The organism is Dokdonia sp., assembly GCF_039945015.1.
In the GTDB taxonomy this organism is placed as follows: domain Bacteria; phylum Bacteroidota; class Bacteroidia; order Flavobacteriales; family Flavobacteriaceae; genus Dokdonia.
The window spans coordinates 1-57,671 of record NZ_JBDUXP010000007.1 but is presented as its reverse complement, the minus strand read 5'-3'; the positions used below and the strand labels follow the sequence as shown (position 1 = coordinate 57,671).

Annotated in this window: 31 protein-coding genes (1 of these 31 running past the window's edge); 20 read left to right on the top strand and 11 right to left on the bottom strand. The window is 36.1% G+C overall.

The genetic code is table 11. The features are described 5' to 3' along the window. From ABJD27_RS06900 to ABJD27_RS06865, 8 genes are all read left to right on the top strand, one after another. Positions 1–814 carry the 3' portion of a hypothetical protein gene (locus ABJD27_RS06900; protein WP_348162369.1) on the top strand. It extends 179 nt beyond the left edge of the window, so 814 of the gene's 993 nt are visible here — the last part of the coding sequence; its start codon lies beyond the left edge, outside the window; the stop codon is at positions 812–814. A 3-nt stretch (positions 815–817) separates the two neighbouring features. After that, entirely contained in the window at positions 818–2,824 is a 2,007-nt protein-coding gene (locus ABJD27_RS06895) for a PKD domain-containing protein (protein ID WP_348162371.1), read from the top strand. A 3-nt stretch (positions 2,825–2,827) separates the two neighbouring features. Then, positions 2,828–5,398, top strand: coding sequence for a CHAT domain-containing protein (locus ABJD27_RS06890; protein WP_348162373.1), 2,571 nt, complete (start codon positions 2,828–2,830; stop codon positions 5,396–5,398). After that, positions 5,385–5,825, top strand: coding sequence for a retropepsin-like aspartic protease (locus ABJD27_RS06885; RefSeq protein WP_348162375.1), 441 nt, complete (start codon positions 5,385–5,387; stop codon positions 5,823–5,825). Before ABJD27_RS06890 ends, ABJD27_RS06885 begins: the two co-directional genes overlap by 14 nt. 115 nt (positions 5,826–5,940) lie before the next feature. Continuing rightward, a complete protein-coding gene (locus tag ABJD27_RS06880) occupies positions 5,941–8,934 on the top strand; it encodes an ATP-binding protein (protein ID WP_348162377.1) in 2,994 nt (997 codons plus the stop codon). Further along, the gene (locus ABJD27_RS06875) at positions 8,921–9,568 is read left to right on the top strand and encodes a response regulator transcription factor (RefSeq protein ID WP_348162379.1); all 648 of its coding nucleotides are present in this window, start codon (positions 8,921–8,923) and stop codon (positions 9,566–9,568) included. The genes ABJD27_RS06880 and ABJD27_RS06875 overlap by 14 nt, the downstream gene beginning before the upstream one ends. 941 nt (positions 9,569–10,509) lie before the next feature. Beyond that, the gene (locus ABJD27_RS06870; RefSeq protein ID WP_348202019.1) at positions 10,510–16,449 is read left to right on the top strand and encodes a T9SS type A sorting domain-containing protein; all 5,940 of its coding nucleotides are present in this window, start codon (positions 10,510–10,512) and stop codon (positions 16,447–16,449) included. Positions 16,450–16,909: 460 nt separating this feature from the next. Further along, positions 16,910–22,816 (top strand): BspA family leucine-rich repeat surface protein, encoded by a 5,907-nt coding sequence (locus tag ABJD27_RS06865; protein ID WP_348172664.1) that lies wholly within the window; start codon positions 16,910–16,912, stop codon positions 22,814–22,816. A gap of 510 nt (positions 22,817–23,326) precedes the next feature. Here the strand turns inward: ABJD27_RS06865 and ABJD27_RS06860 are convergent. Beyond that, complete coding sequence (locus tag ABJD27_RS06860) at positions 23,327–23,821, bottom strand: DinB family protein (protein WP_348172667.1); 495 nt, start codon at positions 23,819–23,821, stop codon at positions 23,327–23,329. Positions 23,822–24,116: 295 nt separating this feature from the next. On the opposite strand from ABJD27_RS06860, the gene ABJD27_RS06855 reads away from it, so the two are divergent. The 3 genes from ABJD27_RS06855 (at position 24,117) to ABJD27_RS06845 (ending at position 28,061) form a co-directional block, all read left to right on the top strand. Continuing rightward, the gene (locus tag ABJD27_RS06855; protein WP_348172670.1) at positions 24,117–27,107 is read left to right on the top strand and encodes a sensor histidine kinase; all 2,991 of its coding nucleotides are present in this window, start codon (positions 24,117–24,119) and stop codon (positions 27,105–27,107) included. After that, positions 27,104–27,730, top strand: coding sequence for a response regulator transcription factor (locus ABJD27_RS06850; protein ID WP_348172673.1), 627 nt, complete (start codon positions 27,104–27,106; stop codon positions 27,728–27,730). Before ABJD27_RS06855 ends, ABJD27_RS06850 begins: the two co-directional genes overlap by 4 nt. A gap of 97 nt (positions 27,731–27,827) precedes the next feature. Continuing rightward, entirely contained in the window at positions 27,828–28,061 is a 234-nt protein-coding gene (locus ABJD27_RS06845) for a helix-turn-helix transcriptional regulator (RefSeq protein WP_348172676.1), read from the top strand. 127 nt (positions 28,062–28,188) lie between these two features. On the opposite strand, the gene odhB is transcribed toward ABJD27_RS06845, so the two are convergent. Beyond that, positions 28,189–29,400, bottom strand: coding sequence for a 2-oxoglutarate dehydrogenase complex dihydrolipoyllysine-residue succinyltransferase (odhB, locus tag ABJD27_RS06840; protein ID WP_348172678.1), 1,212 nt, complete (start codon positions 29,398–29,400; stop codon positions 28,189–28,191). Between the two features lie 50 nt (positions 29,401–29,450). After that, positions 29,451–32,225: a 2-oxoglutarate dehydrogenase E1 component gene (locus tag ABJD27_RS06835; protein ID WP_348172680.1), complete on the bottom strand. Its 2,775-nt coding sequence runs from the start codon at positions 32,223–32,225 to the stop codon at positions 29,451–29,453. Positions 32,226–32,336: 111 nt separating this feature from the next. On the opposite strand from ABJD27_RS06835, the gene ABJD27_RS06830 reads away from it, so the two are divergent. Next, complete coding sequence (locus ABJD27_RS06830) at positions 32,337–32,873, top strand: hypothetical protein (RefSeq protein ID WP_348172682.1); 537 nt, start codon at positions 32,337–32,339, stop codon at positions 32,871–32,873. On the opposite strand, the gene ABJD27_RS06825 is transcribed toward ABJD27_RS06830, so the two are convergent. After that, positions 32,870–33,844: a polyprenyl synthetase family protein gene (locus tag ABJD27_RS06825; RefSeq protein WP_348172684.1), complete on the bottom strand. Its 975-nt coding sequence runs from the start codon at positions 33,842–33,844 to the stop codon at positions 32,870–32,872. The two genes, ABJD27_RS06830 and ABJD27_RS06825, sit on opposite strands and share 4 nt — an antisense overlap. 153 nt (positions 33,845–33,997) lie before the next feature. Here ABJD27_RS06825 and ABJD27_RS06820 point away from each other — a divergent pair, with 153 nt between their 5' ends. The 6 genes from ABJD27_RS06820 (at position 33,998) to ABJD27_RS06795 (ending at position 41,836) form a co-directional block, all read left to right on the top strand. Continuing rightward, on the top strand, positions 33,998–34,603 hold the full coding sequence (locus ABJD27_RS06820) for a TetR/AcrR family transcriptional regulator (RefSeq protein ID WP_348172687.1): 606 nt from the start codon (positions 33,998–34,000) through the stop codon (positions 34,601–34,603). Continuing rightward, on the top strand, positions 34,603–35,946 hold the full coding sequence (locus tag ABJD27_RS06815; RefSeq protein WP_348172690.1) for a TolC family protein: 1,344 nt from the start codon (positions 34,603–34,605) through the stop codon (positions 35,944–35,946). Before ABJD27_RS06820 ends, ABJD27_RS06815 begins: the two co-directional genes overlap by 1 nt. A gap of 35 nt (positions 35,947–35,981) precedes the next feature. Then, positions 35,982–36,299 (top strand): four helix bundle protein, encoded by a 318-nt coding sequence (locus ABJD27_RS06810; RefSeq protein WP_348172693.1) that lies wholly within the window; start codon positions 35,982–35,984, stop codon positions 36,297–36,299. 115 nt (positions 36,300–36,414) lie between these two features. After that, positions 36,415–37,584, top strand: a complete 1,170-nt coding sequence (locus tag ABJD27_RS06805; protein ID WP_348172696.1) for an efflux RND transporter periplasmic adaptor subunit — start codon at positions 36,415–36,417, stop codon at positions 37,582–37,584. A gap of 4 nt (positions 37,585–37,588) precedes the next feature. Continuing rightward, entirely contained in the window at positions 37,589–41,212 is a 3,624-nt protein-coding gene (locus ABJD27_RS06800) for an efflux RND transporter permease subunit (protein WP_348172699.1), read from the top strand. A 159-nt stretch (positions 41,213–41,371) separates the two neighbouring features. Next, on the top strand, positions 41,372–41,836 hold the full coding sequence (locus ABJD27_RS06795) for a DUF4199 domain-containing protein (protein ID WP_348172702.1): 465 nt from the start codon (positions 41,372–41,374) through the stop codon (positions 41,834–41,836). Positions 41,837–41,927: 91 nt separating this feature from the next. Here the strand turns inward: ABJD27_RS06795 and ABJD27_RS06790 are convergent, their stop codons facing one another. The 4 genes from ABJD27_RS06790 to ABJD27_RS06775 form a co-directional block, all read right to left on the bottom strand. Then, on the bottom strand, positions 41,928–43,250 hold the full coding sequence (locus ABJD27_RS06790; RefSeq protein ID WP_348172705.1) for a RagB/SusD family nutrient uptake outer membrane protein: 1,323 nt from the start codon (positions 43,248–43,250) through the stop codon (positions 41,928–41,930). A gap of 11 nt (positions 43,251–43,261) precedes the next feature. Next, positions 43,262–46,237 carry a SusC/RagA family TonB-linked outer membrane protein gene (locus ABJD27_RS06785; protein WP_348172708.1) on the bottom strand — a complete coding sequence of 992 codons (2,976 nt, stop codon included), beginning with the start codon at positions 46,235–46,237 and terminating at the stop codon, positions 43,262–43,264. Positions 46,238–46,512: 275 nt separating this feature from the next. Continuing rightward, complete coding sequence (locus ABJD27_RS06780) at positions 46,513–47,304, bottom strand: hypothetical protein (protein WP_348172711.1); 792 nt, start codon at positions 47,302–47,304, stop codon at positions 46,513–46,515. Beyond that, on the bottom strand, positions 47,291–48,538 hold the full coding sequence (locus ABJD27_RS06775; RefSeq protein WP_348172714.1) for a glycosyltransferase N-terminal domain-containing protein: 1,248 nt from the start codon (positions 48,536–48,538) through the stop codon (positions 47,291–47,293). Before ABJD27_RS06775 ends, ABJD27_RS06780 begins: the two co-directional genes overlap by 14 nt. Before the next feature lie 136 nt (positions 48,539–48,674). Here ABJD27_RS06775 and ABJD27_RS06770 point away from each other — a divergent pair, with 136 nt between their 5' ends. After that, positions 48,675–49,808 carry a DegT/DnrJ/EryC1/StrS family aminotransferase gene (locus ABJD27_RS06770; protein ID WP_348172717.1) on the top strand — a complete coding sequence of 378 codons (1,134 nt, stop codon included), beginning with the start codon at positions 48,675–48,677 and terminating at the stop codon, positions 49,806–49,808. Positions 49,809–49,816: 8 nt separating this feature from the next. After that, the gene (locus ABJD27_RS06765) at positions 49,817–51,097 is read left to right on the top strand and encodes an amidohydrolase family protein (protein WP_348172720.1); all 1,281 of its coding nucleotides are present in this window, start codon (positions 49,817–49,819) and stop codon (positions 51,095–51,097) included. A gap of 93 nt (positions 51,098–51,190) precedes the next feature. On the opposite strand, the gene ABJD27_RS06760 is transcribed toward ABJD27_RS06765, so the two are convergent. From ABJD27_RS06760 to ABJD27_RS06750, 3 genes are all read right to left on the bottom strand, one after another. Then, complete coding sequence (locus ABJD27_RS06760; protein ID WP_348172722.1) at positions 51,191–53,200, bottom strand: OmpA family protein; 2,010 nt, start codon at positions 53,198–53,200, stop codon at positions 51,191–51,193. Positions 53,201–53,233: 33 nt separating this feature from the next. Continuing rightward, positions 53,234–54,196 (bottom strand): type IX secretion system membrane protein PorP/SprF, encoded by a 963-nt coding sequence (locus ABJD27_RS06755; protein ID WP_348172725.1) that lies wholly within the window; start codon positions 54,194–54,196, stop codon positions 53,234–53,236. A 63-nt stretch (positions 54,197–54,259) separates the two neighbouring features. After that, on the bottom strand, positions 54,260–57,671 hold a 3,412-nt coding region (locus ABJD27_RS06750), incomplete at its 5' end, for a gliding motility-associated C-terminal domain-containing protein (protein ID WP_348202018.1).

The window sequence follows — 57,671 nt, the reverse complement described above, 5'->3', positions numbered from 1 at the left end:
TATCATACAAGGGTTTGCAGGAGGACAAATTCTTGGAACTCAAGGAGGAGCTATTACTATTCCAGGGCAATCATTATTTAATCCTGATGGAACTATCATAGATGGTGAAGTAGAAGTTAGCTTATTAGAAATGTTTACTCCTGGCGATGTAGTAGCCTGTCAATTATCTACTAATACTCGTAATCCTGCTGGAAATATAGAACCCACATTAAGCGAAGGTCTTTTGTTTTTTGATATCCGATTTAATGGACAACCCGTAGTCATTCAAGGAGAAATACAAATTTTTATCCCAGAAGAAAACAATACCGAAGAGCAATTGTTTTTCAATTCTCCGTCCTGCCCAGACATAGATTGTACAGTCACTTGGGAAAACGCTCAAGGAGCAATAGCATTCCCTTCAGAAATAGAAGATCCCATTGGCAATATTACAACTGGGTATAACGCTACGACTTCCCAAACAGGATGGTATCATATGGGTCAATTTAACACTAGCCAAAATGAAAGAACTATTGTATACAATGTACCCCCGCCTGGATTTAATGACTCCAATAGTAATAGCTTTCTTAGTTACAACAATGATAAAATAGCTGTAAGCCTATTTGAACAATATGACACAAGTCTAGGTGTCTTTAGTGAGGTCTATAATGAGATCCCTTTAGGTACTCAAGGAGCGCTCATTTTTGTTTCAAGGCAAGATGGAATATACATGGTAGACACTTCACAAATAAGTGTGTCACAAAATAGTATTGGAGCAACAACTAATACAGATGGAACTACAGAAGACCAACTAATAACCATTATTAATTCTCTATAAATTATGTCTAAAAGAATTTTCATAGTCATTCTTTTTGTAGGTGTATTAAAATTTACTGGTTACTCGCAAACAACGGTACAAGATACTCTTACGAGAAGTGCTCCTATATTTTATGACGTATTAGGCAACAAAGTTACTTACGGTGCAAAAATGCCAGAACTCAATCAAATTGCAGGTGCTCCCAAAGCATTTTACACCTATTATTGGGAAATGGGAGATGGCAATTATAGTTTTGAAAAAGAACCGCAACACAAATACAAGAAAGAAGGCGCTTATGAGGTAAAATTATGGAGCACCAACAATTATGACAATGGCAAACCGCCAGCAAGTAGGCCTAAAAAAGTAGTTATTTCTGATGCTACTGATGAAGAAGCAAGTGTAGATGATAACGCTTTCGCGAAAGCGCCCTCAAAATTTAAACCTAATGAAGACCTTCTTGTACTGACCAATAGAGATCCGCTTCCAGATCAAGAAATGGTACTCATTACAAGCTATAAAAACACCAAAGACTATACGACTAACGGAAAACTCTACCTCTTTTATAACGACAAGAGCTTTAAAAATGAGAATTTTAAACTGACAGATACAAGACTCCATCACAAGGAAGAAATAGTACAAAATCAAGACTTCGTTCATAATTCAGGAATAGATTTTTCTCAAGAATACCTTGCCTCTACTTTTCCTTCGGAGCTACGAGAAAACACCCTTGTGGTTCAAGACAGTACTAAAAAAACAAACCTTCCGCTCACCCTTGAAGAATCTAGAGCACTGTATCTCAATAGTCAAATCATTGAGTTTAAAGACATGCAACCAGGTGAAGAACGTAATATCTTCAGGACACTAGAGACAACACCAGAAATGATTAAGGATACCAGTGCTATTGTCACTCTAAGAAGTGTATACGTACCTGATGAAAATTATGAAAACCACACCGTAAAAGACACCGAATTAGAAATTGTCACCTCACATGATCCCAATAAAATGTCTTCTAATGGATCTTTAATGAATTATAGATTAGTTCGCTTTAAACGATTAAAGTTTAAAGTAAAATTTCAAAATGATGGTGAAGGTCCAGCAAACACCATCAGACTAGAAGTAGACACCCCAGAAATGTTTGACAAGAAAACGTTAAAGGTAGAAAATATGTATCCACTATGTCGCATCTGTCCTAAAGATCGAGAGGTTAATTATTCCTGCTTGGATACTGTTTTCAAAAAAGACAAAATCATATTTACCTTTAAAAGAATTTATCTTCCTGGCACCCAACAAAAAGATGTCACAGAGCGTGATTCAACAAAAGGATTTGTAAAATACTCAATGAAATTCGGAAAAGACTTTCATAAAAAAAGCACCAAAAGTCAAACGGCTATTTATTTTGATAAGAACGAACCTATTTACACCAATTATAGCACTACTCGTTTTGTGCCTGGTATATCTATAGGTGCAAAAGCAGGATATATATTCAATCCAGATTTGGATAATGCACGCGAAGTATTTGCAGGAATTACCCTCTCGCCATTTAAATCATATCGAGGGTATTTACAAGCAGAACTTTTCTTCTCATCAACCTCTTTTGAGAATTTACGTAATTTTGAAACTAGCGAAATCAATGATATTGGAATAGAAAGTATTACTCGCTTTACAGAAGAAACAAAAGCACGTAATATCACCACCTACTTAGTCCCTATTTCTTATCGATATAACCTCAACAATTTTATGGCTATAGGCACAGGGCTTCAATTAAAATTGGATCTAAGTCGTACTTGTGATCAAATCACTACAGGTGAGTTTTCTTTACTTATTCCTGGAGAAAACGAAATACGTGATGAAACCCAAGACACATTACTCGAGACTGATTGTAATAAAGGTGTAGGTAACTTTCAAGCAGGGTGGTTTGTAGGGGCAAATTTTGGGGGAGTACGCATTGGACCAAGTGGTGGTGTGCGATATGTTTACAATTTTAATGAACCCCAATCGCAAATACAAGTGTACGGTATTTGGAAATTCTAATCTATGTCTAAAGGTGTACTTTTAACTGTCTTTTTTCTAATATTCTTCGGCAGAACGCAAGCTCAAGAATCCGACTTTTACCAAGTACTAGATCAATTTTTAGAAACGCAAACACAACAGAATTTTAGTCTATTAATAGACGCATCTGACACGTTAAAAACTCCAGACTTAAAAAGTCATCTTGCGAAGGTAATCGTAGACTGCAATATTGCATATTATCAAGAACGACGAGGCAATCTTCACAAAGCTATCTTCCGATATGAACATGCGATAGACCGTTACAGTGAGTATCAATTAGAAGGATATGACATTGTGACTTCTGCCATGATTCCGCTTGGGAATTTATACACAAAAACAAACGCATATACTGAAGCAGAAAACTTGATTAAAGGGTATATAACGCTTTCGCGAAAGCAAAAAAAACAAAAAAACCTCCTGTCTGGTTTAATCAATCTCTCCGTACCGCTTCAAAATCAAGGAAAACATACCCAAGCCATTACAATACTAGAAGAAGCCTATACGCTCGCTCCAGAAAATAAAAACATACAGATGAATCTGGCTACAAATTACCTCAGTATTGGAGAAAATGAAAAGGCAGAAAAACTTACGCAACGTATTTTAAAGAAGGACCCTAACCAAATAAATGCCTACAAGTTATTATCACAAATAGCGCTTCAAAAAGGAGATACAGAGCAAGCCATTCAGTTGCTTGAAACGGCTATTAAAACACAATCAAAACTTCCTAACCAAACCATAAGAGACCTAACAAAAACCAAACTTGTTCTCGTACAATTATATATTGTCCAACAAAACTATGCGCTCGCAATCGCACAATTAGATCACATATATACATCGTGGCTCCCCAATCATCCTTCCAGAAAACTACCAGATACAAAAAGCCTACTAGCAGACAACACATTAATGGATGCTTTAGATCTTCACGCAGAAGTCTATAAACAACAAGGACAAAAAAAGAAAGCACTAGAAGCATACGCACGCGCATCTGAAGTTTCTGACCTACTTAATTTGCCGCAACTCTCACAACAATCTAGGCTTGTTCTAGAAGCGTCGGATAAAAGAAGAAGTGAAGAACGAATCACTTTATTATATGAGTTCTATCAGGAGCAAAAAGAACCTGCTTTGCTTGAAAAAGCATTACAAATAAGTGATCGATCCAAAGCTAGCTTAGTAAGCGAAGCCATTAAAGATAAAGCCAAACTCACTCAATATGCCCAAGACAGCTTAGTGATTGAATATGAACAACGTTTACAGAAAGGAGCACAGCTAGAAATACAATTATTTCAAGAACAGCAATCTACAGGTATTGAAAGATTAGAAGAATTACAAAGTGCATACTCCAGTGAGCTCTTATTACAAAAAAAACTACGAGAAGCCATTTCCAAAAAATATCCAGATTTAAAACCGTCCACGACTACGTTTACACTTGAAGACATTCAATTGCAAACAAGACAATCTCAAGAAATGACGGTGAGTTACTTTTTTGGATTACAAACCGTGTATCAATTTATCATCAGTCCTGATGAAGTAGGCTTTTATCAAATTGCTCAAGACAAAGAAGCACGAGATCAACTCTTTAAAACGTGTGTAGACTATAACACGTACTTTGAGAACGCGAGTGCCATATTAAACGATCCTTCTGGTTTTAGTGTTCAATCTCATAAATTATTTAATGCACTCAATCTACCTATAGTTAACCACCTCGTTATTATTCCCGATGGCATACTCGCTTTCATACCCTTTAACACACTACTCAGTAAACCCAGTACTCAAATTACTTTTGACACGATGCCCTTTCTTATAAGAGAAACGCAAATCACTTTTCAACTCTCCTATAAAGAATATCTCACGCCCAATGTAGGTCTTCAGAATAATGCAACGGTACTAGGTATATTTCCGGTTTTTGAAAACACTAATTTAACTTTAGAGCATTCCAAAGAAGAAGCAAAAGCCATAAGTTCGACATTTAGTACAGAGCTTCTTATGGATGAAAACGCTTCTATTACAAATACATTCACAAAAGCGCCTCAACACTCTGTGCTACATTTTTCTACACATGCTTCTGGCGGTAGTTTTGTAGAACCTGCGAGTATAGCCTTTATTGATAGGTCGTTATATCTTAATGAATTGTATAGTAAAAAACTACATCCTGATCTTGTTGTATTAAGTGCCTGCGAGACAGGTATTGGACGTATTGCAACTGGAGAAGGCCCTTTAAGTCTCGCTCGCGGATTTCAATATGCGGGTGCAAAAAGTGTACTGTTCTCTCTTTGGAAAGTAAATGATAAATCTACCGCAAATCTCATGAGTAGTTATTATACATTTCTTAAAGAGACTACATCAAGAAACGGAAGTCTTCAAGCCTCTCAACTCGCCTATCTTCAAGATAAAAACACAACCAATATTAAGAAGTCTCCGTACTATTGGGGTGCCTTTGTTTATTATGGGCCTACAGATATTCCTGTAGCACAAAAGCATACAATCTGGTGGTGGATTCTTGGTATTTTTGGAGTACTTTTGAGTATTGTTTTGATTAGAAAATATGGCAAGTCTTAGAGCGTTTTTATTAGAAAAAGGATACGTACGTACTCGGTTATTCCCAACACTCACCCAACATTTAGAAATTACCGCTAAAATCAATGGTGTAAAAGGTTCTTTTATCCTTGATACGGGTGCATCAAACTCTTGTATCGATTTTGAATTTGCATCTCATTTTAAATTGATAAGTGAAGAAAGTGAAGTTCTTGCAGCTGGAGCTGGGGCTACCGATATGCGGACAGAGTTATCTGAAGAAAATACTATTAAAATAGGTACATGGAAACGACAAGATATTAGTCTTGTTCTCTTTGATTTATCACACGTAAATACCGCCTTAGAAAATCACAACACACCTCCTGTACATGGCATTTTAGGTGCAGACATTTTGAATCTCGGAAAAGGAATCATTGATTATCAGTATACTTGCTTATATCTTAAAAAGTAAAATATAGTTATCTTGTCAATTGTGATTTTCTTTTAAATCCTCACCCTTAATGAGAATCTTACTGTTCGTTTATCTTATGTGCTATTGTTGTGTTTGTTATGCGCAAAACAATGAGGTGTTCCAAAAACAATTTACCCAACAAGATGGATTGGAGATAGATAACGTTCAAGCACTCGAGTTTGACCAAAATGGATTTCTTTGGTTGGGAGGTGGTGTTAATTTATCTCGCTCTAAGCTTATAGCAAACACAAATCCAACGCTTTTACAACGTTTTAACGGAAATTCTTTTCACACCATCTCGCTACCTGGCAAGAATAATAACATCATTGACATCCACAAAAGAAGTGATGGGCAATTCTATATTGTTTCAAACAAAGCACTTTACATATTCAACCCTATCAGCACAAAGTTCACACAAATACAAGAATTTATAAACGGTGGCATCTCTCCTATCTTTGAGTATCAAGGCAAAGACTATGTCATTACTCAAAACAACCTTGAAGTGATCATTAATAGGATACATCCTGACGCATACCTTGAAGAACAATTTCGATTTACTACAAGGGTTAATCGGATACTTATAGATCAAAAAACACAATTTATTCCTTTTGAAGATGTCATCGTTATAAGTGACGACAACTTCCCGATCACCTTTGTTACTTGGGAAGGAGATGTCCTAAAAACTATCGACCCAAAAGGCTTTGAAAATAACAGAGAACTCGCATTATACAAAAAATGGATCAATGGACATTTCCAAATGAATGGACAACACTATGTGCTCTTATATAATAATTCTCAAGTATATCGTATAGACCCAAAAGCAATGGGATTAATTCCTATAGCCTCTTCAGAAAGTCAGCTTCCAAACGATAATGTAAAAACATACAATGATCAAAAAGGAGGGCACACTATTATCTCTTCCTATAAAGATCAATTATCAATACAAACGTTAGATAACACCAAGGGATTAACGACCATATATGCAGACAAAAGTTTTGGCCCTGCTAGTGGTATTGAAATAGCATCTCAAGACATACATCGTGATGCTTGGTTTACGACCAACAATACATTACACTACATAAAGTTTCCTTCAGATATTGTCACGACACTACTCCCTGATAAAGAGATAAGAGCGATGACTTCCCTCTCTCAAAAAGAGTACCTTATTGCTACCCAGAAAGATGGATGGCACCTTTTTAATAGTACAAATAACACCGTAAAACCCTATACCGTTCTTGAACAAGGAGACGTTTTAAAACCATACGCCTCTCGTAATTTTTTTATAGAAGGTAGCACGATATGGAGTAATGATACTTCTGGAGGAATTATTGAGACAGATACTTTAACACGAGAATTACACTATTATAGACATTATCCTTCCATCTGTATGGTACGCCCTACAGACTCTACCATTGTGTATGGAACCAAGGGATACAATCTCATGGAATTTAACACCCATAAGAAAACCCATACCCCTTTAATATCAACAGATTCCTTAGATATTTATGATCTTGAATGGCGTGAAACAGACAACCATATAGTCGCGAGTACAAATAAAGGATTGCTCACCTATGACCTTAGCTCAAAAGAGCACGCATTTTACAACGATCCTACACAACTCCCAGATCCTTTTCTTCTCATGGGAGACTATCATCCTGACTATGGATATATCCAAGGATCGCGCTCAGGGATAGTGACCACATTTAACCTTGCAACCAAAGAATTCAAAACCCTATATCAAGACGAGCTACAAGCCGGTATTGCCACTATCCTTTTTGATGATCAAGACAACTGGTGGATCAACACCTTTAATGGTATTGTATCCTTCAATCCTGAATCAAAACAGACACATCGTTTTTCTGTAAAAGACGGATTTACAAACAATGAAGCAAATCGATATAGCGCTTTAAAGACCGAAGACGGCTTTTTGGTAGGTACCATACAAGGATTGAACCTTTTTGATCCAGAAAAACTTCAACCAGAAGTAAATACTGCTCAAATCGTTCCTTTACGCATCAGTACCTATAATACACAAGATAAAAAATATAGCGTATCGCATGATCAGTATGCTTTCAAGGAACATCGTGACGCAGAAGTTGATACTGAGTACGCTTTCCTGCCTGCCGGCAGGCACGGCGCGAAAGCAAAAACCATCACACTCCCATCAGAAAATCGTGCATTAGAGATTGGTTTTGCCTTGACACAACTCGATGTTACTCGAAATGAACGCTACCGCTACCGCCTTGATGACAAAGAGTGGGTATCTATAGGAAATACACAATCCATACGTTTTCCAAATCTTGCTGCGGGCAATTATATACTCGAAATTGAAGCCTTGGATTTTTCAGGTAATAAAATTGGAGATTCCCTCCTACTTCCTATACACTCTAAAGATTTCTTTTACAAAACCTGGTGGTTTTTTCTAGCCATCACAGTACTCATCTCAAGTATACTTTTCTGGATGTTTAGACAACAACAGTTACGTAAACGTCTGCAAGAAGGATTTTCGCAAGACTTAATGCAATCTCAAGAAGAAGAACGCGCTCGCATCTCAAAGGATTTACATGACAGTGTAGGCCAGCAACTCACCTTAATTAAACAACGTCTTCAAGAAAAAGGAGATACAGACATCAGTGAACTCACTCATAAAACCCTGGAAGACGTACGTCATATCTCCCGTAATCTCTATCCCGCTATTTTAAAACAACTAGGTCTTAGCGGTAGTATTGAACAATTACTCTATGATATAGATGAACAAACTGACCTTTTTGTTTCAGCAGATATAGATGACATTGACCATTTGTTTGATGAAAAAGCAGCATTACACATCTATAGATTCATTCAGGAAAATGTATCTAATGTGATGAAGCACGCTTTCGCGAAAGCAATCTCAGTCACCATACAACAAGAACAAAAAACCATTCTTATCACCATTAAAGACAACGGAAAAGGCTTTGATGTACTAGAGAAACAAAAGAATAATAGTTTAGGTTTAAAAACACTTCAGGAGCGTATTCGTATCTTAGAAGGCACACTCACTATAGAAAGCAACGCAGAAACAGGAACCGAAACAATTGCCCAAATTCCTCACACACATGCAAAGAACTGATATACACCTACTCATAGCAGATGACCACCCCTTATTATTGGACGGACTCAAGAATGCATTACAAGCACAAGGATATTCACATATAGTGGCGGTAGAGAATGGCGCGTTGGCTTTAGATTATGTGCAAGAAGAACAACCCGATGTCGCTGTATTGGATATAGAAATGCCTTTATTAACGGGATTTGAAGTCATTAAAAAATGCCAAGAATTAAACATTAAAACACGTTTTATTGTACTCACATCTCACAAAGAAAAAGGCTTTATTTTAAAAGCAAAAAAATTAAATATTGCTGGATATCTTATCAAAGACGAACCTTTTATGGAGATAGACAAATGCATTCAAGCAGTTGCCTCTGGAGGCACCTATTTCAGTGCTACCTTTGATGCTATTTTGGAAGGACAAGTCAATCCAGAATTACAAAAAGTAAAATTCCTCTCCCCTTCTGAACGTACTATTTTACGTCTCATTGCAAAAGGCAACAGCTCTAAAGAAATCGCAGATTTATTGACTATTTCCATACGCACCGTACAAAAACACCGTGCAAACATCATTGCCAAACTAGAATTACCCACAGGCTTAGATTCCCTTTCTATTTGGACCCAAGAACATCAGGAGCTCATTCTTTCGCTTTAAAGAGTAGAGAAGTCAAGAAAAAATCTCTTTTCTCTCTTCTTTTCTCTCTTCTCTAATAATGTGATCTAAAGTTGTCACCTTAAGTCTGTCGAAAGGCCAGTCAAGAAATCTCGCACAACCTTAAACAATACCTTTCCATAAAATCAAAAATAGAGTAACACTCTAACGATAGCGTATTACTCTATTTTACTTTTTCGTTTTGTAATGTAGAATTCGGAGTTAACCTTTGACTAATTACTAAAGAAAAGCTAAGGATTCACACCTCCTTAGCCCTTACTTCTTAGGAGAAAATTTCGTCAAACTGAACTTGTTTCAGTTTCTCATTAATTTGATAACTAGCGTGATGAGATTCTGAAATGAATTCAGAATGACGTATTAAGTTGCTTTTAGATCGTTTTTTTGGGTCTATATTCTATGTTCTTTTTATTCCCGCGAAGGCGGGAATCTCAACTTCATTTTCATCTTCATAATCGGTAATTTTGATATTATTTTCGCTTTAAGCGAAAATCACTCCATCATCTTACTTTTATATTTTAATAATCATACTACACACATCTAATAACAAACAACTTCAGACTTCCAGCGTCATCTTGAACTTGTTTCAAGATCCCATGAGTGGCTCAGTTATAGTATGTACATAAGATGGGATTCTGAAATGAATTCAGAATGACGTATTAAGTTGCTTTTAGATAGCTTTTTTAAATCTATATTCTATGCTCTATCATCTCTTCTCTTTTTTCAATTTCAATTTCACAACCGGTCATTTCGATACTATTTTCGCTTTAAGCGAAAATCACTCAATTACCTTTTCAACTTCAACTTCGGTTTCATTTTTCATATTCAAGGACTACGTACCCCTACGTAGTTTTTGCAGTACGTACGTATTTGCTAGGAAAACCCTTACGCCTACTTTTACATCCGAATCTAACATCCCTATTGTTATGAAAAGAATACTACTTATTATTATTTGCATTACTAGTATTACAAATACCCTACAAGCACAAACCACCTTTGTAGCCACAGCAGATGCGTTCGATTGGAGCGTTGGCAGCAGTTGGGAAGGCGGCATCTCTCCTGGTGCGACTATAAATACAGACGATACGGTTATCATTCCTATCGGAACATCGATTATAATAACTCAAAATACATTAACTACTAATAATGGAACTATCCAAATTGATGGTAGGTTAGAAATTGGTGTTAATGGATCCATAATAACAAATAATGGAAATCTTTATGTAAATGGTAGGTTGACCTACAATCAAAATAGTGGTTTTACTAATGACGATTCAATAATAAATAATGGAGAAATCATTGTATCCGGCGCAATAGATCAGATAAGCGATTTTTTCATTCCCAAGCAAATAAGAGTTAATTCTGGCGGGTCCCTTTTAATTACTCCTACAGGTAGTGTTGGTGTAGATTTAGGAGAGTTTAGTAATCGTTTTTTAGACTTGAATATTATAAATGATGGTTTCATTGAGAATCAAGGAAACATAGGTAGAACCCGTATATTAACAAATCTGACTGGTAGTGTATTTATTAATCAAGGCTCTTTGTTTATTTCAAATTCAGTTACTTTTTTTCCGATCCCTGAACTAGGAATAGCCACGTTTACTAATCATGGGGCTTTTGTAAATTCTGGAACTTTTCTATCTCTTATTTCACAAGGAGGGGATACTGATAAGATTCTTGAACATGTGAATACAGGTACCTTTACTGTCACCGCTACTGGAGAATTTACTATGAGAGGGTTTGGTGACACACATACCTTCACTAGTGCAGCAGCAGAAGCTGGCACTAGTTCTTTTGTTAATGATGGATTTACTACTATAGAAGGTGGGGCTACTCTCATAAATGGTGTTTTTGGAGATCCTGAGGTAGACCTTCTTGATAATAACAATCAATTTTTTATTGAGCCTGGAGCAGAATTAATAAACTACGGCAACTTTGACACTTTTGTAACCTTTAATAATGGTACACTTACTAACCGAGGCACCACTAACGTAGATATTTTTCTTAATAATGGTCATCTTGGCAATTCAGGATTCTTTAACCTTGTAGGTGGTGGCTTTAATTCTGACGGATCGCCAAATACCATAGACAATAGTGGTGTAATTAGAGTCACTTCTGGCTCTTTTAACCTTACCAATACTACCATGCACGTGAGTCGTACTCTTAGAGTAGAATTTGGTTTTTTTATTATTAATGAGAACTCAACATTAACCTATGATAATACTACAGCACCTAATGGAGTTTTCTGGATTTTTGATATCCAAAACTTCACAGTAAACGGAACCTTAACTATCGTAGAAGGAACCCTCATAAATGATGCAGCCATAACCAATAATGGGACTATTGATAATCAAGCTTTTTTTATCAATAATGCGCAGTTTGATAATAATGGCACCTTTCTGAATAGTGGTGGCATGTCCCAAAATGAAATCCCTGGAGAAACAGAGGTGTCGAGGTTAGATAATTTTGGTACTGTAACTAATACGGGAGAACTTCTATTCAATACCCGTATGAACAATTTCGAAGGCAGCATAACCAATTCGGGCACGCTAACATATAATGATGGTGGCGCTAATTTTGGGGCAGCAATAATTACCAATACGAATACAGGAGAGATTGCAATGAATTCAGGTAGTATAACTAATCTAGAAACTGCAACTTTAGATAATTTTGGGGCGATTACTATAAATAATGCTACATTAAACAATCAAGGTCTACTTAATAATTCTGGAGCAATTACACATACAGGTGCATTTAACAACTTAAATAATGGAAATCTTGTAGGTATTAATACAAACCATACAGGAAACTTTACTAATCAAGCCAACCTAAGTCCTGGCAATACAACAGCATCTACAGGCACCTATTCTTTAAATAACGACTATACGCATACCGCGAATGCAACCCTCAATATAGAGATAGAAAACACAACCGAGTTTGATAACGTGGCTATAGCCGGCACTGCAAATCTGAGTGGAGCGCTAAGTGTTACTTTACCCACTGGTTTTGTACCGCTAGGAGGAGAAACATTTACCATACTTACAGCAAATACAGTTTCAGGCACATTTGACACGACAAATTTGGCAAACTTGCCTACTCAGAATGACCAGATATGGGAAATTAATTATTATCCTACAAATGTTACCCTAACTGTTGTTACACCCTGTGAATTTCCAGTACTATTTAACGCTCAAGCTCAAGAAGGGTTATGTCTAGATGCAGGAATACAAACAGATCTTAGTGGAGGATTGCCCATGGGCGGAATATATTCAGGACCTGGAGTTACAGATGAAGGCGACGGAATGACCTATAGCTTTGACCCAATATTAGCTGGCGCCGGAACACATACTATTACCTATAATTTTACGGATACAAATGGATGTATTGATTTCGACAGTGATACCATAGAAGTAATAGATATACCCACAGTATCCTTTACAGCTCCAGAAAATCTACCTGTGGATGCAGGTATACAATCAGGTCTTAGTGGTGGTACACCAGCCGTGAGTATTGTATCAACAACTCTAATTATTAGTGCTATGTATAGGCGTGGACCACTTCCAATATCAGCTTTACTGTCAGGAACAATCGTATTTGATGGCTCTGGAACAATGCTATCTACTGATCTAAGTCTCGTTGATATCCCTACCAATACTGAAGCTCATGTAGTCAATGCAAGCGTTAGTGGTTCCCAGCAGATAATTTTACAGTTTGATAATGGTGCATTTACAGGTCTTACTGCAGATAGTACTATTTTAGGAGCTTCTGGAAATGTAGACATTCTAGGAGGATTTCCCATACCTGTTAATGGATTTACATTCGATTTTGTGTTCGGCACACTCTCTGCAACTACAGATTTATTTGGTTCTAGTATATATGCTGGCCCTGGCGTTATAGATGACGGTAATGGAGTAACTTATAGTTTTGATCCAGCAGTAGCTGGTGTAGGTACACACATTATTGAATATACATTTACAGAAGATAATGTCTGTGCTGTGACTGCTAGTGATACTATTACTGTGTATTGTGAAATTGATGTATCATTTAACGCTCAAGAAGCACTATGTATAGATGCCCCAATACAAACAGATCTAAGTGGAGGATTCCCCGTTGGCGGAATATATGCAGGGCCTGGAGTAATTGATGAAGGTGACGGAATGACCTATAGCTTTGACCCAGTGGTAGCTGGCGCCGGAACACATACGATAACCTATAGTTTTACAAATACGAATGGATGTATTGATTTAGCCAGCGACACTATAGAAGTATTTGCTTTACCCAATGTAATATTTACTGCACCACTACTACCTTTATGTATTGATGCCGGTGTGCAAACTAACTTAAGTGGAGGAACAGTTGTAGGTGGTATATATAGTGGTACAGGAATTACAGATGATGGTGATGGAATGACCTATAGTTTTGACCCTCTAGTAGCGGGAATAGGCATTCATGTGATAACCTATGAAGTAATAGATACTAATGGATGTAGTAACGCTGCTATAGATACCATAGAAGTAGTTGCTTTGCCCATTGTAACTTTTACAGCTCCAGAAGATTTATCCGTAGATGCAGGCATACAAACAGGTCTTAGTGGTGGTACGCCATCGGTGAGTATGCTATCAACTACAGTTACAATAGTTATTGATTATGAAGTAGATGGCTTTCAAAGCTTTATAGCAGGAAATATTGTATTTAACAGCTCCGGGACTATGGTATCCACAGACGTTACTGCAAACAATGATGCTAATGGCAGTATCACAAATTTAGTAGATGCAACTGCTTTGGACGCTACAATAACGTTAGATTTTGGCAATGGTTCAATAGGTACCATTGTTGCAGATGCCCCTATTATAGGAGCATCAGGAAGTTTAACGTTCTCAGGTTCTAACTTGGTTATTGATGGAGATGTTTTTGATTTCTTTTCGGGCACAGGGATTGCAAATACGCCAGGCACTAGCATCTATTCTGGGCCAGGCGTAATAAATAATGGTAATGGAACTACCTATAGTTTTGATCCTGCAGTAGCTGGTGTAGGTACACACATTATTGAGTATACATTTACAGATGCTAACGGCTGTGCTGTTACTACAAGTGACACCATAGAAGTGTTTGTAAACCTTTGTACCTCAACCACCACATACACGATTGCAGGAGGTTGGGATAATGGCACTCCAACAACTGCCACAAGAGCCATCATTGCAGAAGATTATAATACGTCAACCATGGGTCTTGGGGATATCAACGCCTGTGAACTTATTATTAATATGGGAGCAACTCTTACCGTGACAGATGGCAATTTTATAAACGTAGAAAATAATATCACCATAAGCGGAACACTTGATGTGGCCAACACAGGAAGTGTGGTACAGGTTGATGAGAATGCAGTAACTATAAATAATGGAAGTATAGCTGTCGCGAAAACTACCCCAACCATAGACGATCGTAATTTTGTAGCCATGAGTAGTCCAGTAACTGCCGAGGCTAGAGATAGAGTGTATGGAAATTCTAGAGCTGTTTTTAGTATTATCCCAAGTAACTTTGTCCCTTTTGCTATTGACTTTGTTGAGTTTCCAGAGTTTGAGTTTGCGGAAAACTTCCTAGATGATAATAATGATTATCTATTACCTGTCACAGGAAGCACCGCTTTACCAGATGCAGGTATTGGACAATTGATCTTCCCACAACCTGAACCTAACGTAGGTGATGGTGCCTATACCCTAACCTACACTCAAGATGCCATGAATCCAGGAACACTTAATTCAGGAACCATTTCTGTACCGATCAATTATAACGGCCCAGCGACGACAAACAACTATAATCTATTTGGTAATCCATATGCATCGGCGATAGATGTGACGGCTTTTATTACTGCAAATGATGCCGTAAATGAAGTCTATTATTGGGATCATATCACCAACCCTACATCAGAGCTTCCTGGTTTTGGAACGAGTAATTTCTCTATGAATGATGTTTCTATACGTAATGCCATGATGGGAATTGCTGCCGTCAATGGCGGAACGGCACCTGGACAGTTTATGGCGTCTGGACAAGGATTTGGAATTAAAGCAGATCAAGTAGAGATGATGGATAATACGCCTGTCGTATTTACCAATAGCATTCGTGTCACAGGAAATAATGATGGGTTTAGAAATAGTGAAACTCAAACGGGAATTGATAAATTATGGCTCAACTTGACAACAACGGCTTTTGATGAAGCGATTGCACAAACGGGCATTGGTTTTACACCTGATGCGACACCCGCGATTGACAAAGGATATGACAGTCCGCGAATGGGGACGTTCTTATCGTTATTTACAACGGTAGATTCTGGAGAACTTTTAGGGATTCAGTCAAGAGAAGCTTTTGATCTTGATATGGAAATTGCACTTGGTTTTTCTACATCTATCGAAGAAGCAACTCCCTACACCATAAGCATCGATACGCTTGAAGGAATCGCTATAGAAAACGCATCTGTTTTTATCATCGATCATTTTTTAAACACGATAGTCAACTTAAACGAACAGGTGTATACATTTACAGCTCAAAAAGGATTGCATACTGACAGGTTCACTATTGTATTCCAAGATCGTGAGGTGTTGGATACAGACGAAGATAGCTTTCGCGAAAGCAAAATCAACCTTTATCCTAATCCATCACAGGGTCAAGTCACACTCGCATATGCTGGAACCTCAACACTGGAAAATGCGGTAATTACAGACATCAACGGAAAAATAATCAAACATATAGATCTAACGAATTTTAATCAAACACAAACAATGGATCTAGGTGATCTTGCAAGAGGGATGTATTTTATGCAGGTCACATCACAGGAAAACACCGTTATTAAAAAATTAATCCTACGATAATTGAATGTTCCTAAAACACAAGAATAAAGACTAAAATTGTGTATTGATTGGGGGATCACTAAACCATTTTATAAAAAGAGATTATCTAAAAGCAATTTAATACGTCATTCTGAATTCATTTCAGAATCTTATCACATTAGTTATCATCCTAATGAGAAACTGAAACAAGTTCAGTTTGACGAAAATTACATCTTTTTAGATAGTCTCTTTTTTTGAGTCTATTTTCCCTTTCCTCTCTTTTTTTCGCCTTCAACTTCAGTTTCAACTTCAATTTCATCACGGTAACTTCGATATAATTCTGATTGCATCAGAATCACTCAGTCACCTTTTCAACTTCAACTTCGATTTCATTTTCAACTTCAAGGACTACGTACCCCTACGTAATTTTTGTACTAGGTACGTATTTGTTGGAAAACATCTTACCAGTATTTTTACATCGTAAACTAACATCCCTATTGTTATGAGAAAAATACTACTAGTACTCTCTGTTTTAGTACTTACTATAAGTTCACTACACGCACAAACCACCTTTACTTATACTGGAACAGGTAATTGGACAGATACTGCAAATTGGAGTCCATCATATCCAGGCACAACTTTAAGTGCAGGAGATAACGCTTTTATAGATACTGGAGCAATAATAAATACGACCACACCTATCAGTATAGAAGGACAAGTATTTGCTAGTGGAATATTAAACAATAGTACCAACATAACGATTACTGGAACTTTATTCAATTTTGCAGCATTAAATAATACGAGTACAGGTACATTGGCAATCAACGATACTGGGGTTTTAAATAATAGTTTTGGTGGTGTTATGAATAATGATGGCATTATACATAATAACGATGGAGGGACCGTAGTCAACTTTGCAACTTTAAATAATAATGTTGATGGGGTACTAAATAATAATGGAGGAGCATCACTAATAAATGATCAAGACATTATCAATACAGGTTCCATAGTACTTACAGAAAATGGTGTGTTAAGCGGAATAAACACTTCGCATACAGGTGATCAAAGTAATGCAGGTATTTTAGCACCGGGTCCTGATACTAAAAGATATTATTTTGATAATGACTACGCCCATGAAAGCACTGCTCGCATGGACATCCAAATAGAAGCTTTTACAGTTTCTGGGACTGGTAATGATCAAGTAATCATTACCGAAAACGCACAACTAGCCGGAACACTAAATGTTAGTTTACTATCTGGCTTTGTACCACAAATGGGAGATACCTTTACCATTTTAAATGCAGGTTCAATTTCTGGCACTTTTGATACAACAACATTTCCAACATTACCTCCAGGTTTAGCTTGGGAAATCAATTATGCACCTACCGCTATTACATTAACCGTTTTATTCATTTGTGAAACTCCAGTAACATTTACGGCTCCAGCACCTATATGTATAGATGCTGGTGTGCAAACTGGATTATCAGGAGGAACTCCTTCTGGTGGAATATACTCAGGAACAGGAGTAACCGACAATGGCAACGGAATGACCTATAGTTTTGATCCAACAGTAACTGGAATTGGAACACATACGATAACCTACGAAGTTACAGATAGTAATAGCTGTATTGCGATTGCCAGTGATACAGTAGAAGTAGCTGCATTACCCACTGTAACCTTTACAGCACCACCAAATCTACCCGTAGATGCAGGTATACAAACAGGACTTAGTGGAGGAACTCCAGCGGTAAGTATTACATCTACAACAGTTACCCTAAATATTAGTTATGATGTTTTTGGTTTTGCAGGTTTTATTGGAGGAGATATTGTATTTGATGGCCCTGGAGCTATGCTATCCACAGACGTTATTGCAAACAATGAAGCCAATGGTAGTACAGTTAATTTAGTGAATGCAACTGCTTTGGGCGACACCATAACACTAACATTTGATAATGGTCAAACACCAAATATCGTTGCAGATACTGCAATTATAGGTGCTTCAGGAACTATAAATTTCATCTCTGGTACTGACTTTACTGTTGGTGGAGATCTTCTAGATTTCTTATCAGGTACAGGAACTGCAAGTTCAGAAACAGTGGGTTCTGGTATATATGCTGGTCCCGGTGTAACAAATGAAGCTAGTGGAACCCTGTATAATTTTGACCCAGCAGCAGCTGGTGTAGGTACACACACTATTGAGTTTACATTTACAGATGATAATGGTTGTGCTGCTACTGCTAGTGATACCATAGAAGTGTTTACTGAAATGTCAGAATTTATAACCACTTGGAAAACCGATAACCCAGGTACTTCTAATGACAACCAGATTACCATACCTGCTATAGGAGGCAACTATACCGTAGATTGGGGAGATATGTCTACGCCTGACACCAATATAAGTGGAGCGATTACTCATACATACCCCACAGCTGGAACGTATACGGTGACTATTTCTGGAACGTTCACAACGATATTTTTTAATAACGGAGGAGATCGCGAGAAAATCCTTTCTGTAGAAAGTTGGGGGGATTCCGTTTGGAATTCGATGTCACGAGCTTTTCATGGGTGTTCTAACCTCGTTATAAATGCACTAGATGCTCCTGACTTATCTATCGTTACAGTTATGGCTGGAATGTTTGATGGAGCTACCTCCATGAATCAAGATATTGGTCATTGGGACGTAAGCAATGTACAGAATATGGATGGGATGTTTAGAAACACGCCTTTCAATCAAGATATCAGCAATTGGGATGTGAGTAATGTAAGTGTTTTTGCCTTTATGTTTGATGGTGCCACTATGTTTAATCAGGATTTAAGTGCTTGGGGAACACGTTTAGGAAATGCAGATAATATGGCCTCTATGTTTAGAGGAGCTACTGCTTTTAATGGAGCTATAGAAAACTGGGATGTAACCACAGTGACTAATATGGTAGGGGTGTTTGAAGGCACTGCTTTTAATAGAGACATCAATAATTGGAATGTAAGCAATGTATCAAATATGGCTTTTATGTTTTCTGATGCAACTGCGTTTAATCAACCGCTTAACGATTGGGGAACACGCTTAGGAAATGTGACAGATATGACCAATATGTTTGAAGGAGCTACTGCATTTAATCAGGACATAAGCGGTTGGAATGTAAGCAATGTACAGTTGATGGCAGGCATGTTCTCGGGCGCGACCTCTTTTAATATACCTATTGGAGCTTGGGCAGCAAATACAGCCAGTGTCGTCAACATGGAATTTATGTTCAATGAAGCTATAAGCTTTGACCAAGATTTAGGGAATTGGAATGTAGAAAGTGTAACCAATATGACTGCGATGTTTTTTGGCGTTACACTTTCTAGTGATAATTATGACAGTCTGCTCACAGGTTGGAGCATGCAAACACTTCAAAATGATGTAGAATTTGATGCAGGAAATAGCGGATACTGTACTGCAGAAGCAGCTAGGCAAAGTATTATTGACACTTATAATTGGGATATCATAGACGTAGGTCCTGAAAACATACTACCCGTATTTACAGATTGCCCTACAGACATTATGTTACCAGAACCTACAGATCCAACAGATTGTGGAGCTATAGCGACTTTTACAACACCTACCGCAACCGATAACTGTTCTGCAGTTACGATTACTCAAACTTCTGGACTAGCCTCTGGCGAATTTTTTCCATCTGGAACGACTCTAGTTACTTTTGAAGCAGTAGATGAAGCTGGAAATATTGCGATCTGTTCTTTTAATGTTGTGGTTGCTAATAGTACACCACCTGTTGCAATGTGTCAACCTTTTACCTTACAACTTGATGCTAATGGTATGGCTACCTTGAATCCTCAGGATATAGATGGCGGTAGTACAGATGATTGTAATAGTATCAACCTTAGTGTAGATCGCAATACCTTTAGTTGTGCAGATGTAGGAACACCACAAATGGTTACACTTACGGTAGATGATGGCAGTGGTAATATAGATACCTGTACTACCATGGTTACTGTAGAAGATAACATTGCTCCTACGATTAATTGTCAAGATATTACTATAGATCTTGATATGAGTGGTACGATTACCTTAGATCCCGCAGCTATTTTAGCGGACTTATCTACTTTTGAAATAGTGCTCGTGAGTGGAGACAATCAATCTAATTTACCTGGAAACTCTGATATTACCGTACCCATCACCGAAGATGTTACCATCACTTTTGATTGGATCTATGCGACTGATGATGGAGCAGAATTTGACTCATTCGGATTTCTTATAAATGGCGTATTTACCGAACTAACGGATATTGCAGGTGATGATTTTAATCAATCTGGAACAGAAACAGTGATGCTTAGTAATGGAGATATATTTGGATTTAGAGCACTTACCTTAGATAATACATTTGGAGCTGCTACGAGTACGGTTACCAATTTTCAGCCAGGCTCTCAAGGACAGTTTGCTGCTGTAAACTGGACAGAAACCCTCACCGAATCTGATGGATCTGCTACAATTATTGAAAACGCAGCTGTCTTTGATGCCTGCGGTATTGCTTCTATAACCATGGACCAAACTACATTTACCACAGCAGACATAGGATCAAATCCTGTTACATATACTGTAACAGACGTTCATGGTAATGTAAATACCTGCAGTGCTTTTGTGAATGTATTTTCTGAAGGCAGTAGTTGTGTTACCACGACTACCTATACCATTGCAGGAGGATGGGACAATGGAAATCCAACAACTGCTACAAGAGCTATCATTGCCGAAGATTACAACACTTCAACCATGGGTCTTGGAGACATCACCGCCTGCGAACTTATCATTAATAACGGAATAACACTTACGATTGCAGATGGTAATTCTATAAGCGTAGAAAATAATATCATTATAAACGGAACACTTGATGTTTCTAACCAAGGAAGTGTCGTGCAAGTTCAGGAAGATGCCGTAACTATCAATAATGGAGCTATAGCTGTCGCGAAAATTACCCCAACCATAGACGATCGTAATTTTGTAGCCATGAGTAGTCCAGTAACTGCCGAGGCTAGAGATAGAGTGTATGGAAATTCAAGAGCAGTCTTTAGTATTATCTCAAGTAATTTTGTGCCTTTTGCTATTGACTTTGTTGAGTTTCCAGAGTTTGAGTTTGCAGAAAACTTCCTCGATGATAATAATGATTATCTATTGCCTGTCACAGGAAGTACTGCAACACCCGCAGCAGGTATCGGACAATTGATATTCCCACAACCGGAACCCAATGTAGGAGACGGTGCCTATACTCTTACCTATACACAAAATTCTACCAATCCTGGAACCTTAAACTCAGGAACGATATCAGTGCCGATCAATTATAACGGTCCTGCAACTACCAATAACTATAATCTATTAGGTAATCCATACGCTTCGGCGATAGATGTAACGGCGTTTATTACTGCAAATGACGCGGTGAATGAAGTCTACTATTGGGATCATATTACCAATCCTTCATCTGATCTTCCTGGTTTTGGAACGAGTAATTTCTCCATGAATGATGTTTCTATACGTAATGCCATGATGGGAATTGCTGCCGTCAATGGAGGAACAGCACCTGGACAGTTTATGGCGTCTGGACAAGGATTTGGTATCAAAGCAGATCAAGTAGAGATGATGGATAATACGCCTGTCGTATTTACCAACAGTATCCGAGTGACTGGAAATAATGATGGCTTTAGAAGTAGTGAAACTGAAACAGGAGTCGATAAACTATGGCTCAACTTGACCACCACCGCTTTTGAGGAAGTCATTGCTCAAACAGGCATTGGATTTACTCCTGATGCAACACCAAGTATTGACAAAGGATATGATAGTCCGCGAATGGGGACGTTCTTATCGTTATTTACAATGGTAGATTCTGGGGAACTTTTAGGGATTCAGTCAAGAGAAGTTTTTGATGCTGACATGGAAATTGCACTTGGTTTTTCGACGTCTATTGAAGCAGTAACTCCATACACCATAAGTATCGAAAACCTTGAAGGAATCGTTATAGAAAATGCAACCGTTTTTATCATCGATCATTTTTTAAACACGATCGTCAATTTAAACGAACAGTCGTATGCGTTTACAGCTCAGAAAGGATTATACACAGATAGATTTACGATTGTATTCCAAGATCGTGACGTATTGAGTGCAGACGAAGATAGCTTTCGCGAAAGCGTAATTAACCTCTACCCAAATCCATCACAGGGTCAGGTGACACTAGCCTATACTGGAACCTCAACACTTGAAAACGCAATCATTACAGACGTCAACGGAAAAATCATCAAACGTATAGATCTTCAAAACTTTGATCAAACGCAAACTATTGATCTGGATGATCTTGCAAGAGGGATGTATTTTATGCAGATCACATCGCAAGAAAACACCGTTATTAAAAAATTAATCTTGAGATAATTGGGTATTCCTAAGACATAAGAATACGTAGATTAAAATGGTATATGGATTGGGGGATCACTAAACCATTTTACAAAAAAGAGGTTATCTAAAAAGATATAATTTTCGTCAAACTGAATTTATTTCAGTTTCTCATCAAATTAACCAGAGTGATGAGATTCTGAAATAAATTCAGAATGACATATTAAGTTACTTTTTAGGTGATCTCTTTCTTGAATCTACATTCTATTTTCTCTATTCTTTTCTCTTTTTCAACTTCACACCCTACGTACCCCTACGTAGTTTTTGCAGTAGGTACGTATATACTAGAACATTTCTTCCGAGTATCTTTACATCGCAAGAAAACACAACGATCACCAAAAAATTGATCGTAAGATAATAGAGTGCTCCTAACATATAAGAACACTCGCCCTAAAAATAACTTATTGATTGGGGGATCATTATGTTATTTTATCAAAAAGACCGAACATATGTTCGGTCTTTTATAATTTACAGAACAATTCTATTAAGTTATACCAAACTCTCATCTGCAGAAGCTACATAGCTAGCAGGTACTTTAAGGTTGTTCATACGTAAATACACACCTAATTGTGCTCTATGATGGATGGTATGACTAATTATTAAATTACGCATCACATCTTGTTTAGGAGCTTCATTGATATAGGTATTCTCTCCATTTTTTAATGTCCAAGGATCGATAAGTTGGTCTTCTTTCAATTGTTCAAGAGCTTCGTTTGCTTGAGCAACATTAGCTTCAAAAAGTTCAATAATTGCTTCTTTTGTTGTTGCTGGTTCAGAAGACGGTACTTGACTAAAATCTAGACTTGGCCCTCCAGCAATTGCAGGTACTATGGCAGGAATCATTGCTATGTGATTCATAAGTTTTGCAGCATCCATCGATTTTTCATGGGGTTGATATGCAAAGAATTCATTAGTAATCACATCAAAAAAACGACGTGTAGTATTCATTTCCTGTTCAAAATTTGCAATAATTGACTTTTTCATATTTCCAGTTTTTAGTTGTAGCTTTTAATTACTCAAAGGTATTAGGTATTTATAGGATTCATTTGTATTCTATTCCTTTTTACTTGTCAATACACCACAATCTTACTATCAAATTCATACCTATTTTCCTATTTACTAAAATCAGAGAAAGCAGTGCGTTAGATTCTCATTTTTACATCTAAGTACTCGTTATATTACAAATTACCTATTTTTGGATGGTTGCATAGTAATCCCTATTATTCTATACATATTGAAAAAACAACATCATACATATATTTTTATATTCTATTTATTCTTGTATACAATATGCAGTCAAGCTCAGGATACACCACAAAATCACAAAATATATGATAGCAAAGATGGTTTTCTTGTTGACAATGTAAGTGCAATGCTTTTTGATAATGATGGGTGGTTATGGATTGCTGGGCATAGATCAAATCCTAATGAATTTAAAATAGAAAGTGATGTTAGTATTTTACAACGCTATAATGGTAATTCATTTCATACGATAGATTTACCAAATATAAAGTCTGAAACATTTTCTAATGCTGTTATTAAAAAGCGTCAAGATGGAAATATCTACGTGCATATTCAAGACCGCCAAAAAAACAAATATTCGCAATTATTTTTATTAAACCCTAAAACCTTAGTTAGTAAAGAAATTATACTTCCTATAGATCACATTAATATTAAAGATAATTATGAGCTTACATTGTATCCTTATAAAGATGATTTCATATTGTTTATAAATACCAATGAGCGCAGTTTTATATATACACTCGATTCTAATTTGACATTTACATTACTTCAAGAAATTCCTAACAAAAAAAATGTTTTAGCATCGCAATTTATGGGGTTTGATGATCATTTTATTATTAATGATGATCGATCTGGAATACTCACTTTTGATACTAAAGGGAATTTACTTAACACCTTAGATGCTGAAGATTTAGGTGTAGATAAAAACCTTATAGATTACAATCTAAATATTAATTCGTTATTCATCTATAATGGCAGTTATCACGCTAATTTTTTCTCTGGCACTGAAGACTATTTTTCTTATGATCCTCAAAAACGAGTATGGATACAAACTTTTATTTTTCAAGATTTAAGAAACAAAAAAAACAATGCAAATAAGATTCATAATGATCTGTATGGCAATGTGCTTCGTTTTGATAGCTTTGACACTAAATCGGGAATACAAATGTCTCGTTATCTCAATGCTCTTGATCATCCTGATTTTACATATTCTATAAACCTTCCAAGAGTTCCTGTCTTTACATCTAGAAACTTTGAAAAAGAAGTATTTATAGGAGAAAGTGGTCAGTTACATCATATAGTTTTTGAAAGTTCAAATTTTTCATTGTTTCTTAGAAACTATAGTATTCGTGGTATTTTACCTTTGAACAATAAAAAAATTCTAGTTTCCACAGAAAATAATGGGTGGTATATTCTCAATCCTAAAACAAAAGAAATAACCCCTTACAAATTAACTCTTAATGGCCAACCTTATATTGCCGATGAAAATCGTGGTTTTTTCAAAACACAAAATGGTTTTTGGAGTACATATAATAAGGGAATTGTACACGTAGATGATACTTCTCGAGAATTAGAAACATACATTCACTACCCAGTATCTTCTATGATAGAAGACAGCACCTCTATTTACTATGGTACCCATAAATACAATTTGATGCGTTTTGACAAAGTCACAAAAAAACATCACGCTCTAACAAAAACAGATACTCTAGATATACAAGTCATTACAAAAAAAGATGGTATCATTTATGGAGCTACAGGTGATGGTTTATTAGTTTATCACAACAAAAAAGCTACAATACATAAACCTACTACTACTATAGATGGAAATTTTTTATTATCCATCAAAAATACCAAACCTTATGGACTTCTTATGGGGAGTCGTTCTGGTGAATTATTTTATTTTGACACAGAAACACTAAAATTTAAAACCATATACCAAGATCCTCTTAAAGCAAGTATTGCTTCTTTTTTATTAGACAATCATGATCGCATATGGTTAAACACCTTTTCTGGAATCATAGCTTTTGATCCTTCTGACCAATCGATGATACGATATGGAGAAAGTGATGGTTTGAGTCATTTTGAAAGCAATCGGTATAGTGCTGCAAAAACAGAAGATGGTTATTTTCTCGTAGGTACATTGAGAGGATTAAATTATTTTCACCCTGATTCAATTAGTAAAAACAAAATAGATGCTTTGCTTGAGCTCTCTTCTGTAACTTATTTTGACAAAAAAACAAAGGCACGAAAACGCGAACTGAGTTCTGAGAAATTAAATACATTAACATCAATTACACTACCTGCAGAGCATCGAAATATTAATCTTGAATTTGGGCTATTAGGAATGTTTATTAATGAAACTGTAAATTACAGGTATCGTTTTAATCAGGAAGAATGGAATAATTTGGGAAGGGAAAACCTTTTAAACTTAGTGAGTTTAGCTCCTGGAAATTATGACTTAGAAGTAGAAGCATTAGATTCTTCTCAACAAAAAATTGGAGAATCTTTATACTTACATATCCATGCAAAAAACTTCATTTATAAATCATTTTGGTTTTATTTATCCTTAATTATCTTACTTGGAGCAATAGGGTTTTGGTATATTTTACAACTTAAAAAGCGTCATAATCTCAAAGAACAGTTTGCCACGCAGTTAATCAATACTCAAGAGAATGAACGCTCTCGAATTGCCAAAGAACTTCATGATAGTATAGGTCAAAAATTATTATTACTTAAAAACACATTATTATTAAAAAATGAAAGTATAGATAATTCGATTCCTCTTGTAGAAGACACAATACATGAAGTGCGAGAAATGTCGCATAATTTGCATCCTTTTCAGTTTGAACAACTAGGACTTACACAAGCTTTACACAATGTGATTGATGCATTTCAAAAAACATCACCTATTTTCTTTTCTGCTGACATCGATGAGATAGAAGGTCTTATTGCTAAAGAAAAAGAAATTTTCATTTTCAGAATGCTTCAAGAATGTATTTCTAATGTAATAAAACATTCTAAAGCCACTGCTTGTAATTTAAATGTATCAAAAAATGAAAAAAACATCTTATTTCAACTTAAAGATAACGGGATAGGCTTTGAATCTGAGTTTTATGAAAATAGTGTTTCTAATTTAGGATTAAGAACATTAAAAGAAAGAGCTCAATTTATAAATGCTCAATTACGTATAGTATCTATACCACAAAAAGGAACCACTATTACAATAACTGTTCCCCTACTATGAAAAAAACAACTCTAATTATTGCCGATGATCACCCATTGCTATTAAGTGGTACAGAAAACTTTCTTAAAACCAGAGGTTATACCATTTTAGAAACTGCTACAGATGGCAATACGGCGTATAACAATATTATAAATACACAGCCAGATATTGCTATTTTAGATTTTGATATGCCTAAACTTAATGGATTAGAAATAGCAAAACTTTGTCAGCAACATCATATTGATACCAAAATTATTATACTTACCCTACATAAAGAAGAAGCTATTATAAAGCAGATAGGTGTTACAATTCATGGATACATATTAAAAGACGATACGCTACAAGAGATCGAAAGTTGCATTACCCAAGTTATCAAAGGGAATATTTATAAGAGCAAAAAATTACAGGAAGAGATTCACTTATCTGATGACACCAATACTATAAAAAGATTAACTCCAACTGAGTTAAAGATTTTACGTTATTTAGCAAAAGATTGGTCTTCTTCTCAAATTGCTGATCATCTTTTTATTTCTAAGCGTACGGTAGAAAAACATCGTTCTAATGTCATTCATAAACTAGACATTAAATCTTCTCAAAATGCACTTCTCCTTTGGGTCCAAAAAAATCCTGAATTGTTTAATTAACTATAAGAAAAGAATGTATTCTACTCCTTTTCTAAAATATCACAAATACGTAGGTCTACGTATTGACAAACAGGAGCGTCATCTCTTACATTTGAGGATGACCAAGCATTCATCTATTCAATCACAACACATTATAAAACAACTCAGCAAAACCGAACTAGACATTTTACGCTATATAAAAAATGAGCATACTTCGGCTGAGATTGCACTTATCAGAAATTGTTCACGTCGGACTGTAGAAAAACACCGTTCTAACATTATATATAAGTTAGGAATTAAATCTTCACAAATGGCATTACTCATTTGGACACAAAACAATTCTATAATTTAAAAATATGAGCTACTTGACTAAGTAAATCATTGCTTTGAACACTCAAAATGTTGGGGGACATTTACAGTTTATAGCAAAAAAACCGAGCTAATTAGCTCGGTTTTTTATTATCTATATTGTAAAAATTTTACATTTCTAAAGCTTTCTTTATATCGCCATCCATCAATATATTGATCGGATCTTCTAGTGCTTCTTTTACAGCTACTAGGAATCCTACAGATTCTTTACCATCAATGATACGGTGATCATAAGAAAGTGCTACAAACATAATTGGAGCTATGATAATCTCTCCATCTTTTACGATAGGACGCTCTACAATATTATGCATTCCTAAAATACCAGATTGTGGTGGATTGATAATAGGTGTAGATAACATAGATCCAAATACACCTCCATTAGAGATAGTAAACGTTCCTCCTGTCATCTCGTCTACCGTAATTTGTCCATCACGAGCACGTATTGCAAGACGTTTTACTTCACTTTCTACTCCTCTAAAAGAAAGGTTTTCTGCATTGCGTATCACAGGAACCATTAATCCTTTAGGTCCAGAAACTGCAATAGAAATATCTTTATAATCAAAGGTTAGCATTTCTTTCCCGTCAATCATACTATTAACCGCAGGATACATTTCTAATGCACGCACTACTGCTAGTGTAAAGAAAGACATGAATCCTAAACTTACACCGTGCTTTGTTTTAAAAGCTTCTTTATATTCTTTACGAAGATCAAAAATAGGCTGCATGTTTACCTCATTAAAAGTCGTAAGCATAGCTGTTGTATTCTTAGCTTCTACAAGACGCTCTGCTACTTTACGACGTAACATAGATAGTTTTGTGCGGCTTTCTCCTCTAGCCCCAGGCCCTGGAGTTCCCATAGAAGGTGTTGCTTTTACAGCGTCTTCTTTTGTGATACGTCCATCACGGCCAGATCCAGATACTTGATTAGCATCCATTCCTTTTTCGTCAAGAATCTTTTTTGCTGCTGGACTTGGTGATCCAGAAGCGTAGGTTTTTGCAGCAGGTGCTTCTACTTTTGCCGCAGGTGCAGATACTTCCTTCTTCTCAGCAGGTGCATCTTTTTTTGCTCCTCCGGCTGGTGCTTCGGCAGATGTATCTATTAGACAAACCACAGCGCCTACTGCGACCTCATCACCCTCTTCTGCTTTAAGTGTAATAACACCACTTACTTCTGCAGGAAGTTCTAATGTTGCTTTATCACTATCTACTTCGGCAATAGCTTGATCTTTTTCTACATAATCCCCGTCTTCAACGAGCCATTGTGCAATTTCTACTTCGGTGATGGATTCTCCCGGTGAAGGGACTTTCATTTCTAAAACCATAGTTGTTCTAAGTTACGCTTTCGCGAAAGCGGTTTGATTCTAAATATTTATTACTTTTTTGGTGTTTCAAAAACACTCTCAATTACTTTTCTGTGTCTTGCTTTTGATCTCGTACTACTACCCGCTGCTGGCGAACTGTAGACGTGACGTGATGCAATACGTAATTTTACTTCCTCAAAATTCATAAGCATATATCCCCAAGCTCCCATATTTCTAGGCTCTTCTTGTGCCCATACATAATCTGTTGCATTAGGATATCCAGCTATTATTTCTTTAATCTTATCTTGTGGTAATGGAAATAATTGTTCTATACGAACAATAGCTACATCTATGCGTCCATTACCTTCTTGTTTCTTGTTTCCGTCACGTTCTAGTAGTAAGTCATAATAAAACTTACCTGTGCAAAATACAAGAGACGTTACTTTATTTTTATCTACTTGTGCATCATCTATCACTTCTTGAAAACTACCAGTTGCAAGTTCTTCTTTTGTACTTACAACTCTTTCATCTCTTAGTAATGATTTAGGTGTAAATACAACAAGTGGTTTTCTAAAATTCCACTTCATTTGGCGACGTAGTAAATGAAAGAAGTTTGCAGGTGTTGTAACATCTGCCATAATCATATTATCTCTAGAACACAATTGTAAATAACGTTCCATACGTGCACTAGAATGTTCAGACCCTTGTGCTTCGTATCCATGAGGTAATAACATCACGAGGCCATTTTGGATTTTCCATTTAGACTCGGCTGCAGAGATGTACTGATCTAGCATAATCTGTGCTCCATTTGAAAAGTCACCAAATTGTGCTTCCCAAATAGTTAATGTTTCTGGAGCTGCCATTGCATATCCATAATCAAATCCTACAACTCCATATTCAGAAAGTAGCGAGTTATAAATATCCATTCGTCCAGAAACACCTAATTTATTATGAAGATTAATTTCTTCTTGTCCGTCTTCTGTTTTTATAATGGCATGACGATGTGAGAATGTCCCACGCTCTACATCTTGACCAGAGATACGAACATTAAATCCTTCTTCCATTAAGGTAGCATAAGCGAGTAACTCACCCATTCCCCAATCTAATTTGTTTTTTTCTGTGTATTGTTTATTACGGTCTGTAACAATACGTTCTATTTTTCGGATAAATTTCTTGTCTTCTGGCAACTTTGTAATGCCTTGAGCAAGTTCTCCTAATTTCTTTATATCATACGTAGTATCTACTGGGGTTAAAATTTCTTCTAATCCTGATAATTCATATGCTGCCCAATCATCTGCAAGAATCTCGGTGATGTCTGTTTTGTCTTTTTTACGTGATGCTTCAAGGTCTTCTTCAAGGTCATCTTTATATTCTTTTTCTAATTGCTTTACCTGTCCTTCTACAATAACACCTTCTTCCATTAAACGCTTAGCATAAATGTTTCTTGGATGTGAATGTTTTGAGTGCTTTACTATTGCATCATACAATACGGGTTGTGTAAAACGAGGTTCATCTCCTTCATTATGACCATACTTACGATATCCTAAGACATCAATAAATACATCTCGTCCAAACTGCATTCTAAATTCTAATGCAAATGCAAATGCATGACATACTGCCTCTACATCATCACCGTTAACATGAAGTACTGGAGATAAGGTTACTTTACCTATATCTGTCGAGTAGGTAGATGATCTTGCATCTAAATAATTTGTTGTAAATCCTACTTGATTATTTGCCACTACATGAATAGTACCTCCAGTACCATAACCATCTAGTTGTGCCATTTGTATTACTTCATATACAACCCCTTGTCCTGCAACTGCAGCATCACCATGTATAAGAATAGGTAGTATTGCTTTGGTATCTCCTTCTAATTTATTATCTATTTTTGCCCTAGTAATTCCTTCTACAACTGCATTTACAGTTTCTAAGTGAGAAGGATTAGGGGCAAGATCCATACGGACTTTTTTACCTCCGTCTGTTTTGCGAAAGCTTGTCCATCCCATATGGTATTTTACATCACCATCAAAAAGTTCTTCTTCATCATATTCTTTACTATCAAATTCAGAAAAAATATTTTCTGCAGATTTTCCAAATATATTTGCAAGTACATTTAAACGGCCACGATGTGCCATCCCTACTACATATTGTTGAACACCTTTTTCGGCTCCTAATTCAATAAGGTTGTCTAATCCTGGTATTAAAGCATCTAGACCTTCTATAGAAAAACGTTTTTGTCCTACATACTTCTTGTGCAAAAAAGTTTCAAAAGAAAATGCCTCATTTAATTTTTTAAGGATATGCTTCTTTTTATCTGCCGAATAATCAGGATGATTATCATTTACATTTAACCAGTCTTGAATCCACTTGCGTTCTTCCGGTTTACGGATATACATATACTCCACTCCTATTGACTCACAATAAATGGCTTCAAGGTGGCGTATAATTTCGCGTAAGCTAGTTTTTCCTAGTCCTAAAATAGAACCCGCTTCAAATTGGGCATCTAGATCGCTTTGAGATAACTCAAAATTTTCTAATGCCAGTGTAGGTTCGTATTTACGACGAGCTCTTACTGGATTTGTGTTTGTAAATAGATGTCCTCTTGTACGGTATGCATCTATTAATCGTACGACCTGAAATTCTTTTTGAACATTCTCAGGAATTGCAATTTGTGCCCCTCCTACTTCATCAGAAACAGCATCACTACTCTCTAATCCAAAATCAAAACCTTGAAAGAAAGCACGCCAACTAGGCTCAACGCTATCTGGATTTTGCAAATATTGATCGTAAAGCTCTGAAAAATAAGCTGTATGGGCGGCATTTAGAAATGAAAATCTATCCATTGGTAGTTATAATCTATGTCTTGCTGATGTATAGACGTACAAAAATACGATATTTAACATTTTAGGGTATATAATTCCTATATTTATGATATTTTTTTAATTATTTATTTTATGAAATCAAAAATAACACTCTCGATACTCTCTATAGTTTTTCTGTTTTTTAGTGTACAAACCACCATATATGCTCAAGAAGATTCTCCTATAAAACAACGCAGTGCGTTCTGGAAGAATGTTCGTTTTGGAGGTGGTGTAGGTCTTGCTTTTGGCAATAATAACACACAAATATCTATCGCTCCTAGTGCAATATATCAATATAATGAATATATCTCCTTCGGTCCTGGATTAAATTTTAATTATCAGAAGTTTGGAGATTTTTCATCTACGCTCTATGGCATTAGCGGGATTTTTCTAGCAAACCCAATTCCTGAAGTTCAACTTTCTGGTGAAGTAGAGCAGTTATTTGGAACCCAAGAGTTTGACGGCATTGGAGGTAACTCATCAAATGATGTAAATAACACAGCTCTTTTCTTAGGTGCTGGTTATCGATACGGGGGAGTCACTATAGGTGCACGTTACAATGTATTGTTTGATAATGATGATAGTATATATGCCGAAGCTTGGCAACCTTTTGTAAGAGTTTATTTTTAAACCGTTCTTTTCATAAGACTATTCCCAAAATCACGTAGTAATTGCTTTTTATCCTCAGAAATAGTAATAGATTCTAACGATTGAAAAGCACGTAATGTGTACTTTTCCATTTCTTCTTGAGTAGCTTTTGCCGCACCACTATCTATAAATTGTTGCTTTACAGTGTCTATCTTTTCTATAGGATCTGCAGGCGATATAGAAAATAAATGCTCTAATAGTTGTGCATCATCTTTTGACGATTTCTGTAATGCTGTGAGATATAAAAACGTCTTTTTATTTTCAATAATATCTCCTCCAACTTGTTTTCCAAATGTCTTAGGATCTCCAAAAGCATCTAGATAATCATCTTGTAATTGAAAGGCAATTCCTAAATCTCGTCCATAATTATAAATAGCATCTTGACACGCTACCGACGCATTTGCAACAATAGCTCCCATTTTAAGAGCAGCTCCTACTAAAACAGCTGTTTTATATTCTATCATAGTAAGATACTCAGGGATTGTAACATCATCTCTCGTCTCAAAATCTACATCATATTGCTGTCCTTCACATACTTCTATGGCCGTCTTTGAAAACAGCTTCGCAAGCTCGCGAAAAATAGTGCCATCATAATTTTCAAATAATTGATATGCTAGAATAAGCATCGCATCTCCAGAAAGTATACCCGTATTTATATCCCATTTCTCATGAACAGTTTGTTGTCCTCTTCGTAAAGGAGCATCATCCATAATATCATCATGTACTAATGAGAAATTATGAAAGATTTCAACAGCAAGCGCCGCATCTAATGCCTTTTTATAAGGCTGATCAAATAACTCTGTCGCCATAAGTGTTAAGACAGGGCGTAATCGTTTTCCTCCTAAATCAAGGATGTAATTAATAGGAGCGTATAGACTCTTAGGTTCTTTTTCTAAAGAACGTTTACTGAGATAATCTATAAATATTGATGAGTATTCTAATACAGATAACATCGATTAAAAATTTTAAACGCAAAAGTACGGTTTCCCTTGGTTCTGAATACAATTATGCTTTCGCGAAAGCATAATCAAATGTTAAATAATCGTAAAAACTTTGGAAACTTTAATCGTTTTTAAAGTTTCCATTGTACATTTGCATTGCAATATATGAAAGAGAAAATATTACATACAGCAACAGAACTGTTTCTAAATCAAGGATTTAAAAGCATTACAATGGATGATATCGCTCGAGAAATGGCTATATCAAAAAAGACTATTTATAGTCATTTTGCTAATAAAGAAGCTATTATCGAAGCATCTACAGCTGGGATTTTTAATATGATCTGTAGTGGTATTGACCATATCACGGAGAACAAAAAAAATCCTATAGAAGAACTTTATGACATCAAGCGTTTTGTATTGGAGCATTTACGGGGAGAACGTACATCTCCTATGTATCAACTTCAAAAATACTATCCTAAAATACATAGGACATTACGTAAAAAGCAATACGATTTTATGCAAGATTGTATGATCGAGAATATAAGTCGCGGTGTAGAACAAGGACTTTTTAGAGCAAACATTAATATCCAATTTGTAGCTGGTATTTATTTTACTGGAATGACAGGAATTAAAGATGGAGATATTTTTCCAGCTTCAGAATTCCCTCCTAGCATTCTTTACGATATGTATTTAGAGTATCACTTACGTGGAATCGTAACACCTAAAGGTCGAAAATTATTAAACAATCTTATTCAATCAAATCAAGAGTAATGACAAGAATCTTAATCATCTTTTTATTATTATCTGGAGTATCCCTTCAAGCGCAAGACAAAAAAAGCTTTTCCCTAGAAGAAGCAGTTACTTATGCGTTAGATAATAATAGTACAGCTATAAACGCGCGTAGAGATATTGCAAAAGCTATCAAACAAAAATGGGAAACCACCGCTTCAGGACTTCCTCAAATAAGCGGTACCATAGACTACCAAAACCAATTAAAACAACCCACATCGTTTATTCCTTCAGAATTTTTTGGAGGAGAAGCTGGCACTTTCACCCCTGTAGTCTTTGGTACCGCTCAAAATGTATCTGCTACAGCAACACTCACACAATTAATTTTTGACGGATCTTATTTAGTAGGCCTTAAAGCTGCCAAAGCATTTCTGGATTTTTCTGAAAATTCTAATGAAAAAACACAATTAGAAATCAGAAAAGGTGTCATTAATGCATATGGAAGTGTCCTAATCACACAAGAAAATATTGCTATTCTCGATAGTAATATTGCTACCGTTAAGAAGAATCTAGACGAGACACGTATTATTTTTGAAAATGGATTGGCAGAAGAAGAAGACGTTGAGCAATTACAGATTACATACAGTCAATTGCTTAACCAAAGAACCAATGCAACACGTCTAGAAGACATTGCTATTCAAATGTTCAATCTTGCTGTAGGGGTTGATATCGAAACAGAAACTCAATTTACAGACACACTTACATCACTTGCTAAACCTGGCTTAGGACTCATACAAGATAGTCCAGAAATACAAAAAAACGTAGATTATAAAATTGCTCAAAACCTTACTGAGCAACGTTCACTAGAACTCAAATTAGAACGTAGTAAAGCATTACCCAGTTTAAGAGGTTTTATAAATGTAGGAACCTCGGCAGGACGTAATACTTTTGATTTTTTTGATAGTGAGCAACGTTATTTTGCCTCTTCTATATTAGGATTTACATTAGATGTACCTCTATTTAGTTCTGGTGCAAGAGGTGCCCGTACACAAAGGGCAAAAATAGCTTTAGAGCAAGCTGAAACAGATTTTGAATATGCACAAGAACAAATTAGACTTGCTTATGAACGTGCAAAAAGCGAACATGAATTGGCTATTGACAACCTCAAAGTGTCAAGAGATAATCTAAGCCTAGCTGAGCGTATAGAACAAAAAAACCAAATCAAATTCAGAGAAGGTCTTAGCACTAGTTTTGAATTACGACAAGCACAAACACAATTATATACTGCTCAAAACACCATGCTTCAGGCAATGCTTGATATGATTAATTCTAAAGCCGAATTAGAAACTGTATTAAACACGCCTGACTATAGAAATAAAAAGTGACAAGGTTAAGAGTTTATATGTTTAAAAGATAAAATATGATGAGAACATTTTCATTTGAGAAATTAAACGTTTGGGGAAAAGCTAGGCAACTTTCAGTTGCTATATACCAATCAACCAAATCATTCCCAGACGAAGAGAAATTTGGTTTAATTAGTCAAATGCGCAGATGTTCTATATCTGTTTCTTCAAATATAGCTGAAGGAAGTGGTAGACATTCTGCTAAAGATAAAGCTCGTTTTACAGAAATCGCATATAGCTCTTTGTTAGAACTCCTAAATCAATTAATACTATCACAAGATTTAGATTTTATATCAAAAGAACAACTAGATAGATACAAGAAAATCAATATCTGAAATAGCAGCAATGCTAGACGGATTATATAAATCACAAATCAAATAATTAATCAAAATATATGGGTTCAAAAACTTTTAAACTTTTAAACCTATAAACTCAAAAGTCAAAACACTAATGAAAAAACTATTATCCATATTAACCATAGCAATACTTGTTGCTTCTTGCGGAGGGGACAAACCACAATCTATAGAAGCTATTATAGAAACTGGAAATGTAGAGGATCTAAAAGCAAAGAAAACCGAGCTAAGTACAAAGGTGTCAACCCTTACAAATGAGCTTGCACAAATAGAAAAGGCAATAGCTGAGAAAGATCCTGCTGCCAAAAAAGAAGTTCTTGTTACAACAATGGCTGTAAAAGACACACTATTTAATCACTATGTTGAGATACAAGGTAGTGTAGAAACAAAACAAAATGTACTTGTGTACCCAGAATATCAAGGAACATTACTCCGCGTACATGTAAAAAAAGGACAGCGTGTTTCTAAAGGGCAAATTCTTGCACGTATAGATGATGGTGGTTTAGGCAGTCAATTGGCACAACTAGAAGCACAAGCTGCTCTTGCAAAAACAACTTTTGAAAGACAAGAACGTCTTTGGAATCAAAAAATAGGATCAGAAATACAATACCTACAAGCAAAAACGCAATTTGAATCTTCAGAAAATATTGTAAATCAAATGAAGAGTCAACTAGGAAAAACAGCTGTAAAAGCTCCTTTTTCCGGCGTTATAGACGATGTGATTACAGAACAAGGAACTGTAGTTTCTCCTGGCATGGCGCTATTTAGAGTTGTAAACTTAAGTAACATGTATGTAAGCGCAGAAATTCCAGAAACATATCTTACAACAGTTCGTAAAGGAAAAGATGTACGTGTCTACTTCCCAGTACTAGATGAAACAATAGAAACTAAAGTTAGACAAACTGGTGATTACATCAATCCGTCTAACAGGAGTTTCCCTATAGAAGTAGACGTCCCTAATAAAAAAGGAGCTATAAAACCTAACCTTACCGCTAGACTTTCTATCAATGATTATACTTCCGAAAACGCCATCCTTATCCCTTTAAATGTAATTAATGAAAATGCAACAGGAGAACAGTATGTATATACCGCTTTCGCGAAAGCGGATAGCAACACAACAATAGCTAAACAACAAATTATCCAGACAGGAAAATCACAAGGTGATAAAATAGAAGTATTGTCTGGACTTAAAAGTGGCGATCAGATTATTGTAGAAGGAGCACGTTCTGTAAAAGACAATCAAGAAGTACGAATCTTAACATACTAACACTATGAGCGCAAAGAAAAAAAAGAATGTAGACAAGGAATTTGGCTTGTCGAGTTGGGCCATAGATAACCCAACGATCATTTATGTATTAATGGGCTTATTTCTTGCTTTAGGAATGGGCGCTTACTTAGGGATGGCACGTGAGAATTTTCCAGAGATTAATGAAACTAAGATTTATGTTTCTGTTCCTTATCCAGGGAATACCGCAGAAGACATTGAACGACTCATCGTTGATCCATTAGAAGACAAACTACAAAACCTTTCTGGTGTAGAAGAAGTCCTCTCAACATCTCAAGAAGATTATGCCATTATCACGGTAGAGTTTGACTATAAGATGGATGTACAAGCAGCCAAACAAAAAGTAAAAGACGAAGTAGATAGCGAAACAGCAAATGAAGACTGGCCTACTTTTAATGGTGCCAAAGTAGAGCCTAACGTTTTTGACCTTAGTATCTCAGAAGAAACACCTATTCTTAACGTAAATGTTTCTGGAGATTATCCTGTAGATAAACTCAAAGAATATGCTGAGTATCTTCAAGATGAAATTGAAAGCCTTAAGGAAATAAAAGAAGCAACTATCCGTGGAGCACAAGAGCGAGAAGTAGAAGTAGCTGTAGACATCTATAAGATGATGGCAGCCAAAGTTAATTTCGAAAATGTACTTAATGCTATAAGTAATGGAAATATGACACTTTCTGCAGGAAATTTAATTTCTAGTGGGCAACGTCGTAATATCCGTATTCTCGGTGAAATAGAAACTCCCGAAGAGTTAGAAAATTTTGTTGTAAAATCTGAAAACGGAGCTGTATACTTAAGGGACATCGCTACAGTTACTTTTGCTGAGGAAGATAAAACAACCTATGCTCGCGATCTTACTCTTGAAAAAGGAGAATCTGCAAATGATGAAGAGGTAAGTGAAAGTGTAGTGATGCTAGACGTAAAAAAACGTTCTGGAAAGAATATGATCGCTGCTGTAGAAAAAATCACAGATATTATTAAAAAAGCCGAAACTGAAGTATTCCCTCCCGATGTAAAAATAACAACAGCAAATGACCAAAGTGCTAAAACAGAAAATCAAGTAAATGATCTTGTAAACAATATCATTTTTGGGATTATTCTCGTAGTAGGCGTATTGATGTTTTTCTTAGGGTTTAAAAACGCGCTATTTGTAGGATTTGCAATTCCTATGTCTATGTTTATGAGTTTTATGATTCTAAACTTAATGGGATATACTATGAATACCATGATTCTTTTTGCACTGATTATGGGGCTAGGAATGCTGGTAGATAATGGGATTGTAGTAGTAGAGAATGTCTATAGACTTATGGATGAAGAAGGCATGTCTCGTATAGAAGCTGCAAAAAAAGGTATCGGTGAGATCGCTTTTCCTATTATTATTTCTACGCTCACTACGGTTGCGGCATTTGTACCGCTTGGATTGTGGCCAGGGCTTATGGGGCAATTTATGATTTACTTCCCTATTACGCTATCTGTTGTACTAGGATCCTCCTTATTTGTAGCCATCTTTATTAACTCGATGTTGGTATCTCAATTTATGAAAACGAAAGAGAAACCGCTTACAACAAAATCCCTGATTCGTATTTCCCTTATCATGCTTCCTATTGGGCTTATGATTCTTTTCTTAGGAGGAACCGTGAGAGGTTTTGGCTCATTGATACTTACAACTATTGCCTTGATGTGGGTCTATAAGTATGTATTACACAATGCTGCTGAAGTTTTCCAACGCCGTTTCTTGACTTGGTTAGAAAATAAATACAGAAACTTCCTTGGATGGGCATTACGTGGACGGAAACCCATAGGATTTGTAGTAGGTATATTCCTCTTATTAATTGCCACTTTTATGGCATTTGGAGGATCTGTAGGAGCTGGTCGCACAGCTATCGAATTCTTCCCAGACAATAAACCAAACCAGATTATTACCTATATAGAATACCCAGAAGGAACAGATATTCAAAAAACCAATGCGATTACTAAAGAGATTGAGCGTCGTATTTTTAAAGTATTTAATGATCAAGAATATCTTGAAGGCGAAGATTACAACGCCCTCGTAGAAACATCGGTTTCTCAAGTAGGTGAAGGTGCCGGAAATCCTCAAACAGATGGTGGAAGTGCTGCAGAAATGCCACATCGCTCAAAGATTACGGCGACTATGAGAGAGTATAAATTCCGTAATGGGGCAGATAGTGAGTTACTCCGTTTTAAAGTACAAGATGCCTTAAAAGGGATTTACCCAGGAGTTGTTATTACAGTAGAAAAAGATGCAGCAGGACCACCACAAGGATATCCTATTAATTTAGAATTGCAAGGAAATGATTACGGAGAGCTTATTGTTGCAGCAGAAAAAATGCGTAATTATATAAATTCTCGTAATGTTCCGGGTGTAGACGAACTCAAAATTAATGTAAACAGAGGAAAACCAGGTACTGAAGTAATTGTAGATCGCCAGAAAGCAGGAGAACTTGGTGTCGCTGTAGGTCAAGTCGGAATGCAATTACGTCGTGCTATTTTTGGAGATAAAGCTGGGGTGTATAAAAAAGATGGAGAAGATTATGATATCTATGTACGCTTTAAAGAAGATCAACGGTATAATAACTCGGCATTATTTAACCAGAATATTATTTTTAGAGACCAAGCTAGCGGGAAGATTAAAGAAATCCCTGTTGCTGCTGTAACGACAACAAAAAATACCTCTTCGTTTAGTGCTATAAAACACCGTGACTCAAAACGCGTAGTAACTGTATACTCTGCTCTTGCTGCAGGATATACGGATGCAGGAGTCGTTGTAAATAGTATTAAACAAGAAATGGAAGCATTTAATGACCAGATGCCTAAAAATGTAGATGTTTTTTATACAGGACAAATAGAAGAACAGCAAAAGGAAATGACATTCTTGATGAGTGCCTTTTTTGGAGGATTAGGATTAATCTTCTTTTTATTAATCTTCCAGTTTAGTTCTATTTCTAAGCCCATAATTATTATGATTGCCATTTTCTTGAGCTTCATTGGTGTTTTTGGAGGTATTATCATTAGTGGATCTTCTTTTGTGATTATCATGACTATGATGGGTATTATATCCCTTGCGGGAATTGTGGTAAATAATGGTGTAGTTCTTCTAGACTATACCCAACTACTCATAGATCGCAAAGAAGTAGAGAGAGGTCTTGAAGGAAAGCAAATGCTTGATAAGGATATCACAAAACAACTTATTATAGAAGGTGGCCGCGCACGTTTACGCCCTGTATTATTAACTGCGATTACTACAGTTTTAGGATTAATACCGCTAGCAATAGGGATAAATATTGATTTCTTTGGATTGTTCCAAGACTTTGATGCAGGGGTTTATGTAGGAGGAGATAATGTAATTTTCTGGGGACCACTAGCCTGGACAGTAATATACGGTCTTATTATAGCTACTTTCTTAACACTAATCATAGTCCCACTACTCTATTATATTGTATACCGTATTAAACTTTATTTTAGAGGAGCGGCAGTTATAGACACAAATGATGGAGCTACATTTATTGATGATGAAGAGTTAGCAGATGCTTTAGATACGAATATGTTGGATAATGAATCTTTTAATTATCCAATCCCCGAAGGAGAGTAAATATCCCCTTATTTATTCCCTAAAAAACGCCAGTATTATACTGGCGTTTTTTGTTTTTTCTTAGTACGCTTTCGCGAAAGCGCACTCATTTTTAACACCGTTTAAATCACAAAACTCATTGATTTTACGTAACTTATAGTTCTCTCTAAAACTTTCGTTATGTCAAAATTTGCACTCCCTATCCGTTATGCGATCGCGATAAGTGGTCTTCTCATTGGTTATTTTTTGGTTATTTCACTATTTGGATGGCATACAAATCCATTGTTTAGTTTATTTAATGGAGTGATCACCGCTTTTGGAATTTATGAAGCTATCAAGAGTTTTAAACTTAGAAAAAATGAAGCATTTACATATGCTGATGGTTTTTCTGTAGGTATTACCACTGGTTTTGTTGCTACTATCTTTTTTACAATTTTTTTTGGAATTTATGCTAGCAATATTGCCCCCACTTTTCTTGAAAATCTCATAGGTCCTTGGAGAGGCACCACCAGCTTAGGTGTGATTTTATTTACCGTTGCTATTTGTGGTTTTGCAACTACCGCAGTTCTTACGCTATCATTTATGCAACTTTTTAAACCTAGTTGGAACCCTAAAGGGATTGAAAAAGAAGAAATTCAATTATAATTTAAATATCAATTAGTATAAAAAAACTCCCGAATTGCTTCGAGAGTTTTTCCATAAAATAGTGATGCCAATTCAAACTAGCTTCTTGTCACTATTGATTTTCTGTTAATGGGATAGGAAATTGAGAAAATACGTCGTCTTCTGGTCTATCAATAGGCAATTCATTTAACCTTCCATATCGTCTCATATCCACCCATCGATGCCCCTCTGCATATAATGAGTAACGTCTCTGGTTTAGCATCTCATCTACTAATGATGCTTCATCTGTTGCACCCATATAATCACCTAAACTTGCACTATTTCTAACAATATTTAATGCATTAACAGCTTCTATTGGATTTACAGTAATATTTGCTTCTGCATACAGAAGGATCAATTCTTCATTTCTTATAATAGCTATAGGGTCTATATTTGAATTATATAAAAAGACTAAGTAATCACCCGTAAGGTCATCTAATGTAAGTGGCTCAGAACGTTGTTGTACTTTATTAAGACGTATATCACCAGTTTCTCCATCTGTTAAGAAAGAAGGTTGCATAACTCTTGCCCCAGCTGTTGTTGCTGTAATAGGGAAGAACATAGGATTTAAAAAATCTGTAGGGTCTGCTCCAAACACATGATATATTCCTGTATTAAGGTCTCCTACGTTAAGATTTAAAAAAGAATTATTAAGGAATGTAAGTACACCACTTGAATCATTTTGATAGGCAGCTACACGAGCTGCAATAGCATTTGTTGCTTGCACAAAAGTATCTGGAGTATCAAATCCTGTAAACCCACCTGTTAATGGAAATGGGAAATCACTTCCTTGATTTAAATCTGTAATTGCTTGTTCTAGCATAGAGCGTATTCCTTGTAGCGCTTCTGTTTTACTTACAAAAGGTCCAAGATTGTCCTCATCTACAACATCTAGCCTAATCCCACCTTCATCGGTAAGATTAAGATTAAGCAATAACTCATACGCAATAAATGTCCGTAAGAAACCGCGTGTTGCTGAAATCTCTGCATCAGAAAACTCTCCTGTACCAACAGCATTATCTAAGAATCCTAAAATTAAATTTGCATTTTTAACAGTACGATATCTAGAACCCCACGGCCCTGTAATATAAAAGGTATTATTATCCAATACAGCATTACCTCCTCCTAGTAAATCTCCTGTAAATCTAGGGTCTGAACTAGAAAAACGCCAGTACTCTCTTCCTAACACACCACAATCATCTAGGTATGTACCTAATCGATCTCTCGTGCTGTAAAAAATACCTCCTACTAAGTCCTGTAAATCACCTCGTGTAATTCCCTGTTCAAAACCTGTTACTTCAGGTCCATTTAAATCATCAAATTCTTGCACATCACAAGCTGTAGTTACAACCAATAATGCTAAGAACACATATATATTATTAACTATTTTTTTCATAATTATTTATTTTAAAAGTCTACAGCTAGGTGAAACAAAAATCGTTTTGATGATGGAAATGGAGTCACTTCAACTCCAGTAAAAATTGAATTTCCTCCAAAGTTTGAGACTTCAGGATCGTAACTATTATAATCAAAAATATTAATCAAGTTTGTTCCAGAAAACCCTAATCGAAGACCATCAATACGCCCTCCTAAAATTCCTTTTAATAGTGTAGGAGTAAAGTTATAGTAGAGTCCTACTTCTCTTAATCTTAAATAAGAAGCATCTTCTACAAATACCTCAGCCGATGACCCTAATTGACTTAATCTATAAGGGCCATTTCCTAATTGACCAGATGGATCTAAATCTACATCATCAAAGTCATGACTTGTACCATTTAAATCTGTAAGTAATGCTGTTAAGTTTACATTATCCCCGCCTTGTTTCCATTGCCACAGAAAAGATAAGTCAAAGTTTTTATAGCTTATTGAATTATTAAACGCTATTTGGAAATCTGGTTCTGCATCTCCATGCAACTGAAACCCGTTTGCTCCTGGATTAGGTCCTATCCCTACTATCTGGGTAGCACTACTTCCTTCTTCTATTCTAAAAGTACCTAAGGTTGCTCCAAAAGCTCCTATATTAAAAGGATCAACACCAAGCTCAGTAACTTCTGATGTATTCTTAAAGAAATTAATTCCTGTATCCCATCTAAAATTCTCATTTGAAAATGGAGTTGCATTTACAGCAAGCTCTACTCCATTATTACGTAAACTTCCTGCATTCACAACTTCGGTTGTAAAACCTGTAGAAGGCTCTATTGCTGCAGAAAGAATTAAATCATCAATGGTCTTGATATAATAGGTTCCAGAAAAACTAAGCTTTCCATCAAAGAAACTTACATCTGTTCCAAATTCTAATTCCTTTTGACGTTCAAAATTAATATCAGAATTTCCAAGAACACCATTAAGACTTAAACCCAATAATCCTCCTGTAGAAAAAGCATCATATGATGTAAAGGTTGCCCCCACTGGAGGTAAGTTCCCTGCTTCTCCGTAAGCAATTCTAAATTTAAACTGATTCCATATACTGTCATCATTCCAAAAGCCAAATTTATTAAAATTGACAGCTAGAGATGCCTTAGGAAAATAAAAAAACTCGTCTGGGTCTCCATTAAGAGAGGATTTATCTCCTCTTAATCCTAAAGTACCAATAAATTGATCTTTATAATTTATTTCTTCTTGTACAAAAAACCCTGAATCTTCTTGAAAATTTCTGGTTTGATCTATACCTACATTGGCCGCTTGATCAACGTTTGTTTCTGAAGCAATTAATCCTGTAGCTACAACTAATTCTGTGCTTAATCGAAAGAACTCATTAGTTAATCCTGCCTGAGTTCTAAAAGACCACGTGTCATTAGGTAAGTAATTGTGTACTAAAAAAGCAGCTAGATTGTATCCTTTATACTGACTATTACCTTGTATAGATGCTCCATTCACTCCTCCATTTTCAGGTCTTTGAAACTGTAAGTCTTTAGGGAAAATTGCTCTAGATTGCTGTCCAAAATAATCAATACCTCCACGAGCAACTAATTCTAAATTTGATTTTTCTGCTTTATAAATATCAAGATTGATAGTCGTTCCTGCGATAAATCGATTTACGGTTTCTTTATTTGTTGCTCTATCTCTCGTTTGTAAAGGATTAGATGATCCATTAGGATTATCTGGATAAACTCCATTTGCATCTGGAAATAAATCAAAGTAAGGAGTTACACCGGTTAATGATACCCCTATTGTAGTACCTGTATTATCATTATTAAAAAACCCTCTATTAGAAATGGAATTTATATAATTTGTACTAAATGAAATTTTAAAATAATCTGTTGCTTTATGATCTATATTAAGGCGTAAAGATGTTTTTTCATATCCCGTCCTTGCTACAATTCCTTCTTCATTATTATGACTTATACCTGCATACATACGTGTATTCTCAGTACCTCCACTTGCACTAAAGTTTGTATTTGATATAAAACCATTTTCTCCATAAATTTCATCTTCGTAATCTACTAATCGACCCGCATCACGAGCTGCTGTAAAATCTGCTACAGCCGCTACTCCAAAACTATCTTCTACACGCTGTTCTGTGTAGGTACGTTGTCCTAATGAATTAAGAATAGATGTTGCTCCTATAGATTGAGAGAAGTTATATTTAGTTTCTCCTGCTTTCCCTCTTTTTGTTGTTATAACGACAACACCTGCTGCTGCACGAGATCCATATATGGCTGCTGCAGAAGCCCCTTTTAATATTTCTATATTCTCAATATCATAAGGATTAAGATCTGCAATACGGTTTGTTGGATTATCTTGATTAGAAGCACTACCCCCTGCTGCTGCTCCTGAAACAGCATTTAAACCTGCAGGAATTGAAGCATTACTTACATACACACCATCTATAATATATAATGGTTGTGTATTTCCTGTGATTGATGTTGCTCCACGTAATTTTACAGACAAACCTCCTCCTGGAGCTCCAGAATTTGAGTTTACTATAGCTCCTGCAAACTTACCATATAAAGCTCCGTCTAATGTTGGTGCTGGTGTAGTTCCTGAAATCTGTTCGGCAGAAATGGATGCAACTGCATTTGCAGAGTTAGACCTCTTAATAGATGTTGCAAGTCCAGTTACAATCACCTCATCTAGTGATTCTAAAGATTCTGACAAAACAATAAGAACAGGTGAAGTATCGGTAATTTGTTGTGATACCGTTGTAAAACCTAATGATGAAAATTCTAATGTTGCTGGTAGGTTATCTACAGATATAATAAATTTACCATCAAAATCGGTAGTGACTCCGTTTCTAGTTCCTTGTTCAATGACATTTGCAAATGGTATCGGGACACCATTATCATCTTGTACTGTTCCTGTTATTTCATTTTGTGCAAAGACAAAAAATGGAAGTAACATAAATAAAAGAGCCATTTTTACACTCTTGTAATTTTGTTTCATATTGATTGATTTTATTAAATTAATTTCAATAAAACTAACAAATATTCTATCAACAATGTAAACATTCTTAGTTTTTAAGTTAAAAAACTAAGAATATAGCAATAAATAACTTCCTTAACCCTTTGTTTTAAGGGGTTTCTTGATTTTTGTTAAATATTTAATATACAGGTAATTACGCATAAACCGTAAAAATCATGATTTATACACGTATTATTTTGTTTAACCTTTAAAAACATCTACCCTATAGAAGAGTTCTTATATATCTAAAAAAATGATTAATATACTTGTAGGTGAATATGATCATCATGACGCACAGCGCGACATCCATGGTACCTTAATTTAGGATGTCTTACTTTCATTCTATCTCTTAAATGAGGTTCTAAAAAAACTTTAGAAATAGAAGGATGTTTGACTATACTTTGTAGTAGTTTTCTTGTTGCATCTTCAGAAAAATTAAGATCATCATGGGTAGTTCCTAATGTAAGGTATTTCGGAAAGTCATATTGCCAATATCCTTTTTGTTTACATACAGTAATCTGATCATATTCTATTTCTCTAGGAGATACAAAAATACCATACCCACTTATAGAAGGTTTTGCATTTGTAACGTTTCCTTCTTTATTTTTATAAAGCAAAGAAATATCTAATTTCTTTCCATCTTTATGACTTAAATGTGGCAATAAAGGAAAGCCATCAAAAAAAGGGAAGTTCGCATCTAAACAATGGATGGCAACATCTGGATATGACTGTCTTAATACATGAGAAACATCTGCCAATACTATATTTACTTCTGGCACTACATAATCTCTATTTGCCAATGATGTAAAAAACATGTGTATCTTAATAGCATCATTGGTTTTAATTTTTTCTCTTCCAAAAACGGGTGCTACATAAGGAACTATTGCAAAAGTAGCGATAAGGTATACTATTATAAAAGCAAGTCCTCGTTTTAAAGGACGTTTTTTGTATAGCAAAAATGCTATTATATAAACAATCCCTCCTATTTGTGTCGTTATTGTAAGAAAAACAATCCACAAGAATCTCAAAAATAATTTACCCCAATTCATGTACCGTCGTTAGATACTCCATAACGGTTCTAGTAGCCCCAGTATTGCTATTAATAAAATGTCCAGCGATCATTCCTGTTTGTGTTCGAAATTTCTGATCAAAGAGTAATTTATTTAGTATTTTATTAAGCTCTTCTTGATTTGCTACTGTATATAAACCGGCTAGTTGTTGTAATCGTTTTGCTTCTGGGAATTTTTCAAAATGAGTTCCTATAACAATAGGCACTCCAAAAGTGGCAGGTTCTAAAATATTATGCAATCCTGTTGTACCCATAGCTCCACCTACATACGCTACATCTGCATAACTGTATATCTTTGTAAGTAATCCTATCGTATCTATAATAAGCACATCATACGTTGCTAGATTTTTCCCTTCTTTTTCTGAGAACAAAACTGTTTTTACTTTTAATTTCTCTTGAAGGCTTTTGATTTTTTCCAATTTTATTTGATGTGGTGCAATAATAAATTTTGAGACACCTTCATTATTATTTATAAAAGACACCAAAACATTCTCATCTTCTTGCCAGGTACTTCCGCAGACTACACATAAATTATTGGCTTTAAAATCTGTAACAAAATCTAGTGTATTATCCATTTCTATTTGACGTGACACACGATCAAAACGCGTATCTCCACTTATGGTCACAGATTGCAATTGTAAAGTCTTTGCCGCCATGGCTGAAGCATTATCTTGTAGAAAAAAATGATCAAAGGCATCTAAGCTTTTAGTCATCCATTTTCCATACCATTTAAAAAAAGGTTGATTATTTCTAAATACTCCAGATAATAGCACTGTTTTTATGTTTCGGCTTTTTAATTCTGTAAGATAATTAGGCCAAAATTCATATTTAATAAAAAACACCAACTCTGGATGTACTAAGTCTATAAATCGTCTAGCATTTGATGGCGTGTCTAATGGTAAATAGGTGGTCGCTTTCGCGAAAGCGTTATTCTTCTTAATCTCATATCCAGAGGGTGAGAAAAACGTAATCACCAATTGATGTTCCGGATATCGCTTTATAATCTCTTCCATCACAGGAACTCCTTGTTCATACTCTCCAAGTGAGGCTGCGTGAAACCAGATGATTCTGTCTTGAGGTTGAATACGCTCTTTTAATATAGAAAAAACAACTTTTCTACCCTTCACAAAGAGTTTCATTTTTGAGCTAAAAATTCCTGAAAGCGGTAAAATAGCTTGTACTATAGAGATGATAATGGAATAGATACTACGCATACTATGCTAAAATAGCGCTTTGTACTAAAATAGATTGTTGGAAGGAGGGAGTTTTTGTATTTTCGTTACATCTTCTTAAAGAAGATTTCAATCAATCCTATCTCAATAAAGGGCAAATGCCTTCGTATATATACCTATGAAAAAGATACAAATGGTTGACCTTAAAGGTCAATATCAAAAGATAAAAGAGCGTATAGATGCATCTGTACTAGAAGTTATTGAATCTAGTGCCTTTGTGAATGGTCCAGAAGTACATGCTTTTCAAAAAGAACTTGAAGAGTATCTAGGTGTAAAACATGTGATTCCTTGTGCAAATGGAACAGATGCTTTACAAATTGCCATGATGGGCTTAGGTTTACAACCAGGAGATGAAGTCATTACTGCAGATTTCACCTTTGCTGCCACTGTAGAAGTAATTGCATTATTACGCCTTACTCCTGTGCTGGTAGATGTAGATCCTGTCAATTTTAATATTGACATAGAAGCTATTAAAAAAGCAATCACTCCAAAAACAAAAGCAATCGTCCCTGTACATTTATTTGGTATGGCTGCAGACATGGATGCTATTATGGATCTTGCAAAAGAGCATAATCTGTATGTTATAGAAGATAATGCACAAGGAATAGGTTCTGATTATACAGGGCGTAATGGACAGAAAGTTAAAACCGGTGGTATCGGTGATGTAGGAACTACTTCTTTTTTCCCTTCTAAAAATTTAGGGTGTTATGGAGATGGTGGTGCTATTTTTACAAATGATGATGATCTTGCTCACACCATAAGAGGCATTGTAAATCACGGAATGTACAAACGTTATCATCATGATGTAGTGGGTGTCAATAGTAGATTAGATTCTATACAAGCAACTGTACTTCGCGCAAAATTACCAAATCTTGATGCATACAATACAGCACGTAGAGATGCTGCTCGCAAATACACCGCCGCATTTACTAGTGAAGAAAAAATTATAACTCCTACCATTTGCGATCATTGCGATTGTCACGTTTTTCATCAATACACACTACGTGTAAAAGACACAGATCGTGATGCACTGGTTGCTCATTTACAAGCAAATGAAATCCCATGTGGAGTCTATTATCCAATCCCATTACATAGACAGAAAGCATATCTAGATGATCGTTACGATGAAGCTGATTTTCCAGTGACAAATCAACTCGTACAAGACGTGATTTCCCTACCTATGCATACAGAACTTGATGATGAACAGATAGCATTTATTACAACGACAATTATTGATTTTGTAAACAAATAAAACCACTCATGAAAAAAGTAGCACTTCTAGTTCTTGCACTTTGTCTATCGATGACTTCTTTTGCACAAGAAGCAATTCTATTACATTGCGGTAAACTCATAGATACCAAAAGCGGAAAAGTCCTCACAGAGCAAACAGTGACCATACAAGGATCAAAAATAGTTTCTGTTGTCAAAGGGTATACAACCCCAAAAGGGAATCAAACAGTTGTTGATCTCAAATCAAAAACTGTAATGCCTGGTCTTATAGACATGCATGTTCATATTGAGGGAGAGACAAGTCCTACTCGATATATTGAGCCTTTTACAAAAAATGAAGCTGATGTTGCTTTTACATCTTCTGAAATTGCAGAACGCACCTTACTAGCTGGTTTTACAACGATACGTGATCTAGGAGGTAGTGGTGTAAATGTATCTCTACGTAATGCTATAAATAAAGGGACTGTAGATGGACCTCGTATTTTTACCGCCGAAAAAGCCATAGGAACTACAGGCGGGCATGCCGACCCAACAAACGGTTATAAAAAAGATCTTATGGGTAATCCAGGTCCTGCAGAAGGAGTGATCAATAGTCCAGAAGATGCCCGTAAAGCGGTACGTCAACGCTATAAGAATGGAGCCGACTTAATTAAAATTACCGCTACTGGTGGTGTTTTAAGTGTAAGCAAGAATGGTGTCAATCCTCAGTTTACACAGGAAGAAGCAAATGAAATCGTAAAAACCGCCAAAGAATACGGAATGCATGTGGCTGCCCATGCCCACGGAATAGAAGGAATGCAACGTGCTATCAAAGCAGGTGTTACGACTATTGAGCATGGATCATTAATGGATAAAGAAACTGCAGACCTTATGAAGCAGTACAACACGTATCTTGTTCCTACACTATCTGCTGGACGTTATGTAAGACAACAAGCTGATATCCCTGGGTATTATCCAGCCATTATTATTCCTAAAATCATGAAGGTAGATGCTGGTATCCGAGAGACAATGAAAATGGTTGCGGAAGAAGGTGTTAATATCGCTTTTGGAACCGATGCAGGTGTATTTCCTCATGGAGAAAATGCAAAAGAATTTATCTATATGGTAGAGACTGGTTGGTCTCCTATGTTCTCTATTCAATCGGCAACGATTACAAATGCAAAAGTGCTTGATATGGAAGGGCAATTAGGACAGCTCAAAGGAGGTTTTCTTGCCGATATTGTCGCTGTAGATGGAGATCCTATAAAAGATATTTCTGTAATGACAACTGTTTCCTTTGTTATGAAAAATGGTGTTATTTATAAACAATAAATGATACGCTTTCGCGAAAGCGTATAAAAGTAAAAACCCGATGTATCGACTAGACACATCGGGTTTTTATTAAGTTGGGTAAATCGCAGTTATTTATCTTGCTATAATGATAAACTCACTTCTCCTATTAAGCTGGTGTTCTCCTTCTGAACAATTTACATCATTACTACAACGGTTTGTAAGTTGTGTTTCTCCATAGCCCCTTCCTGTAAGCCTACTTCTGGATATCCGCCCTACATTTACAATATAATCTATCGTAGCTGTATTTCTTCGTTGTGACAATGCTATATTATATGCATCATTTGCACGGCTATCTGTATGACTACGCACATCTATTTTTGAGTTTGGAAATTGCTCCATAAATGCAATCACTTTTATAAGTTCTCGTTCTGCATCTGAACGAATAAATGATTTATCCAGATCAAAATAGATAGGTTTTAATCCCAGTAATTCATTAAGATCGTCACCTACATTTACTTTTACAGGAGGCTTTAAATATAAATCTCGTTTTAGTTCTCTGCCTGCTTCTATATCTGTTATGACAATTGCTTCTGCAGGATCGTAATTTTCTTTTTCTGCTCTCACTACATAGGTGTCATTACAACCTATACCATCAAAGCTGTAATTACCAGACACATCTGATGTAGTTTGGGTAATCACATTGTTTTGTCTATCTCTTAATTGCACCCTCGTCATAGGTAATATTTCATCTGTTTTTACATCTTTTGTGATTCCAGAAATCATTTGACCACAATTGGTTAATAATTTTTTTTCTCTTGTAAATCCATAAATATCATCATTCCCATGTCCTGTCGGGCGATTTGAAGAAAAATAACCAACTCCTTTCTCATTATTTAAAATAAGCCCGAAATCATCATAGCTACTATTTACTGGTTTTCCTGCATTATAAGCATCTCCAACAGTTCCATCATCTTCTATTTGAGCCACAAACACATCTAGACCGCCTAGCCCTACATGACCATCTGTAGCAAAAAATAATCTTCCATCTTCACTTATAAAAGGAAATGTCTCTCTACTTTCTGTATTAATTCTTTCCCCCAAATTCTTGGGATCTCCAAAAGTCCCATCTGAATTAATGGATACACTCCAAAGGTCAGAAAGTCCTTTTGTCCCTGGCATATCTGATGCAAAATAAAGTGTTTTTCCATCTGGACTTAATGCTGGATGTGCCACAGAATATTCATTACTATTAAAAGGTAATTCTTCGGCAACACTCCATAGTCCGCTTTCGCGAAAGCTTCTATATAATTTTAAATTATTAGTCCCAGCTTCATCTCGTCTTAATTTCTTATTTGTATAATTATTACGTGTAAAATACATGATATCGCCTACGTCATTAAAGACAGAACTACTCTCATGATATTTTGTATTTGCTTCTCCTTCTAATTTATTAATTATAGGTTGATCACTTTCTGGGTTATCTATTATATAAAGATCTAAAAAAGGTTGATCATTCCAATCATGTATTAAATCCCCTGTGCGGTCTTCTCTATTTGAAGAAAAAACAAGACGTTCTCCATAAAAACTAGGACTAAAATCTTGTAATTCTGAATTAATACTGACCGCTTTTACACTATATCTTCCTGACTGCCTCTCGATTTCGGCGAGATAGTCTCGTTCTTTTGCAAACATCTGTCCTCTACTATCTCCTCCGCTTGCTTTTTCAAAAGCGTCCATAACTTGATCTGCCTCATCATATCGTTGTACACTTTTTAATGATTGTGCATATCTAAAATAATACTCTGGGGCAATACCATTACCTCCTCCTGTACTTACTAACTGACTATACCAAGTAACAGCATCGCGATATTCTCCTGTAAAATAGTAAGAGTCTCCTAAGTTTTTAAGAATTTCGGGAGATGAATATCCTTTTTTAGCTATCCGGAGATATAAATCTCTCGCATCTACAAAGGCATAGTTATCAAACTTTTTTTCTGCCTTTTTCTCTCCTCCAACTTTCTTTTCTTTTACAACTTGTTTTGCCTCATCTCCTATTTCTTGTCCATAAGACAATCCTTTAATACCCATAAGAAAGGTTACTATAAGTGTATAACGTATTGCTTTTTTTATCTGAAACATCATTTTGTCCTATACTTTAATTTAACTTAACTGATATTAAAAGAATCTCGGTGAGATGAGACGTTTTGGTTTATTTAAGATTTCAAATCTTAAGAATACTTCATAACTTCCATCATTAAACTGTTGTAATTCTGTAGTTTCTCGATCATATGCAAATCCTAACATCAAACCATCTGTTATTTGAAATCCAGCCAATGCGCTTACTGCTGCGCTCCATCTATATGCTAATCCTAATGTTAGTTTATCATATAATAATGCATTTGCAGTAATATCAACTTGCAATGGAGCTCCTGCCACCCATTTTACAAGTCCTGCAGGTTTGAATTTAAAGTCCTCGGTAATATCAAATACATATCCTGAAGTGAGATAATAGTTGATTCGTTCTCTAGCTAGATATGTAGCATTAGCATCATTACTATTATCACTATCATCAAAATGTTCAGTACGCAATAGATTGGGAGCACTCAAACCTAAATAGTATTTATTTGTATAATAGAATAACCCGACACCTACTTGAGGAGAAAACTTATTATCTATATTATCTTGAGCAGTTGCTAGTACATCTCCATTTTGAAAAGGATTTGCTTCACTATATCTAACATCTAATAGATGGACTCCTCCTTTAATCCCAAAAGCTAGTTTTCCTCTATCACTTGTAGGAATTGTGTAACTAAAATCTATATCTATATACGTTTCATTCGTAATAAATATCTCATCATTAACTACATTTAGTCCTAAACCTACCCGTTCTGATTGACCAACAGGAGAATGAATAGAAAAGGTTTGTGTACGAGGTGCACCATCTAATCCTACCCATTGACTACGATGAAGTCCTAGGATACTGACTCCTCCTCTTGAACCTGCATAGGCTGGATTAATACTCTGTGTATTGTACATATACTGAGTGTACTGCGCATCCTGTTGGGCTACAGCTCTCTCTGTTTGCAAACCTAAAACTACTATAGCCAGGGCTACTATGGCGTTGTAACTTTTTCTCATAGGTGTTTATTTTAATCTGATAGATGAGTGATTACTCACCTATCAGATATGAATTAATTCTTGTTATCTATTAATGTATAATGGTCCTGTTAACTGCTGTAGTCTTCCCTCACTATTTGTGTATTCTAATACATAATAATAAGTTCCTACTGGGAGTAAACGATCTTGATCTATAGTGGCACGACCTGTAGATTCTCCTCTAAAGAAATTATCTCCTTGACCGTATCCTCTTGTATCAAAGACTAAAACTCCCCAACGGTTATATATACGCACCGTATTATTAGGGAATTGTTCTATTCCTCTAATGACAAAGACGTCATTAAGTCCATCACCATTTGGTGTTACGATATCAAATACTTCAATACCATCTTCTATATCTAGGTCTCCATTATTTTCTTCTAAGAAATCTGGAATTCCATCATCATCATCGTCTCCTAATTCATCACCATTTGGTATACCATCATTATCACAATCGGCTTCTAAGAAATCTGTGTCAGGTTCTACAGTTTGGCTATCTACAAGGAAATCACAAGGATCATTCGGGTCGGTTCCGTCATTTGCTTCATCTCCATCTGTCACACCATCACCATCCGTATCTGAATCTCCTGGGTCAGTCCCATCATCTATCTCATCGCCATTATCAACACCATCATTATCACAGTCTAAGTTTTCAAACTCTAATGAAGTAGGAACTGTCTGACTATCTACAAGGAAATCACAAGGATCATTTGGATCAGTACCATCATTTGTCTCATCACCATTAGTTACACCATCACCATCACAATCGGCATTATCGTAATCTTCATCCGTAGGCAATGTCTGACTATTAGAATTAAAATCACAAGGGTCATTCGGATCGGTACCATCGCTTGCTTCATCACTATCAGTAACACCATCACCATCCGTATCTGGATCTTGTGGGTCTGTCATATTACCATCTGGATCAGCATCCGTATCTGGATCATCTTCTCCAGTAACTTCCTCTCCATTATTAAGACCATCATTATCACAATCTAAATCATTCCACTCCATTGATGGGTCTAATGTCTGACTTGCTAATTCAAGATCACAAGGATCATTTGGATCGGTACCATCATTTGCCTCATCGCCATCGGTCACACCATCACCATCTGTATCTGGATCTTGTGAATCTGTCATATTACCATCTGGATCGGCTGGAGTATCTGGATCATCAACACCTGTAGTCTCCTCCTCATTTGTTAATCCATCGTCATCACAATCTGCATTATCATATACAGGATCCGTTGGAAGCGTTTGACTTGCTATTACTAAATCACAAGGATCATTTGGATCGGTCCCATCATTCGCCTCATCACCATCACTTACACCATCCCCATCGGTATCTGGGTCTTGTGGATCCGTCATATTACCATCTGGATCGGCTGGAGTATCTGGATCATCAATTCCTGTGGTTTCCTCTTCATTTGTTAAGCCATCATCATCACAATCTGCATTATCATATACAGGACCCGTTGGAAGAGTCTGACTTGATACTTGTAAACTACAAGGATCATTTGGATCAGTACCATCATTTGCCTCATCACCATCGGTCACTCCATCACCATCCGTATCTGGATCTTGTGGATCCGTCATATTACCATCTGGATCAGCTGGAGTATCTAGATCATCTATTCCTGTGGTTTCCTCTTCATTGGTTAAGCCATCATCATCACAATCAGCATTATTATAAGCATCATCTGGCATTACTGTTTGACTAGCAATCACTAAATCACAAGGGTCATTCGGATCAGTACCATCATTAGCTTCATCACCATCGGTCACTCCATCACCATCGGTATCTGGATCTTGTGGATCTGTCATATTACCATCTGGATCGGCTGGAGTATCTGGATCATCTATTCCTGTGGTCTCCTCCTCATTGGTTAAGCCGTCATTATCACAATCAGCATTATCATATACAGGATCCGTTGGAAGAGTCTGACTTGATACTTGTAAACTACAAGGATCATTCGGATCCGTACCATCATTTGCCTCATCGCCATCACTTACTCCATCACCATCAGTATCTGGGTCTTGTGGATCCGTCATATTACCATCTGGATCGGCTGGAGTATCTGGATCATCAATTCCTGTGGTTTCCTCTTCATTGGTTAAGCCATCATCATCACAATCTGCATTATTATAGGCATCATCCGGCATTACCGTTTGACTAGCAATCACTAAATCACAAGGATCATTTGGATCAGTACCATCATTGGCTTCATCACCATCAGTCACTCCATCACCATCAGTATCTGGATCTTGTGGGTCAGTCATATTGCCATCAGGATTGGCTGGAGTATCTGGATCATCTATTCCTGTGGTCTCCTCTCCATTATTAAGGCCATCATTATCACAATCCTCTTCATTATATTCAGCTGTCACTGCTCCTACATCTTGATTTACTGGATTATAATCACAAGGATCTAATGGATCTGTATTATCAGTATTGATTTCTATATCATTTGTAACACCATCTCCATCACAATCTGCATTATTAAATGTGTCATCAGGAATTTCTGTCTGATTTGCAATTACTAAGTCACAAGGATCATTCGGATTAGTTCCATCTAATGCCTCATCACCATCAGTAACACCATCACCATCAGTATCCGAATCTAATGGATCTGTGATATTACCATCTGGATTTTCTGGTGTAATTGGATCATCTACTCCTGTAATTTCCTCTTCATTAGTCAAGCCATCATTATCACAATCTGCATCATTAAAGACATCTTCTGTTGGGAGTGTTTGATTAGCAATTATCAAACTACAAGGATCATTTGGATCAGTACCATCACTTTCCTCTTGTTCATCAGTCACGCCATCTCCATCACCATCTAGATCACAAGCTCCAATCAATCCATCACCATCTAGATCAACACCAACTGTCGTCACATCTGTTACTACTCCCGTATCATACGGAGCTACTGTCACTGATCCATCAGGATTCACTCCTAAACCTAATGTAAGTGGATCACCTACACCAAACTGTCCGCCATCGCCGCCATCTGCATTACTATCTCCATACGCTTCATTGGCATCACTACAGCCATCACCATCAGAATCTGTATCTAAGAAATCAGGACCATCTGCATTCGCTGGATCACTATCGATTGGAGTATTCCCCATACCTGCTGTACTTGGTACTCCATTATTATTCGTACCATCACCATCAGTATCATCTGCCATCCCATCATTATCATTGTCTACACCACCACTCTCATCTACATCATAAATACCATCATTATCTGCATCCAAATCTAAGTGGTTTGGTACTCCATCACCATCAAAATCATACACATCTACTACCCCATCACCATTACCATCTACTCCAACATCAGTATCCATATAGTTTGGAATACCATCATTATCATCATCACCGCTCGGTACTGGTAAACTGTTATCTACTTCATCGGTATCTAAAATACCATCGTTATCATCATCTAAATCT

Excerpts from the sequence above, each read along its gene's own strand:
- ABJD27_RS06780 (WP_348172711.1), bottom strand. The coding sequence starts at position 47,304 with ATGAATTGGGGTAAATTATTTTTGAGATTCTTGTGGATTGTTTTTCTT.
- ABJD27_RS06770 (WP_348172717.1), top strand. The coding sequence starts at position 48,675 with ATGAAAAAGATACAAATGGTTGACCTTAAAGGTCAATATCAAAAGATA.
- ABJD27_RS06885 (WP_348162375.1), top strand. The coding sequence starts at position 5,385 with ATGGCAAGTCTTAGAGCGTTTTTATTAGAAAAAGGATACGTACGTACT.
- ABJD27_RS06835 (WP_348172680.1), bottom strand. The coding sequence starts at position 32,225 with ATGGATAGATTTTCATTTCTAAATGCCGCCCATACAGCTTATTTTTCA.
- ABJD27_RS06890 (WP_348162373.1), top strand. The coding sequence starts at position 2,828 with ATGTCTAAAGGTGTACTTTTAACTGTCTTTTTTCTAATATTCTTCGGC.
- ABJD27_RS06830 (WP_348172682.1), top strand. The coding sequence starts at position 32,337 with ATGAAATCAAAAATAACACTCTCGATACTCTCTATAGTTTTTCTGTTT.
- ABJD27_RS06775 (WP_348172714.1), bottom strand. The coding sequence starts at position 48,538 with ATGCGTAGTATCTATTCCATTATCATCTCTATAGTACAAGCTATTTTA.
- ABJD27_RS06895 (WP_348162371.1), top strand. The coding sequence starts at position 818 with ATGTCTAAAAGAATTTTCATAGTCATTCTTTTTGTAGGTGTATTAAAA.
- ABJD27_RS06845 (WP_348172676.1), top strand. The coding sequence starts at position 27,828 with ATGACCAAGCATTCATCTATTCAATCACAACACATTATAAAACAACTC.
- ABJD27_RS06755 (WP_348172725.1), bottom strand. The coding sequence starts at position 54,196 with ATGAGAAAAAGTTACAACGCCATAGTAGCCCTGGCTATAGTAGTTTTA.
- ABJD27_RS06765 (WP_348172720.1), top strand. The coding sequence starts at position 49,817 with ATGAAAAAAGTAGCACTTCTAGTTCTTGCACTTTGTCTATCGATGACT.
- ABJD27_RS06785 (WP_348172708.1), bottom strand. The coding sequence starts at position 46,237 with ATGAAACAAAATTACAAGAGTGTAAAAATGGCTCTTTTATTTATGTTA.
- ABJD27_RS06760 (WP_348172722.1), bottom strand. The coding sequence starts at position 53,200 with ATGATGTTTCAGATAAAAAAAGCAATACGTTATACACTTATAGTAACC.
- ABJD27_RS06805 (WP_348172696.1), top strand. The coding sequence starts at position 36,415 with ATGAAAAAACTATTATCCATATTAACCATAGCAATACTTGTTGCTTCT.
- ABJD27_RS06820 (WP_348172687.1), top strand. The coding sequence starts at position 33,998 with ATGAAAGAGAAAATATTACATACAGCAACAGAACTGTTTCTAAATCAA.
- ABJD27_RS06825 (WP_348172684.1), bottom strand. The coding sequence starts at position 33,844 with ATGTTATCTGTATTAGAATACTCATCAATATTTATAGATTATCTCAGT.
- ABJD27_RS06865 (WP_348172664.1), top strand. The coding sequence starts at position 16,910 with ATGAGAAAAATACTACTAGTACTCTCTGTTTTAGTACTTACTATAAGT.
- ABJD27_RS06790 (WP_348172705.1), bottom strand. The coding sequence starts at position 43,250 with ATGAAAAAAATAGTTAATAATATATATGTGTTCTTAGCATTATTGGTT.
- odhB (WP_348172678.1), bottom strand. The coding sequence starts at position 29,400 with ATGGTTTTAGAAATGAAAGTCCCTTCACCGGGAGAATCCATCACCGAA.
- ABJD27_RS06800 (WP_348172699.1), top strand. The coding sequence starts at position 37,589 with ATGAGCGCAAAGAAAAAAAAGAATGTAGACAAGGAATTTGGCTTGTCG.
- ABJD27_RS06870 (WP_348202019.1), top strand. The coding sequence starts at position 10,510 with ATGAAAAGAATACTACTTATTATTATTTGCATTACTAGTATTACAAAT.
- ABJD27_RS06875 (WP_348162379.1), top strand. The coding sequence starts at position 8,921 with ATGCAAAGAACTGATATACACCTACTCATAGCAGATGACCACCCCTTA.
- ABJD27_RS06810 (WP_348172693.1), top strand. The coding sequence starts at position 35,982 with ATGATGAGAACATTTTCATTTGAGAAATTAAACGTTTGGGGAAAAGCT.
- ABJD27_RS06850 (WP_348172673.1), top strand. The coding sequence starts at position 27,104 with ATGAAAAAAACAACTCTAATTATTGCCGATGATCACCCATTGCTATTA.
- ABJD27_RS06795 (WP_348172702.1), top strand. The coding sequence starts at position 41,372 with ATGTCAAAATTTGCACTCCCTATCCGTTATGCGATCGCGATAAGTGGT.
- ABJD27_RS06860 (WP_348172667.1), bottom strand. The coding sequence starts at position 23,821 with ATGAAAAAGTCAATTATTGCAAATTTTGAACAGGAAATGAATACTACA.
- ABJD27_RS06815 (WP_348172690.1), top strand. The coding sequence starts at position 34,603 with ATGACAAGAATCTTAATCATCTTTTTATTATTATCTGGAGTATCCCTT.